General features: G+C 65.5%; 53 protein-coding genes and 3 tRNA genes (2 of these 56 cut by a window edge). 18 read left to right on the top strand and 38 right to left on the bottom strand.

Annotated elements, in window-relative coordinates; all coding sequences use genetic code 11:
• From rplA to A5779_RS24630, 13 genes are all read right to left on the bottom strand, one after another.
• Window positions 1-196 carry the 5' portion of a 50S ribosomal protein L1 gene (gene rplA / locus A5779_RS24570; protein WP_064886344.1) on the bottom strand. The gene continues 512 nt to the left of window position 1, outside the view, so 196 of the gene's 708 nt are visible here — the first part of the coding sequence; it begins with the start codon at window positions 194-196; its stop codon lies off the left edge, out of view.
• Window positions 197-265: 69 nt separating this feature from the next.
• Window positions 266-694: a 50S ribosomal protein L11 gene (gene rplK, locus A5779_RS24575; protein ID WP_003881829.1), complete on the bottom strand. Its 429-nt coding sequence runs from the start codon at window positions 692-694 to the stop codon at window positions 266-268.
• 70 nt (window positions 695-764) lie between these two features.
• Entirely contained in the window at window positions 765-1,595 is an 831-nt protein-coding gene (gene nusG, locus A5779_RS24580; protein WP_064886345.1) for a transcription termination/antitermination protein NusG, read from the bottom strand.
• A gap of 27 nt (window positions 1,596-1,622) precedes the next feature.
• Complete coding sequence (secE, locus tag A5779_RS24585; protein ID WP_064886346.1) at window positions 1,623-2,090, bottom strand: preprotein translocase subunit SecE; 468 nt, start codon at window positions 2,088-2,090, stop codon at window positions 1,623-1,625.
• 70 nt (window positions 2,091-2,160) lie between these two features.
• Window positions 2,161-2,233 (bottom strand) — tRNA-Trp (locus A5779_RS24590).
• A 172-nt stretch (window positions 2,234-2,405) separates the two neighbouring features.
• Entirely contained in the window at window positions 2,406-2,915 is a 510-nt protein-coding gene (gene hadC / locus A5779_RS24595) for a (3R)-hydroxyacyl-ACP dehydratase subunit HadC (protein WP_064886347.1), read from the bottom strand.
• A gap of 13 nt (window positions 2,916-2,928) precedes the next feature.
• Window positions 2,929-3,357 carry a (3R)-hydroxyacyl-ACP dehydratase subunit HadB gene (hadB, locus tag A5779_RS24600; RefSeq protein WP_055110091.1) on the bottom strand — a complete coding sequence of 143 codons (429 nt, stop codon included), beginning with the start codon at window positions 3,355-3,357 and terminating at the stop codon, window positions 2,929-2,931.
• A complete protein-coding gene (gene hadA / locus A5779_RS24605) occupies window positions 3,357-3,821 on the bottom strand; it encodes a (3R)-hydroxyacyl-ACP dehydratase subunit HadA (RefSeq protein WP_064886348.1) in 465 nt (154 codons plus the stop codon). Before hadA ends, hadB begins: the two co-directional genes overlap by 1 nt.
• A 9-nt stretch (window positions 3,822-3,830) precedes the next feature.
• On the bottom strand, window positions 3,831-3,998 hold the full coding sequence (gene rpmG, locus A5779_RS24610) for a 50S ribosomal protein L33 (RefSeq protein WP_003881823.1): 168 nt from the start codon (window positions 3,996-3,998) through the stop codon (window positions 3,831-3,833).
• Window positions 3,999-4,044: 46 nt separating this feature from the next.
• Window positions 4,045-4,118, bottom strand: a tRNA-Met gene (locus A5779_RS24615).
• 69 nt (window positions 4,119-4,187) lie between these two features.
• Window positions 4,188-4,260: transfer RNA gene (locus tag A5779_RS24620), tRNA-Thr, on the bottom strand.
• A gap of 110 nt (window positions 4,261-4,370) precedes the next feature.
• A complete protein-coding gene (locus A5779_RS24625) occupies window positions 4,371-5,606 on the bottom strand; it encodes a globin domain-containing protein (protein ID WP_064886349.1) in 1,236 nt (411 codons plus the stop codon).
• Entirely contained in the window at window positions 5,603-6,055 is a 453-nt protein-coding gene (locus A5779_RS24630) for an RrF2 family transcriptional regulator (RefSeq protein WP_064886350.1), read from the bottom strand. Before A5779_RS24630 ends, A5779_RS24625 begins: the two co-directional genes overlap by 4 nt.
• 134 nt (window positions 6,056-6,189) lie before the next feature.
• Here A5779_RS24630 and A5779_RS24635 point away from each other — a divergent pair, with 134 nt between their 5' ends.
• The 4 genes from A5779_RS24635 to A5779_RS24650 all read left to right on the top strand — a co-directional run bounded on the left by A5779_RS24635 (window position 6,190) and on the right by A5779_RS24650 (window position 9,797).
• Window positions 6,190-6,915, top strand: a complete 726-nt coding sequence (locus A5779_RS24635) for an MBL fold metallo-hydrolase (RefSeq protein ID WP_055110099.1) — start codon at window positions 6,190-6,192, stop codon at window positions 6,913-6,915.
• A gap of 216 nt (window positions 6,916-7,131) precedes the next feature.
• Window positions 7,132-8,145 (top strand): T6SS phospholipase effector Tle1-like catalytic domain-containing protein, encoded by a 1,014-nt coding sequence (locus A5779_RS24640; protein WP_330220081.1) that lies wholly within the window; start codon window positions 7,132-7,134, stop codon window positions 8,143-8,145.
• Between the two features lie 72 nt (window positions 8,146-8,217).
• Window positions 8,218-9,063: a DUF8453 domain-containing protein gene (locus A5779_RS24645; protein WP_064886352.1), complete on the top strand. Its 846-nt coding sequence runs from the start codon at window positions 8,218-8,220 to the stop codon at window positions 9,061-9,063.
• A 23-nt stretch (window positions 9,064-9,086) separates the two neighbouring features.
• Complete coding sequence (locus tag A5779_RS24650) at window positions 9,087-9,797, top strand: crotonase/enoyl-CoA hydratase family protein (RefSeq protein WP_064886353.1); 711 nt, start codon at window positions 9,087-9,089, stop codon at window positions 9,795-9,797.
• Window positions 9,798-9,871: 74 nt separating this feature from the next.
• Here the strand turns inward: A5779_RS24650 and A5779_RS24655 are convergent, their stop codons facing one another.
• Window positions 9,872-10,711 (bottom strand): PDDEXK family nuclease, encoded by an 840-nt coding sequence (locus tag A5779_RS24655; RefSeq protein WP_064886354.1) that lies wholly within the window; start codon window positions 10,709-10,711, stop codon window positions 9,872-9,874.
• 147 nt (window positions 10,712-10,858) lie between these two features.
• Between A5779_RS24655 and A5779_RS24660 the strand changes: the two genes are divergently transcribed.
• The 5 genes from A5779_RS24660 to recD are packed head-to-tail and all read left to right on the top strand — an operon-like array spanning window position 10,859 to window position 20,704.
• A complete protein-coding gene (locus A5779_RS24660) occupies window positions 10,859-11,335 on the top strand; it encodes a MarR family winged helix-turn-helix transcriptional regulator (protein WP_064886355.1) in 477 nt (158 codons plus the stop codon).
• Window positions 11,332-12,582: an MFS transporter gene (locus A5779_RS24665; protein ID WP_064886356.1), complete on the top strand. Its 1,251-nt coding sequence runs from the start codon at window positions 11,332-11,334 to the stop codon at window positions 12,580-12,582. Before A5779_RS24660 ends, A5779_RS24665 begins: the two co-directional genes overlap by 4 nt.
• Window positions 12,583-12,606: 24 nt before the next feature.
• Window positions 12,607-15,792 carry an exodeoxyribonuclease V subunit gamma gene (gene recC / locus A5779_RS24670; RefSeq protein ID WP_064886357.1) on the top strand — a complete coding sequence of 1,062 codons (3,186 nt, stop codon included), beginning with the start codon at window positions 12,607-12,609 and terminating at the stop codon, window positions 15,790-15,792.
• Window positions 15,789-19,043, top strand: a complete 3,255-nt coding sequence (gene recB / locus A5779_RS24675) for an exodeoxyribonuclease V subunit beta (RefSeq protein ID WP_064886358.1) — start codon at window positions 15,789-15,791, stop codon at window positions 19,041-19,043. Before recC ends, recB begins: the two co-directional genes overlap by 4 nt.
• Entirely contained in the window at window positions 19,043-20,704 is a 1,662-nt protein-coding gene (gene recD / locus A5779_RS24680) for an exodeoxyribonuclease V subunit alpha (RefSeq protein WP_064886359.1), read from the top strand. The genes recB and recD overlap by 1 nt, the downstream gene beginning before the upstream one ends.
• A 306-nt stretch (window positions 20,705-21,010) precedes the next feature.
• Here the strand turns inward: recD and A5779_RS24685 are convergent, their stop codons facing one another.
• The gene (locus A5779_RS24685) at window positions 21,011-21,430 is read right to left on the bottom strand and encodes a hypothetical protein (protein WP_131811686.1); all 420 of its coding nucleotides are present in this window, start codon (window positions 21,428-21,430) and stop codon (window positions 21,011-21,013) included.
• 73 nt (window positions 21,431-21,503) lie between these two features.
• Window positions 21,504-23,288 (bottom strand): alpha/beta hydrolase family protein, encoded by a 1,785-nt coding sequence (locus A5779_RS24690; RefSeq protein WP_131811687.1) that lies wholly within the window; start codon window positions 23,286-23,288, stop codon window positions 21,504-21,506.
• Window positions 23,289-23,419: 131 nt separating this feature from the next.
• Here A5779_RS24690 and A5779_RS24695 point away from each other — a divergent pair, with 131 nt between their 5' ends.
• Window positions 23,420-24,076 (top strand): TetR/AcrR family transcriptional regulator, encoded by a 657-nt coding sequence (locus A5779_RS24695; RefSeq protein ID WP_064886361.1) that lies wholly within the window; start codon window positions 23,420-23,422, stop codon window positions 24,074-24,076.
• 3 nt (window positions 24,077-24,079) lie between these two features.
• Here the strand turns inward: A5779_RS24695 and A5779_RS24700 are convergent, their stop codons facing one another.
• The 4 genes from A5779_RS24700 to A5779_RS24715 form a co-directional block, all read right to left on the bottom strand.
• Window positions 24,080-25,444 (bottom strand): 9-bladed beta-propeller domain-containing protein, encoded by a 1,365-nt coding sequence (locus A5779_RS24700; RefSeq protein WP_064886362.1) that lies wholly within the window; start codon window positions 25,442-25,444, stop codon window positions 24,080-24,082.
• Window positions 25,445-25,446: 2 nt separating this feature from the next.
• Window positions 25,447-25,941 carry a hypothetical protein gene (locus A5779_RS24705; protein ID WP_082941834.1) on the bottom strand — a complete coding sequence of 165 codons (495 nt, stop codon included), beginning with the start codon at window positions 25,939-25,941 and terminating at the stop codon, window positions 25,447-25,449.
• 45 nt (window positions 25,942-25,986) lie between these two features.
• Window positions 25,987-27,243: a L,D-transpeptidase gene (locus tag A5779_RS24710; RefSeq protein WP_064886363.1), complete on the bottom strand. Its 1,257-nt coding sequence runs from the start codon at window positions 27,241-27,243 to the stop codon at window positions 25,987-25,989.
• A gap of 139 nt (window positions 27,244-27,382) precedes the next feature.
• A complete protein-coding gene (locus A5779_RS24715; RefSeq protein WP_064886364.1) occupies window positions 27,383-27,916 on the bottom strand; it encodes an LOG family protein in 534 nt (177 codons plus the stop codon).
• An 82-nt stretch (window positions 27,917-27,998) separates the two neighbouring features.
• Here A5779_RS24715 and A5779_RS24720 point away from each other — a divergent pair, with 82 nt between their 5' ends.
• Window positions 27,999-29,621 carry a peptide chain release factor 3 gene (locus A5779_RS24720; protein ID WP_064886365.1) on the top strand — a complete coding sequence of 541 codons (1,623 nt, stop codon included), beginning with the start codon at window positions 27,999-28,001 and terminating at the stop codon, window positions 29,619-29,621.
• Between the two features lie 3 nt (window positions 29,622-29,624).
• The gene (locus A5779_RS24725; protein WP_064886366.1) at window positions 29,625-29,993 is read left to right on the top strand and encodes a hypothetical protein; all 369 of its coding nucleotides are present in this window, start codon (window positions 29,625-29,627) and stop codon (window positions 29,991-29,993) included.
• 16 nt (window positions 29,994-30,009) lie between these two features.
• Here A5779_RS24725 and cax read toward each other — a convergent pair whose 3' ends face one another.
• From cax to A5779_RS24745, 4 genes are all read right to left on the bottom strand, one after another.
• Window positions 30,010-31,086, bottom strand: coding sequence for a calcium/proton exchanger (cax, locus tag A5779_RS24730; protein ID WP_082941840.1), 1,077 nt, complete (start codon window positions 31,084-31,086; stop codon window positions 30,010-30,012).
• A 188-nt stretch (window positions 31,087-31,274) separates the two neighbouring features.
• Window positions 31,275-33,593, bottom strand: a complete 2,319-nt coding sequence (locus tag A5779_RS24735) for an esterase-like activity of phytase family protein (RefSeq protein WP_064886368.1) — start codon at window positions 33,591-33,593, stop codon at window positions 31,275-31,277.
• Between the two features lie 96 nt (window positions 33,594-33,689).
• A complete protein-coding gene (locus A5779_RS24740; RefSeq protein WP_064886369.1) occupies window positions 33,690-34,097 on the bottom strand; it encodes a hypothetical protein in 408 nt (135 codons plus the stop codon).
• A gap of 139 nt (window positions 34,098-34,236) precedes the next feature.
• Complete coding sequence (locus tag A5779_RS24745) at window positions 34,237-35,196, bottom strand: mechanosensitive ion channel family protein (protein ID WP_064886370.1); 960 nt, start codon at window positions 35,194-35,196, stop codon at window positions 34,237-34,239.
• A gap of 221 nt (window positions 35,197-35,417) precedes the next feature.
• Here A5779_RS24745 and A5779_RS24750 point away from each other — a divergent pair, with 221 nt between their 5' ends.
• Complete coding sequence (locus tag A5779_RS24750; protein ID WP_064886403.1) at window positions 35,418-37,409, top strand: OPT family oligopeptide transporter; 1,992 nt, start codon at window positions 35,418-35,420, stop codon at window positions 37,407-37,409.
• Window positions 37,410-37,440: 31 nt separating this feature from the next.
• Here the strand turns inward: A5779_RS24750 and A5779_RS24755 are convergent, their stop codons facing one another.
• Entirely contained in the window at window positions 37,441-38,823 is a 1,383-nt protein-coding gene (locus A5779_RS24755) for a sodium/glutamate symporter (protein WP_064886404.1), read from the bottom strand.
• Window positions 38,824-39,065: 242 nt separating this feature from the next.
• Here A5779_RS24755 and A5779_RS24760 point away from each other — a divergent pair, with 242 nt between their 5' ends.
• Window positions 39,066-40,502, top strand: a complete 1,437-nt coding sequence (locus tag A5779_RS24760) for a neutral zinc metallopeptidase (protein WP_064886371.1) — start codon at window positions 39,066-39,068, stop codon at window positions 40,500-40,502.
• A gap of 18 nt (window positions 40,503-40,520) precedes the next feature.
• On the opposite strand, the gene A5779_RS24765 is transcribed toward A5779_RS24760, so the two are convergent.
• On the bottom strand, window positions 40,521-41,483 hold the full coding sequence (locus A5779_RS24765) for a ribonuclease HI (protein WP_064886372.1): 963 nt from the start codon (window positions 41,481-41,483) through the stop codon (window positions 40,521-40,523).
• An 806-nt stretch (window positions 41,484-42,289) separates the two neighbouring features.
• Between A5779_RS24765 and A5779_RS24775 the strand changes: the two genes are divergently transcribed.
• The gene (locus A5779_RS24775; RefSeq protein WP_064886374.1) at window positions 42,290-42,988 is read left to right on the top strand and encodes an exodeoxyribonuclease III; all 699 of its coding nucleotides are present in this window, start codon (window positions 42,290-42,292) and stop codon (window positions 42,986-42,988) included.
• A gap of 86 nt (window positions 42,989-43,074) precedes the next feature.
• Window positions 43,075-43,347 carry a hypothetical protein gene (locus tag A5779_RS24780; protein WP_131811688.1) on the top strand — a complete coding sequence of 91 codons (273 nt, stop codon included), beginning with the start codon at window positions 43,075-43,077 and terminating at the stop codon, window positions 43,345-43,347.
• A gap of 186 nt (window positions 43,348-43,533) precedes the next feature.
• Here the strand turns inward: A5779_RS24780 and A5779_RS24785 are convergent, their stop codons facing one another.
• The 3 genes from A5779_RS24785 to A5779_RS24795 form a co-directional block, all read right to left on the bottom strand.
• Window positions 43,534-44,136 (bottom strand): HD domain-containing protein, encoded by a 603-nt coding sequence (locus tag A5779_RS24785; RefSeq protein WP_064886376.1) that lies wholly within the window; start codon window positions 44,134-44,136, stop codon window positions 43,534-43,536.
• 111 nt (window positions 44,137-44,247) lie between these two features.
• Window positions 44,248-45,063, bottom strand: a complete 816-nt coding sequence (locus tag A5779_RS24790; RefSeq protein ID WP_131811689.1) for a hypothetical protein — start codon at window positions 45,061-45,063, stop codon at window positions 44,248-44,250.
• A 414-nt stretch (window positions 45,064-45,477) separates the two neighbouring features.
• Window positions 45,478-46,284, bottom strand: a complete 807-nt coding sequence (locus A5779_RS24795) for a hypothetical protein (RefSeq protein WP_064886378.1) — start codon at window positions 46,282-46,284, stop codon at window positions 45,478-45,480.
• 415 nt (window positions 46,285-46,699) lie between these two features.
• Between A5779_RS24795 and A5779_RS24800 the strand changes: the two genes are divergently transcribed.
• The gene (locus tag A5779_RS24800) at window positions 46,700-47,095 is read left to right on the top strand and encodes a hypothetical protein (RefSeq protein WP_131811690.1); all 396 of its coding nucleotides are present in this window, start codon (window positions 46,700-46,702) and stop codon (window positions 47,093-47,095) included.
• A 165-nt stretch (window positions 47,096-47,260) separates the two neighbouring features.
• On the opposite strand, the gene A5779_RS24805 is transcribed toward A5779_RS24800, so the two are convergent.
• The 6 genes from A5779_RS24805 to A5779_RS34125 all read right to left on the bottom strand — a co-directional run bounded on the left by A5779_RS24805 (window position 47,261) and on the right by A5779_RS34125 (window position 50,313).
• The gene (locus A5779_RS24805; RefSeq protein WP_082941835.1) at window positions 47,261-47,815 is read right to left on the bottom strand and encodes a hypothetical protein; all 555 of its coding nucleotides are present in this window, start codon (window positions 47,813-47,815) and stop codon (window positions 47,261-47,263) included.
• Window positions 47,816-47,892: 77 nt separating this feature from the next.
• Entirely contained in the window at window positions 47,893-48,537 is a 645-nt protein-coding gene (locus tag A5779_RS24810) for a vWA domain-containing protein (RefSeq protein ID WP_064886380.1), read from the bottom strand.
• 21 nt (window positions 48,538-48,558) lie between these two features.
• Window positions 48,559-48,939 (bottom strand): hypothetical protein, encoded by a 381-nt coding sequence (locus tag A5779_RS24815; protein WP_064886381.1) that lies wholly within the window; start codon window positions 48,937-48,939, stop codon window positions 48,559-48,561.
• Window positions 48,940-48,984: 45 nt separating this feature from the next.
• A complete protein-coding gene (locus tag A5779_RS24820; RefSeq protein WP_064886406.1) occupies window positions 48,985-49,365 on the bottom strand; it encodes a hypothetical protein in 381 nt (126 codons plus the stop codon).
• Window positions 49,366-49,382: 17 nt separating this feature from the next.
• Window positions 49,383-49,772, bottom strand: coding sequence for a hypothetical protein (locus A5779_RS24825; protein WP_064886382.1), 390 nt, complete (start codon window positions 49,770-49,772; stop codon window positions 49,383-49,385).
• 202 nt (window positions 49,773-49,974) lie between these two features.
• Window positions 49,975-50,313, bottom strand: a complete 339-nt coding sequence (locus A5779_RS34125) for a LuxR C-terminal-related transcriptional regulator (protein WP_082941836.1) — start codon at window positions 50,311-50,313, stop codon at window positions 49,975-49,977.
• 308 nt (window positions 50,314-50,621) lie between these two features.
• On the opposite strand from A5779_RS34125, the gene A5779_RS24835 reads away from it, so the two are divergent.
• Entirely contained in the window at window positions 50,622-51,959 is a 1,338-nt protein-coding gene (locus A5779_RS24835; RefSeq protein ID WP_064886384.1) for a type 1 glutamine amidotransferase family protein, read from the top strand.
• A gap of 78 nt (window positions 51,960-52,037) precedes the next feature.
• Here A5779_RS24835 and A5779_RS33180 read toward each other — a convergent pair whose 3' ends face one another.
• From A5779_RS33180 to A5779_RS24850, 3 genes are all read right to left on the bottom strand, one after another.
• The gene (locus tag A5779_RS33180) at window positions 52,038-54,032 is read right to left on the bottom strand and encodes an ATP-binding protein (protein WP_082941837.1); all 1,995 of its coding nucleotides are present in this window, start codon (window positions 54,030-54,032) and stop codon (window positions 52,038-52,040) included.
• A gap of 351 nt (window positions 54,033-54,383) precedes the next feature.
• The gene (locus A5779_RS24845; RefSeq protein WP_064886386.1) at window positions 54,384-56,618 is read right to left on the bottom strand and encodes a 3'-5' exonuclease; all 2,235 of its coding nucleotides are present in this window, start codon (window positions 56,616-56,618) and stop codon (window positions 54,384-54,386) included.
• Window positions 56,619-57,671 carry the 3' end of a DEAD/DEAH box helicase gene (locus tag A5779_RS24850; protein WP_064886407.1) on the bottom strand. Its footprint extends 5,328 nt past the window's final position, so 1,053 of the gene's 6,381 nt are visible here — the last part of the coding sequence; its start codon lies off the right edge, out of view — the gene reads right to left on this strand; its stop codon occupies window positions 56,619-56,621.

Genomic DNA, 57,671 nt, shown 5'->3' on the forward strand with positions numbered 1-57,671 from the left:
GCAGGTTGACGGTGCCGCGGACCATCTGGTCGGCCTTGCGGGGGTCGACGCCGAGGCGGATGGCGACCTCGACGGTGGCGTCCTGCTTCTTGGAGGAGGTCTCCTTGGCCAGCTTCGCGGCCTCAAGCGGGCTGTAGAGCTTGTCCCGGTCGACCTTCTCCGCGGCTTCGCGGTATGCCTTGCTGTTCTTGCTCATTGAATCTCCAATTCAGAGTCTGTGGTTGGCGGGCCGAAGCGGGCCCTCCCACAATTGCTTGGTGCCGAACTATTCGACCGTGATGCCCATGGAGCGGGCGGTGCCGGCGATGATCTTCGACGCGGCGTCGATGTCGTTGGCGTTGAGATCGGCCTTCTTGGTCTCAGCGATCTCGCGCACCTGATCCCAGGTCACCTTGGCGACCTTGGTCTTGTGCGGCTCGCCCGAGCCCTTCTGCACACCGGCTGCCTTGAGCAGCAGCTTGGCGGCGGGCGGGGTCTTCAGTGCGAACGTGAAGCTGCGGTCCTCGTAGACGGTGATCTCCACGGGGATGACGTTTCCGCGCTGCGACTCGGTCGCGGCGTTGTACGCCTTGCAGAACTCCATGATGTTGACGCCGTGCTGGCCAAGCGCAGGACCGACTGGCGGGGCGGGGTTGGCCTGCCCGGCCTGGATCTGCAGCTTGATGAGCCCGGCGACCTTCTTCTTCGGGGCCATGCTTCTGGTGTTCCTTTACTTGCTCATCCAAGGGCGCGTAAACGCCCGTTGTTTCTAGCCGCTGTGGCGACTAAATCTTGGAGACCTGGTTGAAGGTCAGTTCGACCGGAGTCTCGCGGCCGAAGATGGAGACCAGCACCTTGAGCTTCTGCTGCTCGGCGTTGACCTCGCTGATGGAGGCGGGCAGCGTCGCGAACGGGCCGTCCATGACGGTGACGGACTCGCCGACCTCGAAATCGACCAGGATCTCGGGCCGTTCCAAGGTGGCCTCGGTGCTGGCACCGGGGGTGGCGGTGGCGCTGGACTTGGCGGGCTTCTTGGCCGCGCCCTGCGGCAGCAGGAACTTCACCACGTCGTTCAGCGACAGCGGGGACGGACGCGACGTGGCGCCGACGAAGCCGGTGACGCCGGGGGTGTTGCGCACCGCGCCCCACGACTCGTCGTTGAGCTCCATGCGGACCAGGATGTAGCCGGGCAGCACCTTGCGGTTGACCTGCTTGCGCTGGCCGTTCTTGATCTCGGTGACCTCTTCGGTGGGCACCTCGACCTGGAAGATGTAGTCGCCGACGTCCAGGTTCTGCACGCGGGTCTCGAGGTTGGCTTTCACCTTGTTCTCGTAACCGGCGTACGAGTGGATGACGTACCAGTCGCCGGGCTTGAGGCGCAGTTCCTTCTTGAGCGCGACTGCCGGGTCCTCGTCTTCGTCGACTTCGTCGACCGCGGGCGCCTCTTCGGCGGCTTCGTCGGCCGGAGCCTCTTCGGCCTCGTCGGCCGAGTCGGTCTCGTCGACCGAGTCGGCCGCTACAACCTCTTGGCCCTCAGCCGATTCATCGGTTTGCGACTCGACGCCGTCGACGTCAACGGTCTCGGCAACGGTCTCGTCGCCGTCGAACGTGGTCACGTTGTCAGTCCTCTCTCAAATTCCGGATCAGGTGCCGAACACGAGCGACACCAGCCGCGCCAGGCCCAGGTCGGCGCCGGAGATCAGCGCCACCATGAACACCAGGAAGACCAGCACCACCGAGGTGTAGCTGACCATCTGCTTGCGGTTCGGCCAGATCACCTTGCGGAGCTCGGCAACGACCTGCTTCAGGTAGTTGACGACGAACATGATCGGGTTGCGCGACGGCCCGGTCTTCTTGGCCTTCGCGTTCTTCTTGGCCTTCTTCGACTTACCGGAGTCGGCCTTGGCATCATCGCTCGACGCGTCGCCCTCGGCGGCGTCGTCACCGTCGGCCTCACCAGTTGCACCACGACGGCTCCGCTTGCCGGTCGGGCGCAGCGGCCGGGTCACCACCGCGGTCTGACCGTGCGAGGTGTCCGTTGCCCCGGTGTCGGTGCCGGTGTCGGTTCCAGTGTCGTCTGCGGAGCCGGCACCTTCGCGCTCGTCGCTCACCGCATGCCTTTCATCCTGGTTTGTGTGTCCACCTTCCAGTGTCCACACGTTGTCGAGTATTCAGTTTGAGCAGGGGCGACAGGACTTGAACCTGCAACCTGCGGTTTTGGAGACCGCTGCTCTGCCAGTTGAGCTACGCCCCTCTGTTGGTGACTTTCTGGCGCTTTCGTCACCGTACTGCGCCGAGGCTTACACAATTCGCGCGCGGCCCGTTCGATGGTCAAGCCGACGGACAGCGCGCTGAAATGGGAAAAACCCCGAGTGCCGAGTGTACCCGGCAGGGGCCCGAGAAACTAATCGCGCCCCTGCTGACGACTACTCGCCGGCGGCCTTCCGCATGACCTTGCCGGTTTCCGGATCCCACTTGACCTGGATGGAGTCGTCGGCGTCGTGACCCATCATCGTGGTGATGGCTTCGAGGACCACCTCACCGTTGTCGTCGGTGCACACGTTGTGCGTGACGACGATGTCCGCGCCGAAGCGCTCCTCGACCGAGGCGACCTCCATGACGGCGTGCAGCTGATCGCCGGCCTTGAGCGGCTTGCGGTACAGGAATTTCTGGTCCACCTGGACGATCTGCTTGGTTTCCATGCCGATGTCGACGTTCTGGAAGAAGTGTTCCTGCACCAGCAGCGCCAGGGTGGAGGCGAAGGTCAGCGGTGCGACCAGGGTGTCGTGGCCGAGTTCGGCGGCGGCAGCCTCATCGTGGCTGGCCGGGTCCATGGCCTTGACGGCCTTGGCGTACTGGCGGATCTGCTCGCGGCCGATCAGGAAGGGGTACGGATACTTCCAGACCATTCCTCGGATGTCAGCCTTGAGTGCCATGGCCCAGAACTCCTTACGCCAGTTTCGCGGTCGCTGTGGCCCGCCCGAAGATCTTCTTTCCGCCTGCGGTGGCCGAGATGGCGAGAGTGACCAGCTTCTGCTCGGGGTCGACGGACTTGACCCGTCCGTTGAAGACGATCTCGGCGCCCACACCGTCGTTGGGGACGGGCACCACCGCGGTGAAGCGGACGTTGTACTCGGTCACGGCGGCCGGGTCGCCGACCCATCCGGTGACGTAGCCGCCGCCGAGGCCCATGGTCAGCATGCCGTGGGCGATCGCGGTGTCGAGGCCGACCTGCTTGGCGATCTCGTCGTCCCAGTGGATCGGGTTGAGGTCACCGGACACACCGGCGTAGTTGACCAGGTCTCCACGGGTCAGCGGGATCACCCGCTCCGGAAGCGTGTCACCGACCTGAACTGAACTGAACTCGCGCAGCGCCATCAGTTAAAACCCTCTTCTCCGTCGCCCGCACGCCCGGCCAGGGTCGTGTAGGCCTCCTGGACCACGTCACCTTTGTCGTCGGTGATGATGTTCTTGGTCACGATGATGTCGGTGCCGTGCGCCTTGCGCACGGAATGCACGTACACGTCGCAGTACAGCTTGTCACCGGCCTTGACCGGCTTCAGGAACTTCAGCTCCTGATCGACCTGGACGATCTGGGCATCCTGGATGCCGATGTCGGCCCACTCGAAGAATGCCCACTGCGCCTGGTAACCGAAGATGCAGATGAAGGTCAGCGGCGCCGGCAGCGAGTCGTGGCCGATCTCTGCCGCGGCAGCCTCGTCGTGGAAGAACGCATCGTCGTTCTTGACCGCGATCGCATGCTCGCGGATCTTCTCGCGTCCGACTTCGTAATGCTCAGGATGCCGATAATGCATCCCGACGATGCTGGTCGAAAGAGCCACAGCGAATGGCTATCGCGACTCTTTGTGCGGCTGGTGGGTGCCGCAATTGGGGCAGAACTTCTTGATCTCGAGCCGGTCGGGATCGTTGCGGCGGTTCTTCTTGGTGATGTAGTTGCGGTGCTTGCACACCTCGCACGCCAAAGTGATCTTCGGCCGTACGTCGGTACTCGACGCCACGTCAGTTCTCCCTGCTCAAAATCACGCTCTGCTTTTGATGTTCCTGTAGCGGTGGGGAGGCTCGATCTCCCGACCTCACGATTATGAGTCGTGCGCTCTAACCAGCTGAGCTACACCGCCCCGGATGGTCCCAGGTGGGGCTCCACGTCCGGATACTCCCGCGTCGCTTCGCTCGCCTGGCGTCCACCGAGCCCCCTAACGGAATCGAACCGTTGACCTTTTCCTTACCATGGAAACGCTCTGCCGACTGAGCTAAGGGGGCTTGTCCCGCAGCGTTGCGGCTGCGGGGCCTTAAAGAGGGTACAACCTCCCCGGCAGCCAAACCAAACCGCAGGTCAGCGCGGCCGCCGGGGAGCTGTTTTGCCTGGTCGGTTAATCCAGAAGCCAATCGTTGGGCGCGAACAGCTCGCAGTGCACCCGCTCGTGGGCGATTCCCCGGTCGCTCAGCTGGGTGCGGACCGCCTCGACGAATCCGGCCCCGCCACACAGGTAGTACGCGGCGTCGGCGGGCAGATCGATCCCGTCGAGCTTGAGCAGTCCGGCGTGCACGCCGGCCGCCCCTCCGGTGACACCGTCCTCGTACCAGAGGTCGAGGCCGGCGCTGGGCAGCGCGTCGATCAGCTCGCGCTGGCGTTCGCGCATCGGTTGGCCGCTGTCGCTGCGGTCGGCGTGCAGGACCCGCACCTGGGTGTCGGGCGCCTCGGCGGCCAGGAACTCCAGGATGCCGACCATCGGGGTGATCCCGATGCCCGCCGAGACCAGCACCAGAGGTCCGTCAGGTTTGCCGCCGGTGTACAGGTCGCCGAACGGCAGCGTGACGTCCAGCAGGTCGCCGATGCACAGGTTGGCCCGGATCCAGGACGACACCTCGCCGGCGGGCTGGTCTGCGACGGCGTCAACAGGCTTGACCGCAAATGTCAGATCGGTGGATCCTGGCGCGCCGACGAGGCTGTACTGGCGTAGCTGGCGGGCGCCGTCGGGAAGCGTGACGCCGACCGAGACGTATTGCCCGGCAATGAAGTTGACGGGTTCTGCGGCGCGGACCGTGACCAGCACGGCACCCGAAGGGTCGTCGACGCGGGAGACGACGCGCAAGCGCCGGAAGACGTCACCGGGTGCCACACCGGCACCGGCGTAGAGGTCACGCTCCAGGGCGATCAGGGTGTCGGCCATGATCCAGTAGACGCGGTCCCAGGCCTCGGCCACCTCGGGCGTCACGGTGTCGGCGCCCAGTACCTCGACGATCGCGGCGAAGAGGTTGTCGTGCACGATCGGGTACTGGTCGGCGGTGATGCCCAGCGAGGCGTGCTTGTGGCCGATCCGGGCCAGCAGCGCCGACGGGTGGGGCAGGTCGGGGTTCACCAGGTGGGTGGCGAACGTGGCGATGGACGCTGCCAGCGCGCGCTGCTGGGCGCCCTGGGCCTGGTTGCCGCGGTTGAACAGGTTGCGCAGCAGCTCGGGGTGGTTGGCGAACAGCCGGCGGTAGAACTCCGAGGTGATCTCGTCGATGTGCGCGCCGATGAGAGGCAGTGTCGCGGAGACGATCTCGGCGTGCTTGGGCTCCAGTTCGTCGCGTACCGCAGACGGCTCGGGGCTGGTGACGGTCATCGGGGATTCCTTTCAGGGGTGGTGAGTTGCAGAACAATCGGTAGGCGGCTGTCAGCCGTCAGGTCTGTGACGGTGTATCGGTCGAGTTCGCGATAGAACGCCTCCTTTGCGTCGGCCAGCACCCGGCGTAGCCGGCAGGCTGCGATGAGCGGGCATGGGGAGTCCCCGCCGCATTCGATGACCTCGCGGTCCCCTTCGAGTTCGCGCACCAGCCAGCCGATCGAGGCATTGCGCCCGGCCTCGGTGAGCACCAGTCCCCCGACCCGGCCGCGCCGCGCGTGCACCATGCCGAGCTCGGACAGCTTGGAGACGGCCTTGGCGACGTGATGCTCGGAGGCGTTGGCGCCCGAGGCGATGGTGCGGGTGGTGATGCGCCGGTCCTCGGTCTCTCCCGAGGACAGCAGCATCAGCGTGCGCAGTCCTAGGTCGGTGAACCGGGTGAGGTGCATACCGATGACGCTAGTAATTCCGCATTTTTGATGCGAGTTTTATCGGTGTGGGTTCAAACACGTCATGACGTGCGGTTTTTGGACCTGCAGGGATGCGCGAAGAAGGCGACGCGGGGCACCAATACGCTGAACGCATGTCCGAGCCCAACGCCCAAGACCGCTTGTACTTCCGGCAGTTGCTGTCGGGCCGCGACTACGCGGCCGGCGACCCGATCGCCCAGCAGATGCGCAACTTCTCGTATCTGATCGGGGACCGCGAGACGGGCGACGCGGTCGTGGTCGACCCGGCCTACGCGGCCAACGATCTCGTCGACGCGCTCGAGGCCGACGACATGCGCCTCTCCGGCGTGCTCGTCACCCATCACCACCCGGACCACGTCGGCGGCACGATGGCGGGCTTCACCCTCAAGGGCCTCGCCGAACTGCTGGAACGCCAAAGTGTGCCGGTCCACGTCAACTCCCACGAGGCCGACTGGGTCTCCCAGGTCACCGGGATCGCACCGAGTGAGCTGACCTCGCACGTCCACGGCGACAAGGTTTCGGTCGGCGCGGTGGAGATCGAGCTACTCCATACTCCCGGCCATACGCCGGGCAGCCAGTGCTTCCTGGTGGACGGCCGGCTGGTCGCCGGGGACACGTTGTTCCTCGACGGATGCGGTCGCACCGACTTTCCCGGCGGCAATGTCGACGACATGTTCCGCAGCCTGCAGGCGCTGGCCCAGCTGTCCGGAGACCCGACCGTCTTCCCGGGGCACTGGTACTCGGAAGAACCGAGCGCCCCGCTCGATGAGGTCAAACGCAGCAACTACGTGTATCGCGCGTCAAACCTCGACCAATGGCGCATGTTGATGGGCGGCTGATGAATCGTTTCAGTGCGGCCAAGTACGGAATCCACTGAATTAACGATCACGAAACGGGGCAAACCCGCCCTGCGACGGTCCTCCTGCCACGGATTTCGTTGCCCAAGCAGTTGCAACGGGAACTACGTACCGTTCTGCGCGATTCGAGTAGTGCAATACTCAGGACATCAGTCCGCAGACCCGGCAAAGTACTAGTCAGCATCAGTTGAGCAGTAGTTGACAGTCCCGCCGGGGGTCGCCGTGAAGAACATCGTGCTGTGCTTCGACCACACAGATGAACATTCCGGGTTCCGTGACGCGTCGAATACCGAGATGCTGTTTCGGTTGCTGGACGGCACCGATCAGTTGACCTGGTATCACAGCGGCACAGCCACACGACAAGCCAGACGGATCGCGCCGGGCCGCCGGGGCGACCCGGCCAGCGAAGCCCGGGCCGCCATCGCCGAGGCCTATCACTTCCTCGGCGACGCGTGGGATCCCGGAGACCAGATCTTCGTGTTCGGCGGCGGCGAGGGCGGGCATCGCGCCGGTGAACTCGCCACCCTGCTCGGCACGGTCGGCTTGTTGCCGGCTCATTCCGATGACGTACTCGACTACGCGCTCGCCACCTATGTGCTGCCGCGCACGGCGCGCACGCCCCAGGACTGGCGACAGATCAGGGTGTTGGCGGCGCAGTTGTTCGGTGACCGCGATCCGGCCGTGCCCGTGCGGTTCGTCGGGCTGTGGAATGCCACGGCCACGCCCGGAACCAAGCGCCACATGGGCCCGCTGCCGACAGTTGAGTCCGGTCGGCACGCGGTGGCGGTCGACGGCGGTCGCCGGACAATGCGGTACTGCGAGAGCCTTGACGAGGTCTGGTTCCGGGGAACTCGCGACGACCTCATCGGCGGCACCGGAGCATGCTGGCCGCTGGCCGACATCGCCCTGGACTGGATGTTGGACGGAGCCATCGGAGCGGGGCTGCGAGTTCACGACCACAGCGCCTGCCCCACCGATCTCGACGCGCTGGCCGGGACCGCGCCGGCGATCGGCCGGTGCCGGGCGCCGCTGGACGCCAAGGTGCACGCCAGTGTCGAGGTGTATCTGCGCTCGCACCCGCACTATTGGCGGCGATTGCCCGCGCGCATCGAATGGACCGATATCGAGTGGCTGGCGCGTGGCGAGAGGTTGGTCCACACGCCGGTGACCGTGCCGGTGCAGCGCGACATCCTCACTGCCGTCGCCTCGTGAGGACGCTGGTTTGACCGAAGTTTGCTGAGCCGGACCGCTGCCCAGGGTGAATGTCCGTGATATACCCACTTGGTGGGGATCATCGATTCAGTCACGGACCGGGGGCGTGAGTTGGCTAGTTTCGAACCGGGTGCATGGACTGCACTCGCAGCATGGGTGGCGATCGTCGTCATCGTCGTCGCGTTGATCTATGCGTGGCGGCAGTATCTGAAGGCCAGGGATCGGCGCGCCGAGCTGACCCAGCCGAACGTGTCGATGTTCATGGAGCCGAGCAGCGCCGATTGGCACCTGGTGGAGCTGGTCGTCCGCAACTACGGCCAGCGCCCGGCGTACGGGTTGCGCTTCGAGTTCGCGAACCCTCCCACGGTCGGCAAGTACGAGAGCTCGTATGACGACAACTTCGTCGACATCGTGCCGTTGAACCTGCCCGCCGAGATCCCGTATCTGGCGCCGTCGCAGGAGTGGCGCATCGTGTGGGATTCGGCGCTGGACCGCAAGCAGCTCGGTGAGGCGATCGCCTCCCGCTTCGACGGGGCGGTCACCTATTACGACGAGCCGGGCTCAGCCGGCAAGCCCAGTGGCCGCAAGCTGCGCAACACCGCGGTGCTGGATTGGGCGACATTGCCGCCGGTGGACCGCATGGAACTGCTGACCACCCACGATCAGGCCCGGCGGGAGAAGCAGAAGCTGGAGTTGTTGCGCGGCGTGCTGACGTATTTCCAGTACGCAGCCAAGGAGACGGACGAGCAGAAGCTGCGTTCGGAGATCAACCGCATCAACGCCATGGGCGCCGAGATGCGCTCCCGCTGGCGCGATCGCTACGAGGCCGGCGACGACGACGATGATTACGACGATGACGATCCCGAGACCGATCTGATCAAGCCGGCGACGACCTCCGGCAGGCGTCACCGGGCCTGAACCCACTCGCTAGCATCAGTGCGATGAGCAGCCTGGTGAGCTACGAGCTCAACGATGCCGTGGCCACGATCACGATGGACGACGGCAAGGTCAACGCACTGTCGCCTGCGATGCAGGCCGAGATCAACGCGGCGCTGGATCAGGCCGCCGCCGGCGCGGCTGCCGGCGAGGTGAAAGCCGTGGTGCTGGCGGGCAATTCGAAGGTGTTCAGCGGCGGATTCGACCTGAGCGTGTTCTCGTCGGGCGACGTGGCCGCGACCCTGGGCATGCTCGCCGGTGGTTTCGAGTTGTCGGTGCGGTGCCTGAGTTTCCCGGTGCCGGTGATCATGGCCGCCACCGGTCACGCCATCGCGATGGGCTCGTTCCTGCTGCTGTCCGGTGATCATCGGGTCGGCGCGGTGACATCACGGTGCCAGGCCAACGAGGTCAAGATCGGGATGACGCTGCCGATCGCGGCCATCGAGATCATGCGCATGCGGCTGACCCGCGCGGCGTTTCAGCGCGGGATCGCCATGGCGGCGGTGTTCACCGGTGACGCGGCCATCGCGGGCGGCTGGCTCGACGAGGTCGTCGAGGCCGACGCGGTGCTGTCCCGCGCACAGCAGGTGGCAGCCGAGGCCGCAGCGACCCTGCACACCGGCGCGCACGTGGCCAGCAAGCTCAAGGCCCGCGCCGAGGCCCTGACCGCGATTCGCGCTGGAATCGACGGCCTGGCACAGGAATTCGCGGGCTAGCACGCTGGCGCCAGGGCCATCCGCTCACGTATGAAGCGCTGTGGCGATTCAGCGGCCGTTTTGCCGCCACAGCGCTACGCACGCGAGGCCCAAGCTTTGGCGATCCGGCCCAGAACGCTGGCCTCGCCCTCACGGGACGTGACCCGGATGACGGTCCACCCCATCTCGACCATCGCGTCGACCCGCATGATGTCTTTACGAATCTGCTCGGGATCGGAGTGATGAACGCCTTCGTATTCCAGGGCAATCCTCACCTCCGGCCAGGCCAGATCAACCTCACCGATCAGCGCGCCGTACTCGTTGTAGATCGGGTATTGCGTTTGCGGCCGTGGCCAGCCCGCGCGAATCACCAGTAGCCGCAACCATGTTTCCTGCGGCGACTCCGCCCCAGGGTCTACCAGCGCGACGATCGCGCGAGCTTGCTTGACGCCTTTCCGGCCAGCGTGGCGTTCGATTGCCAGTTCGATGTCGGCCACGTTCAAGCGGGTGGCCCTCGCCAGTGCGTCGATCGCAGCGACAGCCGTGCCTTCGGGGAACTTGCAGGCCAGATCAACCGCGGTGCGGACCGGCGTGGTGAGGCGGATATCGCCGATCGAACAGATCTCGTCGTCATCGATCGTGTCTGCCCAGGTGACAATTCCTCGGGTCGGCCTGCGATTGTTGTTGTCTATGACGTAGGCCGGCAGGCTCGCGTCGATCCAACGAGCTCCATGAAACGCCGACGCGGAGTATCCGGCCAGGACTCCGTGGCCCCGTGACCGCAACCAGCAGGCCCGTGCGCGTAGTAGCGCGGTCGGTCTGGCGTCCCTAGCGACGTAGATGTCGCGATGGATGGCTCTGAATCGGGTTCGCAGTTCATGCCGCGTCAATGCTCCTGAGGCCAGCGCTTGGCTTCCGACGAATGGATCCCCCATGGGCGGAGTCTGCCGAGCCCTCCCGACAGCTCACGTATGAAGCGCTGCGGCGATTTTCCGGCCCACTTCCCACCACAACGCTACACACGCGGAGCCGCTCGCCAACCGACGCCAGTTCGCTCATCGACATTCGCTCCAAATATATCTATGTGCTATGCACATATAGTGCCCCGCTACAACCAACTCGATGAGCTTCTGGTGCGCATCCACATCGTCCGGCAGCGCCCCGGTTGGCGGCGCCGGCTGATCGACGCGTCGGGCAGCGTGCCGTCCTTGTCGACACTGCGGGTGCTCCGTGCCGTCGAGCAGCGGGAGAAGGCCGGGCAGAGCGCCTCGGTCGGCGAGGTCGCCGAATACATGGCCGTCGAGCACTCCACCGCCAGCCGCACCGTCGCCAATGTCGTCACCGCGGGCCTGCTCACCAAGACCCAAGACGCCGACGATCAGCGCCGCTGCGTCCTCACGCTCACCGAAGACGGCCGCAAGGCCCTGGCCGACGTCACCGAACGGCGCCGCGAGATGGTCGCCGAAACCGTGGCCGAATGGTCCGAGTCCGACGTCGACAAACTCGTCGACCTGTTAGAGCAGCTGGTCACCGATTTCGAGCGGGGAGTGAGCTCGTGACAGCCCAGACCACTGCCCGCCCGCAGCCGCGCGGCGCCCTGCGGCTGATGTTCGACCCGGTTTTCGGTGCCCTGTTCTGGGGCAAGATGTTCTCGGTCGTCGCGGTGTGGACGCACGGCATCGTCGCGGCCATCGTGATCTTCGACGCCACCGGCTCCGCGGTGATGGTGGGCATGGTCGGCGTCGCACAGTTCCTGCCGCAACTCATCCTGAGCCCGACCAGCGGCAAGTGGGCCGACATCGGCGACCCGGCCCGTCAGATCCTGTGGGGCCGGGTGTTGTGCATCATCGGCTCGGGCTCGACCGCACTCTGGCTGGCGCTGGACCCCGACCTGCAGGGCACCGCCGCGGCGATACCGGTGCTTGTGGGCTCCACCATGGTCGGCTTCGGGTTCGTCATCGGCGGCCCGGCCATGCAGTCAGTGGTGCCGAGCCTGATCCGCGACGGCGAGCTTGCGACGGCCATGGCGCTCAACAGCATTCCGATGACCATCGGCCGGATCTTGGGGCCGGCCATCGGTGCCTTCCTGGCCGCGCGGCTCGGTGCGGCGCCCGGCTTCGCGATCAGCGCGGGGCTGCACCTGGTGTTCGCCATCTTCCTGCTGCTGGTTACCTTCCCGGCCCGGCCGGAACGCAGCCCGCACGGCGACTATCGGGTGCGCGCGGCACTGGCGTACGTCTGGCGGGACCGCCCGCTGCTGCTGGCACTGCTGGCCGTGACGACGGTCGGGTTCGCCTCGGATCCGTCGATCACCCTCACCCCGTCGATGGCCGAGGATCTGGGCGGCAGCGCCCATCTGGTGGGTGCGCTCTCGGCGGCGTTCGGCGTCGGCGCAGCGCTCGGCATGGTCGTGCTGGCGTCGATGCGCGGACGGCTGGCTGCGGCCCGGGTTTCGGCAATCGGGCTGTGGCTGCTGGTGGCCGGCTGTGGGCTGCTCGCCGCGGGCACGGTCACGGCCTTGGCGCTGGCCGGTTTCGCAGTCGCAGGGCTGGGCTTCGGTTGGGCGATGACGGGTCTGAGCACCGTCGTGCAGGAGCGGGCCCCCGAGCAACTGCGGGGCCGCATCATGGCCCTGTGGCTGGTCGGTTTCCTCGGGTCGCGCCCGTTCGCGGCGGCGTTGTTGGGTGGCGCGGCCGACGTGTTCAGCGTGCGGGTGGCATTCGTCATCGCGGGTGCCATCACACTGGTCGTCGCGCTCGCGGCCCGACCCGCCGCCCTGTCCGCACCAAACGCAGCAGCACTCTGACCGGGTCTCCTATCGTGTCTCTCGATGGGACTGCACCTGCACCGGGCCGAGCGCACCGATCTGCTCGCCGACGGGCTGGCAGATCTGCTGTCGCACCCCCCCACTGACCCGTTCGCCCAGGAGCTGGTGCTGGTCCCGGCGAAGGGCGTGGAGCGCTGGCTGAGTCAGCGGCTGTCGAACCGGCTGGGGATCTGCGCGGCGGTCGAGTTCCGCAACCCGCGTTCGCTGATCGCCGAGCTGACGGGAACGGCCGAGGACGATCCGTGGTCGGCCGACGCGATGGCCTGGCCGCTGCTGGCGGTCATCGACGACAATCTGGATCAGCCGTGGTGTGAGCCGGTGGCCACGCACCTCGGTCACTTCGAGACCGGCGACGAGTACGAGCTGCGTCAGGGCCGACGCTATGCGGTGGCCCGACGGTTGGCCGGGCTGTTCGCCTCGTATGCGCGGCAACGTCCGCAACTGCTGGTCGATTGGGCGGAATTGCCCGACGACCTGTCCTGGCAGGCCCCGCTGTGGCAGGCGCTCACCGAGCGCATCGATGCCGATCCTCCACACATCCGGCACGCGGAAACCCTTGCCCGGCTCACCGATTCGCCCAGTGACCTACCGGAGCGGCTTTCCCTGTTCGGGCACACCCGGTTGCCGGTCACCGAGATCGAGTTGCTCACCGCGCTGGCCACCCATCACGATCTGCACCTGTGGCTGCCGCATCCCAGCGACGACCTCTGGCAGTCGCTGACCGCGCACACGGGCCCGCTCCCCCGCCGCGAGGACACCAGCCACCGCGATGTGGGCCACCCGCTGCTCGCCACCCTCGGCCGCGATCTGCGGGAACTGCAGCGTGGGCTGCCGATCCCGGACACCGACGAATATCTCAGGGGCACAGGGTATCCCGATACCGTGCTGGGCTGGCTGCAGTCCGACATCGCGGCCAACGCGGTCCGGCCGGCGGGGCGGTTACCGCGACGGGACGACCGCTCGATTCAGGTGCACAGCTGTCACGGCCCGGCCCGGCAGATCGAGGTGCTGCGCGAGGTGCTGCTGGGCCTGCTCGCCGACGACCCGACGCTGGAGCCCCGCGACATCCTGGTGATGTGCCCGGATATCGAGACCTATGCACCGTTGATCACGGCCGGGTTCGGGCTGGGTGATGTGGTGCGCGGCGCGCATCCGGCACACAAGCTGCGGGTGCGGTTGGCCGATCGCGCTCTGGTGCAGACGAATCCGCTGCTGTCGGTGGCGGCCTCCGTGCTGACCCTGGCCGGTGGGCGGGCCACCGCGAGCGAGGTGCTGAACCTGGCCGAGTCACCGCCGGTGCGCGCCCGGTTCGGATTCACCGACGACGATCTGGAGGCCATCACCGCCTGGGTCCGTGAGGCCAACATCCGGTGGGGTTTCGATCAGGAGCACCGCAGCCCCTACGGCGTCGAGTTCCTCCACAACACCTGGCGTTTCGGGATCGACCGGGTGCTGGCCGGGGTGGCGATGTCCGACGATTCGCGCGCCTGGCTGGGCACCACGCTGCCGCTCGACGACGTCAGCAGCAATCGGGTCGAGCTGGCGGGCCGGTTCGCCGACTTCGTGGAAAAGCTCAGCCACACCGTCTGTCAGCTCAGCGGGGTCCGCCCCCTCGACGAGTGGTTGTCGGCGCTGGGAACCGGGATCGAGGAGCTGGCGTACTCCGACGAGGAGTGGCCCGCGGCCCAGGTGCAGCGTGAGTTCGCCGAGATCGGCGAGGCCGCCGGTGCGGGCGAGACACCGATGCGGCTCAGTGATGTTCGTGCGCTGCTGGATCGCCATCTGGCCGGGCGGCCGACGCGGGCCAACTTCCGCACCGGCACCCTGACCGTGTGCACCATGGTGCCGATGCGCTCGGTGCCACACCGCGTGGTGTGCCTGGTCGGATTGGACGACGGGGTGTTTCCACGCCTGGGTGCGGTCGACGGGGACGACGTGCTGGCCCGCGATCCGCGCACGGGTGAGCGCGACATCCGCTCGGAGGACCGCCAGCTACTGCTCGACGCGATCGGGGCGGCCACGCAGACGCTCGTGGTCACCTATACCGGCGCCAACGAATACTCCGGCCAGGCCCGCCCGCCCGCGGTGCCGCTGGCCGAACTTCTCGACACGCTCAAGGTCACCGCCGAGGAGCCGGTGAGCGTCAAAACCACACACCCGTTGCAGCCCTTCGATATTCGCAACGTCACCCCCGGGGCGTTGCTTCCCGACGGACCGTTCACGTTCGATCCCACCGCACTCACCGCCGCGCAGGCCAGCGCGGGGCAGCGAGCCGACCGGCCGGCGTTCTTCGCCCACCAACTGCCCCCGCGGCCCACCGAGGATGTCGCGCTGGAAGATCTCGTCACGTTCTTCAAGGATCCGGTGAAGGGCTTCTTCCGGGCCCTGGAGTACACCCTGCCCTGGGATGTGGACGGGGTGTCGGATGTGATGCCGGTGGACATCGACGCGCTGGAGGAATGGACCGTCGGCGATCGCATGCTCGGCGACATCATGGGTGGCATGACCCCGGCCGATGCCCAGCAGGCCGAGTGGCGGCGCGGCACCCTGCCGCCCGGTCAGCTGGGCTGGCGCCGCGCGATCGCACTGCGGGATCGGTGTGCTCTGCTGGCCACCGATGCCCTGCGGTACCGCGACGCCGACCCGCAGGCCTATGACGTCGACATCGACCTGGGCACCGGGCGCCGGATCACCGGTACGGTCTCGCCGGTGTTCGGCGAGAGGCTGGTATCGGTGACGTACTCCAAGCTCGACGGCAAGCATCTGCTGCAGTCCTGGATTCCGTTGCTGGCGTTGGCCGCCGGGCACCCCGACCGGGACTGGTCGGCCGTATGCATCGGGCGGCCGCGGCGCGGCGACACCCCGCGCATCGAAGGGTTGGGCCGTCCGGACAATCCGGTCGAGCTGCTGGCCGATCTGGTCGCCATCTATGACGCGGGCCGCCGGGAGCCCTTACCCCTGCCCATCAAGACCTCCTATGCGTGGGCGGCCGCACGCCACGCCGGGGACGACCCGGAGCGTGAAGCCGGGTTCCGCTGGCGCAGCGGCAAATTCCCCGGTGAGGACGAGGCACCCGCTCATGTGCGCGCCTGGGGCCGGAGTGCGCCGTTGAGCCGCCTGGTGGGGCTGGGCGAGTACTCCGAGCGGTTGTGGCTGCCGCTCCTGCAGGCCGAGAGGTCCACCCAGTGAACGTCTTCGACCTGCTCGGCCCGCTGCCGCAGACCAACAGCACCACGGTGCTGGAGGCCAGTGCGGGAACCGGAAAGACCTTCGCGCTGGCCGGGCTGGTGACCCGCCTGGTGGCCGAGGGTGCGGCCACGCTGGATCAGATGCTGCTCATCACCTTCGGCCGGGCGGCCAGTCAGGAGTTGCGGGAGCGGGTGCGGGCCCAGATCGTCGGCGCCCTGGCAGCGTTGGAGGACCCGTCACGCGCCGACAACGATCTGCTGCAGTATCTGGTCGCCGAGGACCAACAGGCCCGCGGGCAGCGGCTGCGCGACGCGCTGGCCGGTTTCGATGCCGCCACCATCGCGACCACGCACCAGTTCTGCCAGATCGTCCTGAAATCCCTCGGTGTGGCCGGGGACAGCGATTCGGGCGTGACCCTGGTCGAGAGTCTTGACGAGCTGGTGTGCGAGATCACCGACGATCTGTATCTCGCCCACTTCGGCGCTCAGCGGGATACCCCGGAACTCGGGTATGCCGAGGCGTTGCGGCTGGCCCGGGTGGTGGTGGCCAATCCGGCGACCGAACTGCGTCCGCTGGATCCCGAACCGGAGTCCCCGGCGGGCATTCGGGTGGCGTTCGCGCGGGCGGTGCTGGCGGAGTTGGAGATTCGTAAGCGCCGGCGCGGCGTGCTGGGTTACGACGATCTGCTGACCCGGTTGGCCGGGGCGCTGACCGCGGAGAACTCGGCAGCCAGGGTGCGGATGGCCCAGCGCTGGCCGATCGTGATGGTCGACGAGTTCCAGGACACCGACCCGGTGCAGTGGCAGGTGATCGAGCGGGCGTTCTCCGGGCGGTCCACCCTGATCCTGATCGGTGACCCCAAGCAGGCGATCTACGCGTTCCGCGGCGGCGACATCGACACCTACCTGCGGGCCGCGGCGACTGCGGGCGACAAGCAGACGCTGGGTACCAACTGGCGCAGCGACAGCGTGCTGGTCGACCGGCTGCAGGCAGTGCTGCGCGGTGCCGAGCTCGGTGGACCGGACATCGTGGTGCATGACGTACAGGCACACCATCAGGGGCACCGGCTGGCCGGGGCGCCGTACAACGATCCGTTCCGGCTTCGGGTGGTGACGCGGAACCGTACGGGTACCAAGGTGATTCCGATCGCCGATCTGCGCCGCCACATCGGTAGGGATCTGGCCGCCGACATCGGCACGCTGCTGAACAGCGATGCCACCTTCTGCGACAGACCGCTGCAGGCGGGTGACATCGCGGTGATCGTCGAGACCCACAAGGACGCCCGCGCCTGCCACACCGCGCTGCTCGACGCCGGTATCCCCGCGGTCTACACCGGCGATTCAGACGTGTTCAACTCCGAGGCAGCCGAGGACTGGCTGTATCTGCTGGAGGCATTCGATCAGCCGCACCGACCCGGGCTGGTGCGGGCCGCGGCCGCCACGATGTTCTTCGGGGAGACCGCGGAAACCCTTGCCGCGGGCGGTGATGCGTTGACCGACCGGGTCGCCGACACGCTGCGCACCTGGGCCGGCCATGCCCGCGAGCGGGGCGTCGCGGCGATCTTCGAGGCCGCGCAGCTGGCGGGCATGGGCAGGCGGGTGCTGTCCTGGCAGGGCGGGGAACGGCTGATGACCGACCTGGCCCACATGACCCAGTTGCTCGGCGACACCGCCCACCGCGAGGGCTTCGGGCTGGCCGCGCTGCGGGACTGGCTGCGGACCCAACGCAGCGAGGGCGGCGGCGCCTCCGAGCGCAACCGCCGCCTGGACAGTGACGCGGCCGCGGTGCAGATCATGACGGTGTGGGTGAGCAAGGGGCTGCAGTTCCCGATCGTGTACCTGCCGTTCGCATTCAATCGGTATGTGCCGGAACCGGATCTGATCCTGTTCCATGACGAGGGGGTGCGTTGTCTGCAGATCGGCGGTCCCGACCCGGCGGTGACCCGCGCGGGCCGGGCCGAGGCCGCTGCTGACGACAGCCGGCTGACCTATGTGGCGATGACGCGGGCCCAGTCGCAGGTGGTGGCCTGGTGGGCACCGTCGAATGACGAGCCGAACGGTGGCCTCTCGCGGCTGCTGCGCGGGCGCGCCCCCGGACAGGCTGCGGTGCCCGACCGGTGCGCACCGGCCAGGGTCTCCGATGACGATGCACTGGCCCGGCTGCGGGCCTGGGAGGCCGCGGGTGGTCCGGTGTTGGAGGAGTCGGTGATCGGCGCGATCATGCCGGTACCGGTCCATGCGATACCAGATGATCTGGCGGCGCGGCATTTTCACCGCTCCATCGACACGGCGTGGCGGCGGACGTCGTATTCGGGGTTGCTGCGGGCGGCCGAGGACGGCGAACACTCCGGGGTGTCCAGTGAGCCCGAGGTTGTCGAGCTCGACGACGAGTCGACCGATATCACCGTCGTGGCCCCCGCCCAGGGTGCCGACGTGCCCTCCCCCATGGCCGAACTGCCGACGGGAGCCGCGTTCGGCTCGCTCGTGCACGCGGTGTTGGAGACCGCCGACCCGCTGGCGGCGGATCTGACGGCCGAGCTGCACACCGAGGTGCGACGGCACGCGGCCCGCTGGCCGGTCGAGGTGGAGGCCGACGAGCTGGCCGCCGCCCTGCTGCCGATGCACGACACCCCGCTGGGACCGTTGGCGCCGGGGATGACGCTGCGCCAGATCGGGTTGGCGGACCGGTTGTGCGAGTTGGACTTCGAGTTCCCGATGGCCGGTGGCGATCTGCGCGGCGGCGAGTACGCGCGGTTGGCCGAAATCGGGGCCCTGCTCGACGCGCATCTGCCTGCAGACGATCCCCTGGCCGTCTATGCCGAGCGGTTGTCGACCGGGCTGCTGGGCCGTCAGCCGTTGCGCGGCTACCTGTCCGGTTCGGTGGATGTGGTGCTGCGGATCGGTCAGCGCTTCGTGATCGTCGACTACAAGACCAACTGGCTGGGCACCGGTGACGCGCCACTCACTGCCGCCGATTACGGGCGGGACCGGATGGTCGAGGCCATGCTGCACTCGGACTATCCGTTGCAGGCGTTGCTGTACAGCGTTGTGCTGCACCGGTTCCTGAGATGGCGACTGCCCGGCTACGACCCGGCCACACATCTGGGTGGGGTGCTGTATCTGTTCGTGCGCGGGATGTGCGGGGCGCAGACGCCCGTGGTCGACGGGCACCCGGCCGGGGTGTTCAGCTGGGAACCGCCCGCCAAGTTGGTCATCGCGATGTCGGAGCTACTGGACGAGGGAGCCCGGTGATGTTGGACGCGTTCGCCGAGATCCTGGAACCCGCCGACGTGCAGGTGGCCCGACGGTTGAGCACGCTGGCGGAGGAAACCGATCCGCGGGTCGAACTCGCTCTGGCCCTGGCGGTCCGGGCGCTGCGCGGCGGCTCGGTGTGCGTGGACCTGCGGTCCGTGGCCGAGCAGACCCAGCTGCCCGATCTGCCGTGGCCACCGGTTGACGAGTGGCTTGCGGCCGTGGCGGACAGCCCGCTGCTGGGTACTCCCCCGGTGCTGCGATTGTTCGGGGATCTGCTGTATCTCGACCGGTACTGGTTGGAGGAGCAGCAGGTGTGCGACGACGTGCTGGGCCTGGTCGCCACCAAGCCGGGTGGCCTGGCGCCCGACGTGGCGCGGTTGTTCCCACCGGGTTTCGAGGAGCAGCGGGCCGCGGCGAAAGTGGCGTTGTCGCAGGGACTGACGGTGCTCACCGGCGGGCCGGGTACCGGCAAGACGACCACGGTGGCGCGGTTGTTGGCGCTTTTGGCCGAACAGGCCGCGCTGGCCGGCCGGCCGTCGCTGCGGATCGCGCTGGCCGCGCCCACCGGTAAGGCCGCGGCCCGGTTGCAGGAGGCGGTCCAGCTCGAGGTGAACCGGCTCGATGCAGTGGACCGCGAGCGGATTTCGGGCCTGCAGGCCACCACGCTGCACCGGCTGTTGGGGTCACGCCCGGACACGTCGTCACGGTTCCGCCATCACCGGGCAAATCGGTTGCCGCACGACGTGATCGTCGTCGACGAGACGTCGATGGTGTCGCTGACCATGATGGCCCGGTTGTTGGAGGCGGTCCGGCCGCAAACCCGGCTGCTGCTGGTCGGTGACCCCGATCAGCTCGCCTCGGTGGAAGCCGGGGCGGTGTTGGCCGATCTGGTCGACGGGCTGGGATCGCGTGGGGTCGCGGCGCTGCAAACCTCGCACCGGTTCGGTGAGTCGATCGGTGCGCTGGCCACAGCAATCCGGGCCGGTGACGCCTCCGGCGCCGTCGAGGTGCTGGCGGCCGGCGGCGAGCACGTCGAGTGGGTGTCCGCGGACACGAGTGAACGGCTGCGGGAAGTGCTTGTGCCACATGCACTTGCCCTGCGCCAGGCGGCGATTCTCGGGGACGACGGTGCGGCACTGGAGATTCTCGACGAGCATCGGCTGTTGTGCGCGCACCGGCACGGCCCGTTCGGTGTCACGCAGTGGAACCGCCAGGTGCAGCGGTGGCTCGCCGAGGCGACGGGAGAACCCACCTGGGCGTCGTGGTACGTGGGGCGCCCAATCCTGTTGACGGCCAATGATTATGGGCTCAAGCTCTACAACGGCGACACCGGTGTCACCGTGGCAACCCCGGACGGGCTGCGCGCCGTGGTCGGTGGGACCGTCGGCGGGTCAGCCTCATTCGCCACCGGCCGGCTCACCGAGGTGGAGACCATGCACGCCATGACGATCCACAAGTCCCAGGGCAGCCAGGCCGACGAGGTGACCGTGCTGCTACCGCCTGAGGATTCCCGGCTGTTGACCAGGGAGTTGTTCTATACCGCCGTAACCCGGGCCAAGACGCGAGTGCGCGTGGTGGGTTCCGAAGCGGAGATCCGCGCGGCTATCGCCCGGCAGGCAGTCCGTGCGACCGGCCTGCGAAAGCGGCTGAAGCTCTAAACGGCACGCCCGGCGAAAAATGCGCCGGAAATGAGACCGATCACGAGTGCCAGGGTGGGAAGACCCATGGCCACTGCCACTACGACGCCGGCGACGCAACCGATGCCGAGCACCAGCAGAAGTACACCAACAAATGCTCCAAACATGGAACGCCCTTTCCTATGACAGCGATCACAATGTACATCGCCCGTGGGCTGAATCACATACAGATGACGCACCAATTTGGTTAACGATTTCGCGGCAAAATGTATAGCTGAGCTTGGTATATGCCTTGTTCAGCGCACCTCAGCGAATTCGGCGGCGACGCTACCCCGCACCCGACACGCTCAGCGCCCAGAACGCCAGCAGGTTGAGGGCCACCAGGCTCAGCAACGAGATTGCGAACGCGCGTCCCCACCAGCGTCTGGGTGCCGCGAACGGCAAAACCAGTGCCCAGAAGAGGCTCACGGGCACCGCAAGCAGAACGCCGAAAACGATGCCGTAGCCGTGCGGATCAGTGGCCGGGTTCGTGTCGAAGGCCGAACTCAGCACTCCGTAGACGACCAACGCCCAGAACGCGACGGCGCAACCGCCGATGACCGCTGCGAAGCACCGGACGGTCAGCACGACTTGGGATTGCTGACCCCCGGGCGGGGGCGGGGGAAGATAGGCCTGGGGCGCGTACATCTGGGGTCCGTACCGGTCGACCCACTCGTGCGGGTATTCCTCTGGCGGTGTCTCCTCCACAGCACCCCCTGGCCTCGGCGTCCTCACCAGGATAAAGGCGCAACAGTGGCGCTGCAGGCACCGATTTCTGCCGTCAGACCGACACCGTCACCGACTGTCCGGCCAACGGTTCGTAGACCGCGAATGGGAACAGCGCATTCAGGATCGCCCCGGCCACCCCGTCCCACGGCGTCGCCTGCACCGGTTCGGTCGAGGTGAAGGGCAGCACCACCGCGGTGGCGGGGCCCGACGGGGTGGGGATCTCGATGCTCTCCTGCGGCGCACCGTGCACGCCGTCGTCGGTGCCGTGGTACATGTCGTTGATCCAGCCGGCCGAAATCACCTTGACCGCATCGACATTCTGCGGCTGCGAGAATCCGGCGATCAGGTACTCGGCGAATTGCAGGATCGGGTTGGCGCCCTGCAGTCCGTCGATGTGGCGCCCGCCCACCAGCATCACGCCGTTGAACTGTCCGGGCCGGGCGGTCTGCAGTTCGTCCCCCACGGTGCCGTCGAGATTCCACACATAGCGTTCGGATGAAATGAGCAGCACCGGACGGTAATTGGCGCCGCTCAGCTGGTCCAGCGCCTCGGGCATGTCGCCGTGGGTGTCCACCGCGTCGAGCAGAACCACCCCGGCCAGATCGTCGACGGCGCCGTTGTCGACCATGCGTCCAGCGGCACCAGTGACCAGCATTCCGCCCAGGGAATGGCCGACCAGGACGAACTCGGACGGCAGCGTGACGGGGTGGCCTGCCGCCGCGCTGGCGCTCGCGGTCAGCTCGGGCCGGTCATCGGCGAACAGGTCGGCCACGGACTGCTGCATCGGTTCGCCGCCGATCCATTCTCCGTTCGGGTCGAACAGGTTTGACGAGAGCGTGGGCACGACGACGATGCTGTTGGTTTCCTCCGCCAGGTAGGCCGCGGTGTAGCTGTACATCGGGCCGGTGGCCATGAATCCGTGCTGTAGGTAGATGACGCCGGTGGCGGAGTCCGGGTCTTCGGGGAAGTACCAGTCGGCGCGGACGGTCTGGTTGGTGCCCGGCATGTCCAACGTCGAGGAACGGACGGTGACATTGCTGCCCGGCGGCAGCACCGGCGGCCCCGAGAACACCTGCAGCGCAGCGCCGACCACGTTGAACACCAGTGAACCGACGATGTTGACCAGCGGCGGCGCCGGCCGCGACGCGGCGACCGGGGTGGCCATGGCGGCGATGGGCTTGACGATCTGGCGGTCTTGGGCCGCAGCCGGGTTCGTGAACCGGTCGGCGATATCCGCGAGCAGGGCACGGCTCTGGGACGTGACGCGGTCGATGACCGTGCCGACGTCATCGACCTGCGGCGCCTTCGTATCGGCCGGGCGGCTGATGGCTTCGACCGCGTCGGCGATGTCGGGCGCCTTGTCCGCCATGGCGGCGGCGACCGCAACGGCCTCGGGGCGCTTCGCCACTTCACGCTTCGCCGCTTCACGCTTCGCCGCTTCACGCTGCGCCGCTTCACGCTGCGCCGTCGCTTTGGGGCGCGGAAGTGATTGTGTAGAACGCAGTTTCGGCTTTCGGTCGGCAAGATCGGTCAGCGCGGTGCGCGCGCGATCAGTGAGATCGTCGACTAGGCCACGCACCTCGGAACGTGTCGTCGCAGCCTTCGGCACGGAGAGCTTCGGGCGCTTCTCCGTACGCGGACCGAGCCGGGATTCCGAGCCGCGCTGCTTCTTCGCCGAACCAGAGTCATTGGTGGACTGCGTGGTTGACTTCTCGCGGCCGGGATCGGCATGGGCCGTCGCGGTCGTTCCCGCGATCAGCCCTATCCAGAGGGCGACCAGCAGCACACCCCATCCGATCGCCGCGACTGTATGAATTGCCCGCCCCCGTGTGGTCACGCAGGCACGCTAACCGCCACCATCGACCGTCCGCAGGAAAATGAACAAATAAATATCATTGTTCCTTTACGGGGCGCTGTTGGGCCGTCCGGCATACTGAAACCCCAAACGCCGCCGACCAGGACAGTCGATTGTCAGCACCAGAACGCCGCCCCCGGGGCCGACCTGTAGGTGGCGGCAATACCGCCGAGCAGGCGCGCGAGGTGTTGATGGACGCCGCCGAACACCTTTTCGTCACCCGCGGATACCGGGCATCGACGATGGAGGTCATCGCCCACGAGGCCGGATATTCACGCACGGCGATCTACCGCCAGTTCACCAACCGCGACGAACTGATCGCCGCCATGGTGCAGCGCACCACCCAGCGGCACATGGCGTCGATCATTCCCCGGATACCCGAGGGTGCCGGGCCCATCTATCTGTTGGTCGAGAGTCTGGTGATCGTTGCGACCGAGTTGGTGTCGGACCCCCTGCTCAACACAATCGCCGACCAGACCCCCGAGGGCACGATCGCCTCGTTGATCGCCACCGATTCCGAACTGACCGATCTGGTGACGACCACCATCAAGGCCATGATCGCCGAGGACGCCGATCAGTTCCGCGCCGGTCTGGACCCACACGACCTGGCACAGTTCATCATCGCGACCGCACTCGGCTTCCTGGTGAAGACCGTCCCCGACATCACCGATCCCGACACGGCGCGGCGCTACATCGAGACCTTCGTCCTGCCGGCCATCGTGAAGAAACCACCGCCGCCACAGCAGGTGTTCCCCGCCGGATCGGGATAACCGTCACTTCGCCCGCAGTTCGATAAGTTCGGCCGGGGTTCTTGCGATGAGCGCGGTCCCGACCTGTTCCACGACGCCACGCCCGCCGGGTACCGGCATCCGCCACATATGTTGGCAGGTGGACAAATCGGTGGCGACAATGTCATCGCCCGACCCGAAATAGAGCGTACTGAGGACGATCCGGCCATCGGACCCGACAAAGTGGGTGAAGTCGACCTGGCAGCGGCTGCCGGGTCTACCGGAATCCAAACTCCACTGCTGCCAGGTCTCGTCCTCCCCGCCTTCCTCGCCCTGCCGCACATACAGGTCGCCGCCGATCACCCGGAACCTGGCATTGCGGTAATCGACTGCGGCGCCGGGAAACTCGATGTCCTGTCGGCCGTCACGGGAGTACACCCGGACCACCGACCGGTCGAGCACGATCGGGACGGTGGTGGCGTCCAACAGGTTGTATCCCGTGAGTTCCTGCTGTGCCAGCAGATCGCCGGACGCGTTGTAGAACAGCACCCCGGCTACCTTCTGCGCTTCGTACTGATAGGCGAATCCGCCGGGGTAGACGGCCGCCCGTCGCAGCGTCGTGCCCGGCGGCGGTGTCGGGGTTCGCTCGGTGCCGTCGATCACCGAGAACACCCGGTAGGTCGGATCTTCCGGCGTCGGGATCTGCGTCGCGAGGGTCAGCGGCGCGTCGTCGGCCGCGGAGAGCTCCGGTACGGCGAGCTGTCCGCTGCCCGGGACGAACCACGTGCGCTCACCCGTGGCACCGATTCCGTAGACACCCGTGCCCGACACGGTGGCCACCAACCGGGTCTGCCCCAGCGGGTTTCCGATCGCTTCGGCGACCGGTTCGGTGCCGTAACCCTGGATGTGCAGGTCGGTTTCGCCGGTGTGGGTGACCTGTCCCCGCGCCAGGTCGAGTACCCATACCCGGCGCGGTTGGCCGTGGGTGGTGTCCGCGTCGGTCAGGCACACCGCGGTGTGCTCGCCGTTCAGATGACAGTTTCCGTCGAACCGTACGTGCAGGCCCTCCAACAGGATGGGGTCGAACAGCCTTGTGCCGGTGCGCAGATCGATGCCGTAGACCCAGCCGCGGTGCCCGTCCCCGCAGGACAGATCGCAGTCGGCAAGGAAGTAGGCCCGATCGCCGGCGCTGCCGAACGGCTTGCCGACCGGAATCTCGTCGGGCAGCCCGATGTCGGCCGCACTCACCCGCCAGCCCTTCGCCGGCTGGTTCTGCAGCGAGAAACCGATCAGCTGCGGCGTGGGCGCGGGTTCCTCAGGTCCTGCCCGTCGCACCCACCACACCGCCGCGGTCACCGCCACCACGACCACGACGGCGGCAGCCAGCGCAACAACCCAGCCCCGGCGCATCGCTAGAACACCCAACTGCCCGACGGCTGCACGACGAAGCCGTGGTTGACGATCGGGTCGATGCAGGCGACCCCGTCATCGGTCACCGCGCAGGAGGTGTTGACGGCGGTGAGCTTGTGGCCGGGGGCCAGCCTCGGATATCCGGACGGCGGCGGACAGGCCCCCCGGCCGCGGCCGAAGGACGAACCGATCCCGTCGCACGACCCTTCCATCTCGCTCTGCGGCGCCTCGGCGGGCAGGCCGACGATGGTGCCGCTGCACCCCGGGACGACGTGGTCGTTGTGGTCTGGGCGGTAGTCCCACGTGCACGTCAGGGTCGGCGTGGTGAAACCGATCCTGGAGGCCTTGAGTCCGTGCTGGACATAGGGCGCCGGATCGACCGCGGTGAACGCGTCGAGATCAGGGAAACCGGGCGGTAGGGCGGCGGCGGTCGGTGCCGTCGCACCCGCCAGGACGATGGCTGCCCAGAAGGCCGGCACCACGAATGCACGACGCACGGTCCAATGCTAAGGGCCGTCCGCGGGCCTGTTTCGCGGCAAATGTCAGTGCAGCGCGCTGCCCTTGACCCACTCGGCCCACGGCACCGTCCAGTCGCCGTTGTTAGTCGCCTTGAGCGGGTCGCCTCCGGTGTTGCGGATCTCGACGATGTCGCCGGGCACCGAGAAGTTGTAGAACCACTCGGCGTTCTCGCCGTTGAGGTTGAGGCAGCCGTGGCTGGTGTTTTCTTTCCCCTGCGCCCATACCGTCGCGTTGAGCTGGTGCAGATAGATGCCGTCGATGCTGATGCGGGTGGCCCACGGGATCGTCGTCTTGTAGCCGAGCCGCGAATTGACGGGCAGGCCGTAGGTCGAGGAGTCCATGATCACCGGGTTGGCCTTGTCCATGACGGTGTAGATGCCACGCGGGGTCCAGAAGCTCATCGTCGTGCCACCGATGGTCTCGGTGCCGCCCATGCCCATCGAGGTCGGCATGGTGCGCACCAGCTTGCCGTTGTCATAGACGCGGACCTGCTTGTCGGTGTCGTCGGCGACGGTGACGTGCGAGGCGCCGATGGTGAAGGAGACCTTCTCGTCCTGCGCGCCGTAGAGGTCGTCGCCGAGCTTGGCGCCGTAGATGCCGGCGTCGACGGTGACCTTGGTGCCCGGGGCGTAGTACTTCTCCGGACGCCAGTGTGCGGTTTGGTCGTCGATCCAGTTCCACGAGCCGACGGCCTTGGGCTCGGTGATGACCTTCATCCGGTTCTCGGCGGTGGCCTTGTCGGTGACCGGTTCGTCGAAGCGCGCGACGATCACCATGCCGACGCCGTAGGTGGCACCGTCTTGCAAGGGGGCGTAGTTGGTGCCGTTGAGGTAGACGCGGGCCTGGTAGCCGGGGGTCACGGTGGAGAACGTGGTGGTTTTGCGGGTCGGCATGCCGCCGGGGCCGCGCGCGTCGACCTTGAGGGTGTAGGTGCGGCCGTAGCCGAGCGTGGTGGTGGGCTTCCACGTCCTGGCGTCGGGGGTGAGGACGCCGGGGATCTCCTTGCCGGCGTCGTTGAGCATCGTCACGCGCGCCACGGTGCCGGTGTCGGCGGTGACCATGACCCTGGCCAGCGGGTCGACCTCGGCGTCGGGCTTGGGGACGATGGTCAACCGGGCCGGCTCGGTGGGTGAGGGCTGCGGCGCGCCTTGGGGTGCGGCCGCCAACGTCTGGCAGTGCTCGGCGCAGTCCGGCAGGGCCGAAACAACGACACCACCCGACACGGCCAACACAGCAAGTGCGACCGCCAGGTAGGCACGACGAACAGACGTCAACTTCACTCCAATGTGGTTCGGCGAGGGCCTGATTGATCAGGGCGTGATCAGTGTCTCAATGGTAGCCGGGTCCGCTTCAGCGCGAGCACAAGGCCCAGGGGATGTGGGCGAGTCGTGACAGTGTCGTGGCGTCAGCGTCGTTGCGTCAGCCGACGCCACGCTCGAGGTACTCCATCGCCGCGGCGGGTTCCTCGGCGACGAACACCAGCTCGTCCAGCGGCACGGGCAGGAACCCGTCCTGCTCCATCCGGCGCAACTGGATCATCAGGCCGTCGTAGAAGCCGGCGGTGTTCAGCAACACGACGGGCTTGTCGTGGCGCCGGTGCTTGCGCAGTTCCAGGATCTCGGTGGCCTCGTCGAGGGTGCCGAGCCCACCGGCCATCACCACCAGCGCGTCGGAGCGCTCCAGCAGCAGTGCCTTGCGTTCGGACAGATCTGCGGTGATCACCATCTCGTCGGCGCCCGGCCTGGCCTGCTGTCGCAGGAACTCGACCGAGATCCCGACCAACCTGCCGCCACCGGCCTGCACTCCGTCGGCCACGACCTTCATCAAGCCCTTGTCGGACCCGCCCCACACGAGCGTGTGGCCGCCCTTGCCCAGCAGTTCGGCGAAGGTGCGCGCCGGTTCGGTGTAGCGCTCATCGAGGTCGGCGGCGGACAGGAAGACGCAGATGTTCATCACGGACGATCATGCCTGCTCCGGGAAACGACCCGCTCGATTACGGGTTTGTCCCCAAACCGCCATACCATCGCTAGTCGAGATGACCGAAAACGCCCTCGACGCCCCCGCCGCCAAAACCGCCCAAGCTGCCAAGATCGCGGCCGAGGCGGCCCGTCGCCGAACCTTCGCGGTCATCAGCCACCCCGACGCCGGTAAGTCCACGCTCACCGAGGCGCTGGCGCTGCACGCCCGGGTGATCACCGAGGCCGGCGCGATCCACGGCAAGGCGGGCCGGCGCTCCACGGTGTCGGACTGGATGGACATGGAGAAGGCCCGCGGCATCTCGATCACCTCGACGGCGCTGCAGTTCCCCTACCGCGACTGCGTCATCAACCTGCTCGACACCCCCGGGCACGCCGACTTCTCCGAGGACACCTACCGGGTGCTGACGGCCGTGGACTGTGCGGTCATGCTCATCGATGCCGCGAAGGGCCTCGAGCCGCAGACGCTGAAGCTGTTCCAGGTGTGTAAGCACCGGGGCATCCCGATCATCACGGTGATCAACAAGTGGGACCGCCCGGGCCGTCACGCGCTGGAGTTGATGGACGAGATCCACGAGCGGATCGGGCTGCGCACCACTCCCCTGACCTGGCCGGTGGGCATCGCCGGTGATTTCAAGGGTGTGATGGACCGTCGGGCCGAGAAGTTCATCCGGTTCACCCGCACCGCGGGTGGCGCCACGGCCGCCCCCGAGGAGCACATCGCCGCCGCCGATGCCCACGCCGCCGCCGGCGATGACTGGGACACCGCGGTCGAGGAGTCCGAACTGTTGTCGATGGACGGCTCCGACTACGACCGGGAGACGTTCCTGTCCGGCGAGTCCTCGCCGGTGCTGTTCACCTCGGCCGCGTTGAACTTCGGCGTGAACCAGTTGCTCGACGTGCTGGTCGAGTTGGCCCCGGCGCCCAGTGGGTCGGTCGATGTCGACGGTGTGCGGCGGGCGGTCGATTCGCCGTTCAGCGCGTTCGTGTTCAAGGTGCAGGCCGGTATGGACAGCTCGCACCGCGACCGCATCGCGTATGCGCGGGTGGTCTCGGGGACGTTCGAGCGCGGCGACGTGCTCACCCACGCCGCCACCGGCAAGCCGTTCGTCACCAAGTACGCGCAGTCGGTGTTCGGTCAGCAGCGCTCGACGCTCGACGACGCCTGGCCCGGCGATGTGATCGGGTTGGCCAACGCCGCCGCGCTGCGCCCCGGCGACACCCTCTACCGCGACGTCCCGGTGGTGTACCCGCCGATCCCCAGCTTCTCCCCGGAGCATTTCGCAGTCGCCCGCGGTACCGACCCGAGCAAGCACAAGCAGTTCCGCAAGGGCATCGAGCAGCTGGAGCAGGAAGGCGTCGTGCAGATCCTGCGCTCGGACAAGCGCGGCGACCAGGCGCCGGTGTTCGCCGCGGTCGGTCCGATGCAGTTCGAGGTGGCCGCGCACCGGATGGCCACCGAGCTCAGCGCGCCGATCGCACTGGAGAACCTGCCCTATCAGGTCGCGCGGGTTGTCTCCCCGGAGGACGCCGACTTCGTGAACCGTCAGGTGTCAGCCGAGGTGTTGACCCGCAGCGACGGGGTCATGCTCGTGCTGTTCTCGACGCCGTGGCGGCTGGAGGGTTTCCAGCGCGACAACCCCGACATCAAGCTGGGGTCGTTGGTGGCGGCGGAAGGCTGATCGATGACCACCCCGGACCTGCCTGCCGCTGAACGCAATCAGGGCAAGCACTGGGTGTGGTTCGTCGTATTGCTCGGCGTCATGGGTGTTTTCGGCTTCGTCGTGGCGTCCGTGATGATGTTGCCGCTGGCCATGGCGACCGACCCCTGTCATGAAGGCGTCACTGACAAGGTGTGCCAACTGTCCGCGAAAGGCCAGAACGTCCTGGTGTGGATTCCGTGGATGTGTCTGGTGACCGGCACGGTCCTGGCCGTCGCGGGTGCCGCGGTGGCCGCATGGCGCAAGTGGACGCCCCTGATCGGCATCCCGGTCGGGATCTTCGGGTATGTCGGGATGATCGCGATCGGCTACTGGTTGGCGTTCGCCGTCTAGGGCTCCGTCGAGCCCGTCAGCCCCACCAGAACGACGCGGCGATGATGCAGTACAACGCGATCAGTGCCGCGCCTTCCAGCCAGGTGGACTCCCCGTCGAAGGCGATGATCGCCGCCAGCACGACGGCCACCAACAGCGCGACGATCAGCATCGGCCCGAACACCAGGGTCAGTGAGGCGAGCCCGAAGATCTGACTGACCAATACGAGCACCGGCGCCAGCACGAGCGCGATCTGGATCGGGCTGTTGAGGATGATCGAGAAGGCGTACTCCGATTGGTTTTTGGCGGCCAGTTGTACACCGACGACGTTCTCCACCGCGTTGCCCGCGATGGCCACGATCACCAGACCGGCGAATGCCTGCGAGATGTGCAGCGAGTCCATCGCCGGTTCCAGCGCGGCGACGAACCAATCGGAGACGAATGCCGCCAATCCGCCCGCGATGGCGAGCATGCCGATCGCCAAACCGACCGGCCAGCGTGGCTGTTCTTTGTGCGGCTGGGGCACCGGCTCGCTGGTCTTGTTCTTGTCACGGCTCAGCGAATACGGCAACGACAGTCCGAACAGCACCAGCAGGACGACCGACACGATCATCGAGAAGGACACTTCGTGCTCGGACGCCGGCGCGTGCACCTCGTGGGCGATCGACGGAATCGCCATGGCCGTCACCGACAACACCATCAGCACGAGGATGGTCCTGACCTGGGCGGAGCCGAGCTTCTGCGGGCCGTGTTTCAAGCCGCCGACCAGGAACGCCAGGCCCAACACCAGCAGCAGGTTGGCCAGGATGGAACCGACGAGCGCGGCGCGCACCACGTCCACCAGTCCGGCCTTGAGCGCGAAGATGCAGATGAACAACTCCGGCAGATTGCCGAGCGCGGATTGCAGGACGCCGGTGGCTCCGGGTCCGAACCGGTCACCGAGTTGCTCGACGGCCAGCCCGACCAACGAGGCCAACACTGTGACGGCCAGGGCACTGACGACGAAGCCGACCAGGTGCGGCCAGCCGCCGTAATGGGACAGCCCGGCCACCACACAGACGGCCAGGCCACCGAAGATCAACAGCCTGTCGGACCGGATGAACACCCCCGTCATGCGGGTCATCATGACATGTCATCAGCTACCCGTTGACGGTAAAACCACGATCGAGGCCGGATTTGTCCGGCGAGGATGTCGCACTCCAGCCGCTGTGGCGAATGTGCAGCTTTTCCACAAATTTTCGACGTTTCCCCACCAAAAGCTGCACACTCGACACAGTGCCCCGAAAGGGCTACACCCCCGCTCTAACCCCTGAGGGCTTCGGCAGCCGGGCCGAGATCGAGGAACACCGTCTCACCGTTCGCGTCGTCGAGCCCGTCGTTGTCGGTGACGACGTACAGGTTCTGGTTTCCGGCGATCGCGAAGCCTTCGGCCTTCTCCTGCACATAGCCCTTGGTGGCCTGCAAGTCCGGTACCAGATTGCGGGCCAACGTCTTCGGAAGCACCGTTGGCTTGCCGGCGGCCGACGTCACGCCAGGAACGTCGGGAATCGTCACGCGGTACAGCGCTTTGAGCCGTGCGTCGGGACCGTTGAGTTTGTCGCGCTCAAGGATCAGCAATTCACCGTTGTGGACGGCGATTTCGGAAACGCCGATCCAGTCGTCCTTGGTGTGGGTGGGCTCCAACTGGTAGCCGAACCATTCCCACTTGTCCCCGGCCGGCGTGTAGCGCCCGATGCGGACCACACCCTTCGGGTCGGACTTGAGCTCCCGTTGCAGCACCACCCAGACGGCGTCGCCGTCGACAGCGACGCCCTCGAAGCCCTGGCTACCCAGCTGGGCCGCAATGTCGTTGGGCAGCGGCACCCGCTTCTCGATCCGGCCGTCGGCGGCGACGTAGACCACTTGGTTGCCGGGACCGTCTTCGCCTTCGACCGCCAGCACGAAACCGCCGTCGGGGCGGGCAGATACACCCTCGGTGTCTAGCGTGACCGGGGTGCCGTTTTCGGTGATCGGCAGTTCGGTGTCGATCAGTGCGGGCTGCTGTGCCACGTCGATGCCGAGGATGCGGGCCGGGCCATAGGCGCTGTCGGTGGCGGTGTAGAGCCGGTTGCCGTCGTGCGGGTCGGCCGACAGTGCGCCGAGGGCGCCCCAGCCGATCGGCTTGCCGTCGATGTCGCCAGAGACGATGGACGGAAAGTTCGGTTTCCCTTCGGCTTTGAATGCGTCGCCGTAGCCGTAGAGGTTGACCGACGCTCGCACGTGGGCCTCGGCGTCGTCGGCTTCCGAGGAGATGGCCAGGAGGTTGCGCGACGGGATCGGCAGGACGCCTTCGGGGCCGGGCGTGGTCGGCAGGATCTGCCGGAACCTCGGAGCGGCCGGTTCACTCACGTCGTACACGGCGACGAAGTTGCTGCGCTCCGATGCGATCAGCGCGGTGGGGCGGCCACCGATCGTGGTGATGGCTAGGCCTTCCGGTTCAGGGCCTTTGGCTTCGGCGCGGCCTTCGATGTGCAGGCCGGTACGCACCGCGAGTTGTTCGAACGAGTTGCCGGCGTCCCACACCACCTTGCCGGTGCTCGCGTCGAAGATCGTCCAGCCGCGGGTGCCGCCCTTCCAGTCGCCTTCGTTGGCGGTGGCGAAGTAGTCGTCACCGATCCAGCCGATGGCGTCCGGTTCGCGCGGGGTGTCCTTGATCGAGCCGGTTTGGTCGATCGTGTCGTCTTCTTTGGTGTCGATGCCGTCGATGGATTGGCGTCCGGCGCTGAAGATCTTGGTGACCGTGCCGGTGTGTCCGTCGATGACGGCGATGCCGTTGTTTTCCTGCAGGGTCACCGCGACCTGGCCGCGGGAGTTGATGCTGACGTATTCGGGTTCGAGGTCTTCGGGGGTGTCCAGGCCGGCTTTCCGCGCCGCGTCGACATCGAAATCCACCTTGCGGGGTGTCCAGCTGTTCGGCGCACCCTGCAGGTCGATGAGTTGCACGAACCCGGTCGGCGGCTGGGGCACGTCGCCTTCCTCCTTGCCCGGCGGGGTGAACTCCTCGTTGCGTTGGTTCTCCATGGCGATCGCGGCGAACGTGCCGTCGGGGCTGATGGCGATCGAGTCGGGCTGACCGCCCAGGTCGATGCTGTGCACGCGGGTGCGGTCGGCGGTCCGCACGATGTCGACGCGTCCGGACGGGTGCGCGAAGTCGCCGCAGGTGGTGTCGACGACGACGAGGACGTGGTCTTTCACGGCCGCCACCGACGTCGGCTGGTCGTCCTTGTGGCCCAACTCCGCGAGGGAGAGCGTGCCTTTACCGGCAGGTTTGGCGGGATCTGTGATGTCGACGAAGCCGATGCGCTTGGCGGCGGCGTCGGTGTAGATGAGCGTGTTGCCGTCCGGGGTGACGGTGGAGATCTCGGCGACGGTTTCCTTGTCGACCGGATCCGCAGTTGGCTTGTTGAGATACACCGGATAGGTGGCCGTGCGGTGGTAGCGGTCCGCGTCGGGCAGGTTCCAGTCGATCGGCGACGTCGCCTTCGGGGTGCTCGATTCTGGCTTGCGGTCCTGCGTGGTGCAGCCCGCCAGGATCAGCGTTGCCGCCGTGGTCACCGCTGCGGCCCGTCTCGCCGTTGTCATTCGCCACCCTCTTCAGTTGTGCCGGTGCGTCGCACGAGCCTGCCTCCCACAGGTGACTGACAGGGATTGCACAGATGAACGGTGGGCGACGCGTGATTACAGCGGCGCCGAGATCGGGCCGAGCACCTGGCACTGTGGAGCGATCTCCGCGATGCCCATCCAACCGCCGCATGCCCGACCGGTGGACACGTAGGTCGCTCCAGGTCGGTAGGGCGTCAGCACCTGCGCCGGTTGGGCTCCCCTGCCCTGGTTGCATTGGATGGGCGAAGCGTTGTCCTGACGCTGCACGCACGCCACGCTGAAGCGGGGATCTGCCGGCGCTCCGCACGCGTCCGGCGATACGGTCACGCTCACCATGTCAGCTCCATCGACATGAACGACGGCGGGCGGGGACAACGTGAAGGCACATGGCGGCGCAGGTTCGGCGTACGCGACCGGCGCGGTGACGCCCGTGAACCCCGCGATCACGACCCCTGACAACAGCACCAAACTGGCCCGAGCCATTTTTTGATCGTAGCCCCGCTGTCGGGTTGATCAGTTGGGTTTGATCCGGCCGAGTCGAATTCCACGCTCTGCGACGAATGTGCAGTTTGTTTGCCATTTTTCGCTCTTGCGACGAACGACTGCACATTCAAACACAGTCCTACTCGGGCTCGCGACCACCTACGACGGCGTGTATGCGTCCCTGCGGATAGGGAAGGTCGATGTCGTTCTCGTCGTAGGCCCGCAGGATCTCTCGGCGTAGCCGGCGCTGCACCGACCATTGCGCGTTCGGCCGGGTCTTCACGGTCATCCGCAATGTGACCTGGTCAGCCGAGAACTCTTGTACGCCCAGCATTTCCGGCTCTCCCATCACTTTTCGCGCGATGAGAGGATCGGAGACGGCCTGCTTGGCGGCGTCGAGCGCCACCTGCTCGGCCTGGTCGACGTCCGCGGTCAGGGCAACAGGTACCTCGACGCGGGCCACGGCATAGTCCTGGCTCATGTTGCCGACGCGGGCGATCTCCCCGTTGCGGACGTACCAGAGGGTGCCGTCGATGTCGCGAATGGTGGTGATGCGCAGCCCGACGCTTTGCACTTCTCCGACGACGTCGCCGACGTCGACGGTGTCACCGACCCCGTATTGATCCTCCAGCAGCATGAACACGCCGCTGACAAAATCGCGGACGAGGTTTTGCGCGCCAAACCCGATGGCCAGCCCGACCACACCGGCCGAGGCGATAAAGGGCGCAATGTTCACTCCGAGCACGCTCAGAATGGCCAGCACCACCCAGACCAGCAGCACGATCGACACCGTTGACTTCAGCACGGACCCGATGGTCTGCGCGCGCTGTTGACGACGTGCCGCCAGTCGCGCACTGCTCTCTGTTGCAGACCCTCGGTCCCGCAAGTAGCGGAGCAGCGGTGGCTTTCTCGCTTGCCCCTCCACCTCTCCGCTATTGGCTTTGACGGCCCGCCCAGTGGTAGCCCGATCGATCATTCGATGCAGCAAAAAACGCATGATTAACGCAAGGGCGACGTATGCCACGATCCGAATCGGTACTTCGATAAACCAATGTCGATTAGTGTCTGTCCATTCAAATGCCAAGTTGTAGACAGTCATGACTCTGACCGTACGACAGAACTTTCACGCGCGTCGAATACAGTTGAGTAGGCCGGACTCAGGTACCCAGGATTCATTTTTCGAAAAGTCTTCTCGAACACACCCGGGTATTGGCAGATCCTGAGGTCGCTATTGCCAGCTCGTGTCTGTGAGCCGATCACCCAGCGTTGCCGCCACCCAGTGCCTACCGTGTACTCACCAGCAAACGAGAGGATGCCGAGTTGGCCACGGAAAGCCCAGTCACTCCCGCCACCCCGACGCTGCGCGAGCTCACCGTCCGCGGCATCCTGCTGGGCGGCGCGATCACGCTGGTGTTCACCGCCGCCAACGTCTACCTCGGCCTCAAGGTCGGCCTGACGTTCGCCACCGCCATCCCGGCCGCGGTGATCTCGATGGCCATCCTGCGAAACTTCGCCAACCACTCCATCGTCGAGAACAACATCGTGCAGACCGTCGCTTCGGCAGCCGGCACGCTGTCGGCGATCATCTTCGTGCTGCCCGGGCTGATCATGATCGGCTGGTGGACCGGGTTCCCGTACTGGATGACAGTGGCGGTGTGTGCGGTCGGCGGCATCCTCGGCGTCATGTACTCGATTCCGCTGCGCCGCGCCCTGGTGACCGGCTCCGATCTGCCCTATCCGGAAGGGGTGGCCGCCGCCGAGGTCCTCAAGGTCGGCGACAGCACGCGGGGCCACGAGGAGAACCGTGTCGGTATCCGGGTGATCGCGTTCGGCGCGCTGGTCTCGGCGGGATTTGGACTGCTGGCCAATCTGAAGGTGCTGGCCAACTATGTCGCGGCGTTCTTCCGCATCGGGGCAGGCGGTTCGATGTTCGGCGCCAGCCTGTCGCTGGCACTGATCGGGGTGGGGCATCTGATCGGGATGACCGTCGGCATCGCGATGCTGGTCGGGTTGATCATCTCCTTCGGGGTGCTGCTGCCGATCCGCACCATCGGCACGTTCGGCACCGGCGAGCCGGTCGCCGACGTGATCGACGGCGTGTTCGTGCACGAGGTGCGGTTCATCGGCGCCGGCGCCATCGCGGTGGCCGCGGTGTGGACGCTGCTGAAGATCCTGCGCCCCATCGTCAAAGGCATCACCGAGGCGATGGCCTCGGCGCGGGAGCGACGGGATGGCCAGCTGGTCGACATCACCCAACGCGACATCCCGTTCCCCCTCGTCGTGGGGGTTATCGTGGCGATGCTGATCCCGATCGCGGCGCTGCTGTGGGACTTTTCGCGCGGCACCGCACTGCAGGGCAGTTCGGTCGGGATCATCGTGGCGAGCCTGGTGTTCATCTTCGTCATCGGCCTGATCATCGCCGCGGTGTGCGGCTACATGGCCGGCCTGATCGGCTCCTCGAACAGCCCAATCTCCGGGGTCGGCATCCTGACCGTGCTGATCGCCGCGCTGGTGATCAAGGTGGCCTTCGGTCGCGCCGACAGCGACCAGTCCACCGCGCTGGTGGCGTTCACGCTGTTCGTCGCGGCCGTTACCTTCGGCGTCGCCACCATCTCCAACGACAACCTGCAAGACCTCAAGACTGGCCAACTCGTCGGCGCTACACCGTGGAAACAGCAAGTGGCCTTGGTGATTGGGGTTTTGTTCGGCTCGGCGATCATCCCGCCGGTGCTCGACCTGATGCAGCAGGCCTTCGGCTTTCTCGGTGCGCCCGGGGCCACCGACCACGCCCTGGCCGCCCCGCAGGCCGCGCTGATCTCCTCGCTCGCCAAGGGCGTGTTCGGTGGGTCGCTGGACTGGTCGCTGATCGGACTGGGTGCGGCGATCGGGGTGGTGATCGTGATCGTCGACGAAATCCTCACCCGCACATCACGGTTCAGCCTGCCGCCGCTGGCCGTCGGGATGGGCATGTACCTACCGATGAGCCTGACGCTGATCATCCCGCTCGGCTCACTGCTGGGCTGGTTCTACAACAAGTGGGCGGACCGGACCGGTGGCGATGTCGACCGCAAGAAGCGCCTCGGCGTGCTGCTGGCCACCGGCATGATCGTCGGCGAGAGCCTCTATGGCGTCGTGTTCGCCGGTTTCGTCGCCGGCACCGGGAGCGACGACCCCTTCGCGATCTTCCCCGGCAATGACGGGACGTTCGCTGAGGTCGTCGGGATCGCGGGATTCGCGGCGGTGCTGCTGTGGCTCTACATGCGAACGCGAAAGGTCTCTGCGCGCGAGCCAGCCCCGGTCCAGTCGACATAGGCCATCTGACAACCCGTCACGCACCGCTTCGCTACGCCGCTCTGCTCGTGCTCCGGCGACGCATCCCCCACACTCCCACCAGAGCCAACAAGACGAAGCTGGCGATCGTGAAGGCGGGCAACCCAATTCCGGTGATCAGCGGTACGGACATCGCGGTGAGCAATCCGCCGCCGAGGATCGGCTCATAGGGCAACTGCTTGTACCCGTAGTCGTCAGCAGTGCTCGTGCGCCGTTCCGGGTCGACCATATCGGCCAGGACGAACCCGGTCGCGACATTGCCCTGTGACTGTCCGAAATCGGCGATCGCGTGCTCGAACCAGTGGATCGGATGAAATCGGCGTCCCAACCACAGGAGGGCCACCGTGCTCCACAGCACGCCGATCACGGTGAAGACGAGTATTGCCGGCACATTCGAGCCGAGTACCGACAAGGACATCGTGCCGATCGCGCACACCAGCAGCGCGTCCAGTGCGACCGAAGAAATGCCGGCGACCGACCGTTTGTCGATCTTGTGCGCCTGCCCCGTCCTGGTGGCCACCCACTGAACGACGAAGCCGCCGATCACCGCCAAGGGGAACAGCGGAAAGGTGTCGAAGATGTCCGAGCTGAACAGGTGCGCCGCTGCCCGCAACGACCACAGCAGCCCGACTGCCACCAGGATCGCCGCGGCGATCAACGCGAAAGCGAACGTGGCCGGATGGATGCCGGCATCGGAAACGGGCCGCTGATCGGCCGGTGAGACGTGGACGCGGTCGATGTCGTAATCCTCGGTGGCCTCGGGAACCGAGTTTCGCATCACTGTCACTTTGGGGCTGCGCACCGCCCACCGCACCAGGGCCGTTCCCACGACGACACCGGTGATCATGCTGATCGTGGCGAGCGCGAGACCCACGTCGATGAGTTCGGGAGCTCCCGCGTCGGTCAGCAGTTCGCCCATGCCGGCGATCGTGCCGTGGCCGCCGGCGAACGACATCTCCAGCAGGGAACCGGATTCGGGCGGAAGATCGAAGACGGGCTCGAGCAACAGCAGCACCGCGACGCCTCCCAAGGCGAACTGCCCCAGCGACAGGAACGTGCCGAACAGGGCGTGGGGCGCAGCGGCCTGCCACAGTTGCCTGGGCCTGGGCAGCGTTTTGCCGATCATGATCGCGCCGAACACGACGTTGATCATCAGGCCGGGCATCACCCGCCAGACGTCCACGACGGCGCTGGGGAACAGACCGTTCGTCCCGGTGATCCGGCCGAGGACCTGGGGGCCGAGCGCCAATACGAGGAATCCGGCGACGACGCTGGCCGGGATGTACAACGCCCGCAGAACACGGATGCGACGCAGCAGCCATCCGGCGATGAACATGACGCCCAGGATCGCCATCGCCAGGCCGATTGTTTGAGCGTCGGTCAGCCGCTCGATCATCGGGCGTTCCCCCATCTGCCGCGCGCGTCATCAGGACGAAGCCGCAACGGGGCGCCCGATCACCAGCGCACCGCGGGCTCGTCCGGAGTCTTCCACACCGATGATGGTCAGTCGTGCTGAGCCGAAAGCAGTTCAGGTCGGATTCACGGGGCGCGCACCGTGGATCGCCGCCGACCGCGGACGGTGCGCGTTATTGTTTGCAGGTTGGGGCGTGGCCGCTGACGCCCGAAGGTGGTGACCGGATGACCCCGTGGATCCAACGGCAGCTTCGCTGGGCTGCAATGACGTTCGTCGTCGTGTTGATGGTGTCGGGTTGCGGCTCGCGCCTTGGCGGCAAGACCGATTCCTTTGATCCCGCCGTCGTGGCGGGCATGCGCGTCACCGAAGGGCCGTCGGGGCTACGGGCAGGGGCCCCGAAGCCGGCCCGCACGGCCAAAGGCACGGATGGGGGTTCTGTCGACGTCCTTGCCGCGCAAGCGGTCAGCGACGTCGAAGACTATTGGAAGGGAGCCTGGGGCGATGCCTTCCCGGGCACGTTCTCCCCTGTGCAGCAGCTTATTTCGTGGGATTCCGAAGCCAGGGGCGGATCCTTCTGCGGATCGGGCACCGCCGGCCTGGTCAATGCCGCCTTCTGCTCAGCGGACAGTTCCATCGGGTGGGACCGCGGGGTTCTGCTGCCCGGCCTGCGCACGGCGTACGGCGATATGGCCGTCACCATGGTGCTGGCACACGAGTATGGCCACGCCGTGCAGCACCAAGCCCGACTCAACTCCCCGAACACGTCGGTACTCGTCGCCGAGCAGCAGGCCGACTGCTTCGCCGGTGCCTACATGCGCTGGGTCGCCGAAGGAAAATCGCGTCGCTTCACCTTGTCCACCGGTTCCGGACTCAACAACCAACTGGCGGGCATGTTGTCCTTCCGCGATCCCCTGCTCACCGGGAAGAGGACGCCGGCGGGCGGCGGTGGCGAACACGGCTCGGCGTTCGAGCGCATTTCGGCATTCCAGTTCGGGTTCGCCGACGGCCCGTCGGAATGCAAACGCATTGACGCCGCGGAGGTCAAGGGGCGCCGCGGCGATCTGCCGGTCGCCCTGCAGCGGGGGCAATCCGGCGAATGGCCGGTGTCGGGCGAGTCGGTGAAGTCCGTCGTCGCGGCGCTGACCATCCTGTTCAAACCGGCCGATCCGCCTGCGCTGTCATTCAATGTGGCGTCCGCAGCCAAATGCCCGGACGCGCGGCCAACGCCTCCGGTGTCCTTTTGTCCGGCGTCCAACATCATCGCCGTCGATCTGCCTGGGCTGAAGAAATTGGGCGCTCCACGCGGCGGGAACGGGCTCTCCGGTGACAACACCGCCTACTCGGTGCTGATCTCGCGCTACATGCTGGCGCTGCAGCATGCCCAGGGCCTGCCGCTGGATTCCCCCGAGGCGGGGCTGCGTACTGCCTGCCTGACGGGCGTGGCGACGGCAAAGCTGGCTCGCCAGGTCAGTACTCCAGACGGCAACACGGTGGCGCTCACCGCGGGTGATCTCGATGAGGCGGTGGCCGGTCTGCTCACCAATGGGTTGGCTGCCTCAGACGTGAACGGGAAGTCGGTGCCGGCAGGCTTTGCCCGCATCGACGCTTTCCGGGCTGGAGTGTTGGGCGACGTCCAACTCTGCCTTGCGCTGCACGTGTGATTGGGTGGGCACGCAACACTAAGCCGGCACGCGAGCGACCCGACGGAACTCCGCGGCGAACGCCTCCGCGATGCCCGCGCCGCGGCGGCGGTACTCGTCGTCATCGAGATCGGCGTCGCCGCGTCGGTACCGTGAGCCCAACCGCGCCAACGCGTCGGCGCCCTCGTTCAGTGGATCACCAGAATGACCTGGAACCCAACGCAATTCGATTCGGTTGCGTTCGACGTAGATGCGGCGTCGGGCGGCGTGCAGGCAGTGGTCGCGGTCAGGCAGCTCCGCGGGGTAGTCGGCGGGCATGGACGGCTCGCCTCGCTTCCAGCGGTTCACCGTGGCGATGGCGAGCCGGCTGTCGGACAACACCGTCAGGTGGTGGCGGGGCAACGCGGACACCGCGGCGCCGATCGCGCGCAGCTCGGCAACGAGCACCGGTTCGGTACCGACTCGTCTGGGCGACGACCGGTACCCGGCCAGACCGTGGTCCCCGGACGAAGCGAGCCAACCGAACCCGGCGTGCCGGTGCCGCACCGAGCCGTCGGTCGCCACGGTGACGGGCCCGCCGTCGACAGGTCGCGACGACGGGTGCGGCACCGGCTGCGCCGGGCAGGCGTTCTGCAGGCACGCGACGGCAGCCGCCAGCAGTGACCGATCAGCGTGGTCAGGGCGTTCGATCCACCAGTCCCTCGCCGCCTCGGAGAGCTGCCCGGCGTAGCGCCACAGCGGACTCCCACAGGACAGGTTCACGACGAATCGGAACCGCTTCGGCTCCGGGTGTCCGGCGCGGACCGCGTCGATGGCATCCAGCACCGCCACCTCCGGATTGGGCGCCGCCACCGCTCCTGCGCACGACCAGGACTCCCCCACCGCGGCATACCGGTAGCCGAACGCTGTCTCGCCAACCGCGATCGCGATGGTCTCGGCAGGGCGCGGCCGCGCGAACACCAGGTCGACGCGCCTGGGTCGTGCCTGAGGTACCTGAACCATCGCTCACCTCCCGCGAGTTTCGATGCGCAGACAGTAGAGGCGGGCACCGACAATGCCCCGGTGCGCGGGACGCGGATCCGGGAAGTCGCCAGCAAGAACCGCTCGCAGCGAATGCGCTCGCAGCGCCCTTACCCCGGTTAGCCTGATTCGGTCGAAGGGAAATCCATGGGTCTGCGAGTACGGGCTAATGGACGGTGTGGGGTCGAAAGTGACCGGGCCGCGGCGCATAGAAGCGTTCATGGGATCACCGTGCCGGGGTTGTGCTGGGCAGTCGACGCGAAGGTCGAAACGAGCAGCAGCCGTCAGTTGCACGAGGGTTCCATAGTCAGGTACTGGCAGACTCGATCCGAGGCCGAAGCTGATGCCGCGTCGATCGCTCAGGGCGGCGAGTTCTACAAGGACACAGGCCGGCGCTACTTCGACGCAGTTGTTACGGAAGCGGAAGCCTACTGGGAATGACTCCAAGGATTGCGGCCAGCCCGTACAGGTCATCGCGCTACGAAACCGCCATCCAGGAAAACAATCAACGATGCACCGCCGGTTTCCGATCCCCTGCCCCGCGAGAGAAAAGACGACGAGTCGATTCGGAGCCGCTGCACGTCAAACCGCGTCGCGCTCTCGCCATCACGTGACCCGAAGGTGTACCCACGCGACCAGATGTCGACCGTGCTGTTCCTGCGGCTGCCACCCGCACGCATATTTCCAACCTTTACAAGTGCCTGCGGAAGACTTCGGCGGCTTGTCGGTGCCCCCGTCCATACTGATCGGCTCGCTGGAGATTCCATGCCGAGCGAGAGGACTCCGGCATGACGATCCGCATCGCGACACTGAACATCCGCCACGGTGGCAGCAAGTTCGGTGATGCGCTCACCGCCCGGCTGCTCGGCTACGACGCCGATCTGCTCGTGGTCACCGAGTTCCGGGCCAACGACGCGGGTACCGCGCTGGTCGCCCAGCTCGAACGCGGCGGGTATGAGACCTCGCACACCCTGGCCGATCCGAAGCAGAACGGCGTGCTCGTCGCCTCCCGCACTCCCATCGATCGGGCGGCGCCGTTCACCCGGGAGCTGCCCGCTCGGCACCTATGGTGCGCTGAGTTCGACGGCGTGATCGTGTGCGGGGTCTACCTGCCGCAGGCCCACGCGAAGCTACCCTACTGGGAGGCCCTGATCGACCGCGCCCGCAACAGCGGTGTCGACCTCCTCATCGGTGACTTCAACACGGGCAACAACGATCTCGACAAAGACCCCAAGGGCACGAAGTTCATCGGACCCGAGATGCCCGGTCGCCTCATCGCCACCGGATACGCCGACGTGTGGCGGTCTCTGCACCCCACCACCCGCGAGTACTCCTGGTTCAGCCGCCCTGGCGACAACGGGTTTCGCCTCGACTACATCTTCGCCGCGCCGGAGTTCGCTCAACGCGTCCAGGCGTGCCAATTCGACCACGCGCCGCGGCTCGCCGGCGAGACCGACCATTCGGCGCTCGTCGCCTCGTTCGACTAGAAGCCAACCAACGGAAGGGGACCATGAGCGATCAGAGGGATGCGCCGCGTCGCCGGTGGCCGCTGAGCCTCATCCGTGGATCGAAAATGACTGACCCGCACCGTGTTCGCGTGACCGTGACGTTCTACATGAGCTCCGACGTGGGGACCGTTGAGCTCGCGGTGCACGGGTATGAGATCGGGGTGACCCCGCACAAAGCCCTGGACCGCACCAAGGAATACGTTCTCGTGCAGCTGCACCGGGTGATCACGCAGCGGGGTGGAACGTTCGAGCGGTGGTGGGCCGAAGACGACGACGGCAAGGTCCTCGAATCACGCGACGACTACCAACGGCCCCGCCGGCCGCGGATGTGGAGCTAGCGTCGGCCGCAACCCGACCACGCCCCCAAAGCCCGCGGGCCGTGGTCAGTGGTAACAAAGCTTCGTGCCCGACGACGCCATCGATCCTCTGCTGACCGGTCAACGCGCGGTAGCGATCTTAGAGACCGGTGTCCGGGTCGCGACGTACAAGCTGGCCCCTTCTTGCAGGTCAGGTCGCTGTCGCAACTAAGTGCGCACAGTAGGACCGGCTAGCGCCGCAATCTGCTCCACGGTGTACCGGAGCTCATCCACCAGCCAACTGTCACTCCGCTCCTCGAACACCTCCAGCAGGCTGCGGTAGTACCACAGATGCTGTTGCGGATCCTTGACGTTGAAGCGTTGCCAGAGGTGGTCACCGTGCAAACGCAGGTCGCGGAGAATCGCCCGGGCGTTGTCAACCTTGTCGGCCAGCGATACGAGGACGGCGTCGTCGGAGGCGCCCCGCAAGTGCGCGATATAACGTTCCTTACGATCACGCCACGGCGGTTTCGGTATCTCATCCGTATCGCTGCATTCGGATACGATCTTGGCCACGGCCGAACCGAACCGGGATTCGATCTCGTCCAAAGTCGGCTTTCCGCCCTGGTCTTCGACGGCGTCGTGGAGAAGACCCGCGATCGCCTGCGTCTGGCTGCCGCCGGCTTCGATCACCAGTGCCGACACCGACATCAGATGTCCGAAGTACGGGATGTCCCCGCCTTTCCGGGTCTGCGTCGCATGTAGTTTTGCCGCGTAATTCATAGCCTCTGCGAACGCGTCGCCGAGCTTCGGTGTGGTTGTCGACTCCATCTGCGCTCTTTCCCGATCGTCGACTTCAGTGTCCCAGAGGGGTATGACATCCGGTGGAGAAGTGGAACCGTCGCTGAGTATCCGGTCCAACCAGAGCGGTCTATTCAATCTTCAGGCCCGGCGTGGCCCCCGAATCAGGTCGTTTTCGGCACGTGCCCGCGCGCTCTTCCAGGTGTCTCGCTCAAGCCTGGCTTTGGTCCGCACGAGCCAATCTCCGGATTGGGCGCTGTCGTCGAACGGCTCCATAGTTCGCAGCACTTCTGCTCGGGGTTGCTCGACCCCGCTGCGCATCTCCAAGGCGAGGGCGATGACGCGACAATCCCGCCGCAGGCGCGCCATGATTCGGCACGCCTCGGACATACGCCCCGCGACGAGTGCGGCCTGAACTTTCAGCAACTCGTTGCGCAATTTTCCCAAATCGACAAGCGCCGCCTGCCCATTTCGGGATCTGCCCAGGACGGCCGCCCAGTCGCGCAAGGCAGCGATCACCCGCCGAACACATTGGTCGAGTAGGTCCGTGCGCCACGAGTCCGCTCCATCGGCAAGCTGAGGGGGAGGCTCGTGGCGACGTGGATCGGTGGGCGACGGACCACCTGTCTCGGCCCGATTGAGCAGTTCGCGCCGGTCCCGTAGCCACCTCAACGGGCGGCCATTTGCCGACCAATCGCCCCACTGCACGGGATCTGGCGGTTTCGGCGCCGACGCCAAAGCAAGTGCAACCTCGATGTCCACGACGTGATCGACGATGCCGCCCATCCCCGCGGCGGTGACATTGTCGTCGAGCTCGGACTGCACCCGAGTGTCATGCACCTCGAACGCAAGAAACCCGACGCCGACGAGAAGCAGCGAGCTCAACACAGCGCTCAGCACCGAGTGATCTGCCCAGAACTTCGACAGCACGCCCAAGGGCCAGTCCGTGAGCAACATGGCCAACAGCCCGCATCCACAAGCAACCGCAAGGGCAACGAGCCAGCACCTGTTCACACGACCAAAATGGATACCTGCTACCAGCAAGAAGACGGCGCACGACGCGGTGAGCACCGCGACCAGCTCGACGGTGTTCACGCTGGAGCGTCCAACCGCACATCAGCTGCACACATCAGTTGCCCCCTTGCCTGATGTTTGGACGGTAACAGGGTCCAACGATCATGTGTGAGAAGCAGTCCGGAACGCGGAGCAGTACACCTTGCCGTCACGCGGGAAGGAGCCGGCAACGTCCATACACCAAAGATCGATTGGCCCGGTGCCGGCGAAACGTCGGTCGACCAGGTCAGCCGGGGTGTCGAAATCGAGCGGGTGGGGCTTTCGCCGCCCGTGCGAGTTAGCCCCGCCATGGGAATGTCACGTCCGCTGACCTCCCGCGTCACGGGCCTGCTGAATCTGGTGCTTGATTTCCCGATAGGCCCGCACGCGTGCCATCACCGCATCCACCGCCGAATCCTGCTGCGTGGTTTCCGGGGTGGCCTCGATGCCGTAGAGCATGGCGCTCAACTTCGCGTGCAACTCGGCGCGCTGTTCTGCGACCCGGGCGTCCTCACGTTCGGTGCGTAGCGACTTGTCGATGAGTTGCGCTTCCTTGGCGCACTTTCCGACGAGCTCCACCCGTTCGATCGCAGCGACTTCCAGGGTGGCAGCGGTGGTCTTGGCCTCGGCGAGGATCTTGCGGTCCTCGGCGCTGGGCTTGTCCAGTGCCGACAGCTTTCCGATGACGCCGCGTAGCGCGTGCGCTTTCTCGAAGTTGTCGGTGATGCCCTTGATGTCGGCGCTGAAGTCGACGTCGCCCAGCCATCCCGCGCGGGCGGCTTCGGATGCGGCGACCTCCTTCACCGCGCTCAGCGCGGATTCGACGAGTGCAGCATTCTGCTTGCCGAGCGTGTCGATGCGCCGCTGCTTCTCCTTTCGAACCCTTTCTTCGCGTTGATGTTTGGCGTTAGCGGCCGTCGCGGCTTGCTGTGCACGGTCCCGCTGTTGCTTCTCATATCCGTACTTCTCAAGCGCAACTACGCCTTTGTACGCAAGCCAGCACACCAGTCCGGCCACGATGGCGACGCCGAGGGCGATCCAGACCGGCTTCGGAACCAGCGCGATCAGTACGAAGACGAAGAAGATGAGCCCGCCCACGCCCGAGGAGTTCTTGTTGCTGCTCATCGGTGTCCTTGAAAGTTCATCACGCGTCTCCATCCGTCAGGCTCAGATGCCCGCGGGTGGCGAGCTGATCAGGATCGCATGGGGTACCGACAAGTCCGACTCACACGGATCGCGGGCTCTGGCAGCGGGGTCTGGACGCCGATCCAAGAGACAAGCCGGAGTGTTTTCGCGAGTGACTGCGGGTCATTGATCGGACTACAAAGTTCTCACAAGATTGGACTCATCGGCAGGTCGATGCCGGGCGACCGCTCGAAACGTCTCACCCCCGAGCATCGGGCCTATCGCATCGACAGCAAATCTCAACCGGCCCTGTCGGCGTCTCTCAGTAATATTGAAATATGCAGGAACACAGAGCTATCTACCCAACACTGACCGTGATCTCATCCAGATTTCCTCAATCAGCTACCCAGATTATGTGTTTCGAGAGCGCGCGGAAATCCCGATCGAGGGCGTGGGTGTCGTGCAGGTGGTCACCGAGGTATCAACAGCCGATCTGAGGTACGGGTTCACCGACGTGGTCCTCGCTCGCTACCAGGATGGGGAACTGACTTCACCCGTCCCGCTCGCCGGTTCGGTGTGCGAGAGCACGGTGGCGGGGTGCATGCACGAGAACTGGTGCGACGTGGAGAGGTTGATCCGGTGCATTCGCGGAGACACCAAGACCCTTTACGTCCTGGACATCGACTGGGAGATCGACGAGTGTCATCCCGATCCAGGGCTGACACACACCTCGCATCCTGGAGATCGCCGAACTCGCGAAGGCCAGGCCGGGCCAGTGGATAGCGTTCTGCTCGGGCAGGGCCGCCCCTGACTGTCGCTTGCGACTTGTCGAGAGCTTGGCCAAGCTCGCCGCCGCCGTCGACATCCTTCTAGCCACCCGCGGCGACACGGATAATGCGGCTGCACAACGAGCACGCCGGAAGTACCTGGGCGGCAGCAAGAAAGCGCGTGCCGCTGCTACATGAGCAGCGACCGGTCAGTGGCATTCATCGCATACTCCCGTCGCGGGCAGCGTGATGAAGTGAACCGGGCAGAGCTTGGGCGGTTCCGCCAATTTGGCCTGTGCGCGTTTCCACTCTTGCGCCGATTTGGCCTTGGGTGTCAGCGTTGGCTCACCACCGCCTGGCGGCAACTCTGCGCCGAAGTGCCGGTAGCACTCAAGCCGCATCTGGGCCGCATGATCGTTCAGTTGCTCTGGGCTCATCGACTCGACGTCACCGATCAGTAGTGGGACGTTGCTGTAACCGGTTCCGACGGTGCCGTCTGCGGTGACGCACAGAGCGCTGAGATGCGGGATGCCGTGGTCGCGACAGTGGTAGATGACCCGCTGCAACAGACCGCCAATCCAGTTCGTCAACAACCCCTTGTGTCCGATCCCCGAGCGGGTTTGGACTGCGTTGGACAGTTCGGTATACGTGACGAAGCCGTTGTACTTCTTCGCGGTATCCATCAGAACTTCGATTGCGATCGGCTCCCACGCGTCGAGTGCGTCATTCATGGACACGAACCCGCCATCCCTGTCGTAGGGCATGCTTCCTCCTCAGTGACACCCGTCCCACGTCTTGCTAGTCGCACAGCGGGCACACTGCAACACCCGGCCGCTGAGGATCAGCCGTCGGACAAGCCGGCGCGTTGTTCGTCCGTGAACGCGGGCATGGCGGCGACCGGGTCGACGAGCTTGTCGCCGCGGTATCTGCGCACGTTCCCGGAGGCCGCAACCCATGCGTCGCGGGATTTTCCTCGCGCATAGGTGACGGACTGCTCGGCTTTGACGCCCAGGCCCTCTCCGACCTCCACCGCGTCTTGATCGGCGCCCATGTAGAGGAACGCCCAGCCGTGGTCGTTGGTTTGTTGCTCGACAAGGGATTTGATGGCCGGTCGCTGCCATTCAACGCTGGCGTTCTCCAGACCGTCGGTCATGATCGCCACGACCACCGTGCCCGGTTTGTCGTCCTCGCGCAGCGCATCGATCTCGGCGGCGGTGTCGGTGATGAGCTTGCCCATCGAGTCCAGCAGCGCTGTGCAGCCGCGTGGAGACAGGTCCAACTGTGGCACCTGCCCCAGCGGAATGCCGCGGTAGACGACTTCGTACTCGTCGTCGAACTGCGCCAAGGTCACGACGCACTCGCCGTCGGCGTCACGCTGTTCGGTGAGGAAGGCGTGGAACCCGCCGATGACGTCAGACTTGATCGACTGCATCGACCCTGACCGGTCGAGCAGGAACACGAGGTGGCTGAGATTCGAGTTGGCCATGATGGAGCCTTTCTGGAAATACTAGGAAAGCTTGTTGTTTCGGCGCGGTTTGAACCGCATCGGTTCGGATGGCGCTGCCGGCGGCAGCGGGGTGTTGGCCCATTTGTCGTTGCGGGCGCGTTTGACATCGTCGGCAGTGACGCGGCGTTCAGTTGTTGCGTACGGAGCCAACCTGGCGGTGTTGGCCAGGCGAGGCCCAACGGCGTTTTCGGTGAGGCCAGCACTCTTTCCCGCTGCCGCAATGGACATTTCGTCGTCCACGACGGCACGAGCTAGCTGCTCGTCGAGCAACTTGCCGACCTCTGTCAGAACGAGCCGCAGGTACTGCAGGGCCTGGGCAGCAGTGTCGGCGCCTTCCGCGTGGGCCAGGTGGTTGCGAATCTGCTCGTAGGAGTTCGACATGACCAACGATAGCGCAGATACTGCGGCCTCCGCAATAACTGCGGATTATTCGCGGCGCAGCAGCCGCGCAACACGAGATCCGAGGATCTTGTCCGCCGGATACCGATCAAGCTGATCGAGTGTGAGGCAGCGCTCCGGTCGGAGAATCAGGGTCAGGTCCTCCGGCGAGACCTGCGGCACCTCCAGGGCGACTTCCCGGGCCTCATCGATGTCGATGTTCTCGTGGACCCAAAGCCCGGGTCCTTCCTGGCGGTGATGGTCCTCAGTCACAACCCAATTGGCGAGAAATATCCGCCGATCCGGGATCAGTGTCCACACTTTGGATCGGTCGATGACTGCACGCGCTTCCGGCCGGCTGATGGCCAGCCACTGAGGACTGCCATCATCGATGCGGTTGAGGCGCCAGTATTCCCAGCCGTAGTTCACGGCCCGACTCGTGTACTTCACAGCGTGGTGACCCTTTCCAGGACAGCCGGGCGATCTTGCACCACCACGACATCACGGAATAGCGCGAGCAATGCGCAGACGAACGCCGACCGCATTACCTTCAGATCGTTGAGCAGTTCGATGTGGCTGAGAGTTCCGTTCTTACACAACTGCTCCCAGGCCGCGACGATCATCCATGCCGCTACCAGCTGAGGTCCTGCCCCACGTTCCCGGGACCGCTCCGTCTCCACCCGCACCCCCGTGCGGTCGAACGCCGCCACCCAGTTGGTGCGCTTGTTGCTCAACGTCTCGATGGCATCGCCTCCGGTGACGACTTCCGTAATGCGGTCCAACAGGTCGTCGTCGAGTTCGGCCGCATAGTTGCGGCCGTGCCGTGGATGTGTCATTGCCCTACCTCTCGCAGTGAATGGCACTGCCTGTGAGCAGGCAGCCGCACAGGATGACAGCGGCCACCGACACATTTGCGAATTCGCGGAGCAGAAGTGCGGTTGGCATGTCGTACCGCGGGGTGTGCTGGTAGGCCGTCACGGCAGGAGCCTCCAAACCGATGCTGCCTCCACCGGAGAGCCGGTCCCGGCCTTCCGCAGTTCACAGCTCGTCCAGTCCGATGTAGCCGTCCTGGATGGCGCGAGCGGCGAGTGCAGCCTTGGTACGTGCCGGGCGCCCGGCATGGGCGTACTTTTCCCGGATCCGTTCCAGATAGGTCCGCACCGTGCTCGGTGCGAGGAACAGCTCCTGGCCGACCGCAGTCTTGCTGTCAGTCTTCAGCCAGGTGACGAGGATCTCCAGTTCGCGGGTGGAAAGCTGTACCCGTGTAGTCGATCCGGAAGCTGCGGGCGCCACATCGATGGGTGGGCGAATCGAGCTTGCGGCACGAATGTGACGGTGACACGTGGTCGGGTGAGCGTGGTCCAGGCAGGCGGTCATCGTGTGCTCCAGTCGTTGTTCGTAGTCGCTCGCACACGCGAGCCGAACAGAATGACAGTGCCCTCCGACAAGTTCTCGTCGTGACGGCGACAGATGCCAGGCCGGAGAAAACTGGCCGCTCGACCGACAGCGCAAGCTACCCCCTGCCAAGTACTGTGCAAGCCCACAGGAGACATCGCGACGTGCGATCATCCGCAGGATCGCCGGTCAATCAAAAACGAATTGACGGTCCTCGTCGACCTGTGCCGATCGAGGGCCGATACGCCGACACTGACCTAGACTGCCGCGCAGGAGCAAAGGAGACGCGTATGGCCGGCGAGCTTGATCCGGCAGCACCGACGCCGACGGACCACGTGCCGGATGATCTGCCCGCGGTCATCGCCCAGGAGGGCGAAGTGGCCGTTGCAGTGCAGCCAGAAGGCCTGTTGGTCGCCGGTGACCCGACGGAGATCGAGGCCTATGTCGACCGTATACGCGGTGTCGCCGGCCATACGATCGGCGTCATGGGGGTGGACAAGGCTGCGCTGGGCAACGCGACCGGTCTGGCCGCAGGGGCAGCATCGTTTCTCGGCCAGACGGCGAAGTTTGTGCAATTGCACCCCGACAGCGTCAAGGCGATCCAGAAGGGCCAACTGATCCCCGGTACGGACGGCTTCTACCGGATGATGACCCGCGGGGCCGACCAGAAATTCGTAAGCCAGCTGCAATGGAAACAGGCCAGTCTCACTCCGACACGGATGATGTCACTCCAGATGGTGGCCGTGCAGCTCGCACTCAAGTCCGCGATCGCAGAAGTAGAGGCTTCGGTCCAGCGAGTAGAGGGGAAGGTTGAAGAAGTACTGCGCCTCGCACATGCCAACCGGTCCGGCGATGTGCTCGGCGACCGGATCACCATCGACCGCACGGTCGCCTATCTCGACAAGCACGGGTCGTTCTCGGACGCGGATTGGGACTCCATCGCCGGCATCGGGCCCGCACTCAACCGCACCGTGGAGCAGCTTCGTCATCACGCCGACCGCACACTACGGTCCTTCGATCCAGCGAAACCGATCCAGGAACGCGCCGGCTTCGTCGTCAACGCCGTGGAGAGCGACCAGCTCGGCGAGACGCTGAATCTCCTTGTCGTGGCACAGGAATCATTGTTCAAGTGGCAACGCCTGCGACTGGCTCGAGTGGAGGCGACTCAACCCGAGCACGTTCAACAGGTTCTCGACGACGCACGCGACCTGCTAGCCAGACAGATCATCGAGGACGACGCACTGTTTCAGCGGGCGCGCCAGATCCTAGAGGCTGTCGCCAAGACCGAGGCCATCGACGGGTTCCGGATTTGGTCCGTGCAAGGTTTGCAGCGCAGCCTTCCCGCGCTACGCGCCGACGTCGATCGCTTCGGTGAAGCCCGACGTGCGCACATGCAGGACTGGCAGGATTTCACCGCGCCAAGCGCCTGGGACGCCGCGAGCGCGGCGGTCGAACGAGTGGGTGACACGGCTACGGCTGCCCTTGGCGTCGCCAGTGAGACCGCGGCGTTAGCGCTTGGTGCCACGAGCGAGGGCATCGACAAGATCGGCGGATTACTAGGGCGGGCGCGAAAGAAGAGCAAGGTATGGCGTCGACAGAAGACAGGCGACACAGACGAATCGGCCTAACTGCTTCGGCCCGTCGGTGCCGATGGGTTCGTTATATCTTTGAGAGATTGCACCGTCCAGATCTTCCCGCGACGCACATTATGTTTTGTATTGGACGTCCTGCTCCCCGAGGCCAGCCGCGCGGCCTTCCGCCCCTCGGTAGGCACCGCGCTCAAGGACAGTTCGTGTTCGACCAACCTCCCTCTGTTTTCTCGAAAAACTATCGGAGTCAACATCACCGTCGAGCACAGCTTTGTAATGATCGTAATACTTACGCGTTCTCTCATGTATGGTCGCCCAATCGGTCGCTTCAATCAAATCACGCGCTTTCCAAGAGTCGAACATTCTATCGGCCATGCTATAGCCGCCACCGGCAATAAACAGCCCCGATACTGATTCGCGCGCTTGACCCAGCTTGTTGACGTAGCGTTCTAGCTGCTGAAGATCGTCCAATGTCGCGGCATGCGAAGCCCGCTTTATCTCGATCACCACATATTGGGAGTCAGACTTCAGCGCAAGGAAGTCATAGCGGGTCCGATCATCCGCAGCGATGTCGGCGTCACCCCATTCGCGTAACTGCTTTGAAATTGTTGTCTCTTCAGAATAGGTTTGCCATTCTGGATTTATCAACCACGGAAAGCTCGCTATCAGATCGTGCAAACTCTCGGCGCCGGCCCTAGGTGCAGTCTCGGGCGTGTCGTCAGCCAACATATTGTGAAACGTGTCGAGAATTTCGATCCTACCGCGAACTACCTCAAGAATGGCGCGACTTTCCAATACTCGCCAGCCGGCCAAGTGCGATACAAGCTCCGTGAGCTGTAGCGGCTCCACCGTGGCGACGCGCTCAAGCTCATCAATATAATCGTGGAATTGCCTATATTCGAAAGCCCTGACGATTGTATCGGCCAACTCTAATAATTTGTCATGATCCGTTTCGGACCATCCAAGCTTCCGGATGAACTGGCGTGCGCGTCGCTCCGACTCTTTATCGAGCCGGCTTACCCTGGCAGCGAGCTCGGGTACTTTCATCACAAGATCTTCAGTCTTATTTTCTCGTGACTTCACCCGCTCCAAAAGGAGGCTTCGGGTTTTTTGTGCACCCCATTCCCTCAGGAGTGCCGTTGTATCGTCCTCCCAGTCTACTTCTTGACGGTCCGTCGATATCCGGTCACTTTCGTCATCTACACCTGAATCCAAGAAATCTGCTTCGATGACACCGGTAAGGTACTTTGTGCCGTGCTGGCCCGACGCGGAACTCTCGACGCCGAAGAAAAATGGTGGCGCTTGAGCAGTCTTGCCGTTCACGATTATGGTGAATCCTTGCAGCTCGCTTGGCAGCACTTTGTCTGAGAACCCTGCCCACCAGGAGAAATCAGTTCCATCAGAAAGGGTTTCCGCGTTTTCCGCTAAATCTCCCACAGGCCAACGCTGGGAAAACGCGATTGTTGGACATCGGAGCGGCTCTTCATTAATTTGGATTGCCATACTTCCCGTGACCGACCGGCTAAAGCGGCGCGCCAAGGCCTCGTGGAGTCCATCGATGTCAGGAGGTGTCTTATGCTTGAGATCGGTGAGAATAACTCGCGAGCCCGACGGGGGCCAGCCATTCGGCACTGCTGCTATTGAACCTTCTATTTTGTGGTCGGCGGTTTCACCATCGTCAGCCTTCAGCGATGCGCTGTTCAAAGTGAAGCTAGTAACGACCCCGTCTCGCCATGTTTCGACTGTCATGTTCCTGCCGATACCAAAGCCTGCGAGCTTCCCGACGCCTTTTCTTCCCATCACCGGTCGACCACTGACAGGCACCTGACCACTGGATCGACGGTTACGACCAATTACTAAGTACGCCTCTTGAACATCGTCAGCAGTCATGCCGCAGCCATCGTCAGCGACAACGATGCTGGAACGGGCCTTGTCGTAGACCTGGTTCTTGGGAATCGTGATAGCGACGTGGGAGGCACCGGCGTCCCAACAGTTCGCAACAAGCTCGGCAAGAGCCACGTCTCTGCGTTTATACATTTGAACACCAAGATGCTCGAGTGTCCGACCAAGTACCTTAATCTTGAAATCACGTGCAGACCCATCCCCTGTCATGAACGCGAGAGTAGTCTTGCCGAAGTTTAGGTCGGCAAGCTGGGCCCAAATCGCGGCTGTCCAGGATCCTCACCACGGTGTCGGCGCAACAAAGAGGCAGTACCCACACTGCGTCCGGGCTGCGCACCTAGTTCAGTATTCCAGTCTGGCCAGCTGCGTCTTGACGACCAATGAATCGTGATCGCCCGCCTATTAGACTTGACAGGCAGGCACTTAGACGGCGCCAGAACAGCAAATAAGCAAAGCCGAGAGCGCTGGACGGCAGGAGCGCAGGGGGCCAAACAGGTCATGTCCTACGCCCATGTTTAGGGACCTACTTAGAGTCGTTGTGTCATTTTTGGGCGGTTATAGCTACATAGAACTACGTAATGCTGTGTCAGACCCCAACAGCTCGGACCGTTTCCCACTCCATGTCACGACCAACGCATCCCGCGCACGACTACTAGCGACATAGAGCAGCGACCGTTCGCGCAACAGCGCCTCCGCGCGTTCTTCGTCGGGCACGTTGCGCAACGTCGCCGGCAACGGCACGTGCTTCTCATCGGCGCCCACCAGGACAACCCGGGAGAACTCCATCCCTTTCGCCCGGTGCATGGTCATCACGAGTGGTTGGCCCGGTGTCGGGGCGTTCTTGTCGACGGCGCGCGCGGTGACACCGCGCTCGCCGAGCCCGCGAACGAATCGATCACGTTCGTCCTGGCTTCGGGTGAGCACCGCGATGCTCTCGGGCTCCACACCCTCCTCCGCCAACCACGTCTTGACCTTCGTCGCCACCGCCTCCAACTCGGCAGCCAAGTCCGAGCATGGGATCAACTCCGGCGTCGGGCCGTTGCGCGCGGAGCGGTAGTCACTGGTCGACTCCTCGCCCTGTTCGAGATCGCGGTACTCCGCACCGGAGAGCACGCTCACTGCGAAGTGGAGGTTCTGCGCGGTGGTCCGGTAGTTCAGCGTCAGCCGGCGGGACCGGCCGACGATCTTGATCCCGAAGCGGCTCAACACAACCGGGCTTCCGTAGATCCGCTGGTGCGAATCCTCGGCGATGAAGAGGTCGTTCGGCCCCTCGACCACCAACGCCCGCAACAATGCCCAGTGCGTGGCATGCAGATCCTGTGCCTCGTCGACGAGGACGTGGTCAGCGAGGTAGGTGCCGTCGTGCTCCGCACGCACGCACAGCGCCTCGGCAGCGAGGGCGAGGACTTCCGGGAAACTGATGGTTTCGTCCATCTGGCTCTGCCGACGGAACGCCTCGACGAGCTTCCAGACGGCGATGCGCTGCGGACGGCTGAGCCGCACTCCCCGACCGGGTCGCGCGACCTTGGCGTACTGCTCCAGCGTGGTGATGCGGTTCGCGAGAACTACGGCCACGTACTCGCTCTCCAGGAATGCGGGGGTGGCGAGTTTCGCGTCGAGCCCCGAGTCGACGGACTGCGCAACTTCTCGCCATACCGCATCGGATGACGTTCGCTTGGAACCGAACTCGACCTCGTGACCGAACACTCGCTCGTAGGCCGCCGCGGCGGCATCTCCGGACCGGTGCAGCACATCCCTGCCGAGCGCATCGATACCACCAACGTATACGCCGGGATCTCCGGGCTTGTCGGCGATTCGCAAACCGGGGTCCAGCGCCTTGAGGTCGGTCTTGAGCCCCTGGGCGAGAGTGGCGTTGAAAGTGGTCAGGACGATCCTGGCGCCGGGATTGTCGCGGGCGAGACGACGGGCTCGATGGATCGCGACAACGGTCTTACCCGTACCGGCGCCACCTGAAAGACGGAATGCGCCAGAAAAATCCGACTCGACGTACTTCCGTTGTTCCGGATGCAAGAACGTGCGCCAGGCGGCAAAGTCGCCACCTTCGATGACTCGACGCAGCTCGTCGTTGTCTTCGATGAACGCGAACTGCATCTTCGAGGCCGGGCGCTCCAGCGCGGCGATGATCTGCTGGTTCTCGTCGAGGGATTTGTCCACCGGTTCTTTCGCGAACCCGTGGTTTTCCCGGATCGTCTCGATCGCAAGACCGGTAGCGAGTTCGAGCAGGGCGCTGCCCTCCCATTCGAGCCCCTCGGCCGCGGCTTCCAACAGCGCCGACTCGTCCGGTGCCTTCATCGCCTTGGCCGCGAGCACGGGGTTGATGCCCAACCCCTCGGTGAGGTCGGCGATCTTGTAGCCGACCCCGGCCAGGTAGGACAATGCAGGTTTCGAAACCGGTTCCACGATGGCCGAATCCGTCACGGCTTCTGCGGGCGCGGACTCTCCGATCAGGCCCTCAAGGGTGCCGTTGATGGGGTTGACCCGCAGGGTGGCCCGTTCGGCGAGCTTGATCGCGTCATCGTGTCCCCAGGTACCCATGTAGATGTACGTCGGCCCGCTGGACTTGTCGTCCACCCGGAACAACACCGCGCGATAGTGCAGGTCGACGCGACCCGTCCGCACTCGGGGATCGGCGGCTACATGCAGCGGCTCGATGTGCAGAGAGGGTTGGGTGTCGTCGGCGGCGAGCTTCTCGAAGAAGTCGTACACCTTGTTCTTGACCGACCCGTCCAGCTTGGACATGCCCTTGCTGTTCGACGCGATAACCAGATTCGCCACCTACACCACTCCGTTCAATTTCAATGCCTCGACAATCTTGCCGACATCCGGCGGGCACAGCGTCCACCCATCCACCGGTTCCGCTTCATCGAACACCACAGCCACCCGACCGCCGGCCCAGGCCATGTCCAACACATCGCCATTCGTCGTCTCATAACCCAGCTCGGGTGCCGCAGCACCTGCGGCAGCCAAGGCCCGGATGAGTTCGCGTTCTGCATCGGACACCGCTCCGTCGAACAGGAGCTGCCATTCCGCAGACAGCTCTGGCTCTCCTGCCTCGGCAGGCCCGGACACCGGGGCCGATGCCAGCAGGGTACGGGCGGTGACGCGGCCGGGGTCGCTGATCCCCAACCAGTTCGACAGCCGCAGCCATTCCTTCCATGCCTTCCCGCCCAGGTCTTCCAACCGCTCGTCTCGGTCATCGACGGCGAGCACGGCCTGCGGCGGGTCGGACGTGGTGCGTACACCGGAGGCGACGGTGACACCTCCGTCGGCATACGCCCAGCACATGTCGGGCCCGGCCACTTCAAACGGCGTCGATCCGTCCAGCGTCGCCAACGCCGCGGCGGTGACCTCGTCAACATCAGACTTCACCCTGTTGTCACTGCGGACGAACAAGTACGGCATCCACTTGCTGAAGTGTCGCCAGGCGTCGATGTCGGGAGTCACCATGAACTCGAGCAGTTGCGATACCGGGTCTTTGGCTTGCAGCCGAACCAAACCCGGTTGAACATGGAACCGGCTGGTGACGAAGCTAGTGGCCTTTTGATCGAACCAGGCCGGCTCGATCGACTCCCCAGATTTGAACCGCTGCAGATCCTCATGTCCGAAGGACCACACCAGATAGTCCGAGGCACGCAAGGCCCGACGTTTGTCGGCGTCGTCGGCCACGCGGTTGCACCCGGCGACCGCATGGAAGGATCGCCCGTCGGCGAAAATCGCGATCCGCGGGATGTCCGGGTCCGCGGTCTGCAGCACAAAGTCGGGCTTGACGAAGTCCAGCGAAACCTGCGGTCGCAGTGACCATTTCCGCGCCTTGCTGCCCTGCAGGGT

Origin of the sequence: Mycolicibacterium peregrinum, from assembly GCF_001665625.1 — a bacterium.
GTDB lineage: Bacteria > Actinomycetota > Actinomycetes > Mycobacteriales > Mycobacteriaceae > Mycobacterium > Mycobacterium peregrinum_B.

Excerpts from the sequence above, each read along its gene's own strand:
- rplK (WP_003881829.1), bottom strand. The coding sequence starts at position 694 with ATGGCCCCGAAGAAGAAGGTCGCCGGGCTCATCAAGCTGCAGATCCAG.
- hadC (WP_064886347.1), bottom strand. The coding sequence starts at position 2,915 with ATGGCACTCAAGGCTGACATCCGAGGAATGGTCTGGAAGTATCCGTAC.
- hadB (WP_055110091.1), bottom strand. The coding sequence starts at position 3,357 with ATGGCGCTGCGCGAGTTCAGTTCAGTTCAGGTCGGTGACACGCTTCCG.
- A5779_RS24625 (WP_064886349.1), bottom strand. The coding sequence starts at position 5,606 with ATGACCGTCACCAGCCCCGAGCCGTCTGCGGTACGCGACGAACTGGAG.
- A5779_RS24630 (WP_064886350.1), bottom strand. The coding sequence starts at position 6,055 with ATGCACCTCACCCGGTTCACCGACCTAGGACTGCGCACGCTGATGCTG.
- A5779_RS24635 (WP_055110099.1), top strand. The coding sequence starts at position 6,190 with ATGTCCGAGCCCAACGCCCAAGACCGCTTGTACTTCCGGCAGTTGCTG.
- A5779_RS24650 (WP_064886353.1), top strand. The coding sequence starts at position 9,087 with ATGAGCAGCCTGGTGAGCTACGAGCTCAACGATGCCGTGGCCACGATC.
- A5779_RS24655 (WP_064886354.1), bottom strand. The coding sequence starts at position 10,711 with ATGGGGGATCCATTCGTCGGAAGCCAAGCGCTGGCCTCAGGAGCATTG.
- A5779_RS24660 (WP_064886355.1), top strand. The coding sequence starts at position 10,859 with ATGTGCTATGCACATATAGTGCCCCGCTACAACCAACTCGATGAGCTT.
- recC (WP_064886357.1), top strand. The coding sequence starts at position 12,607 with ATGGGACTGCACCTGCACCGGGCCGAGCGCACCGATCTGCTCGCCGAC.
- recD (WP_064886359.1), top strand. The coding sequence starts at position 19,043 with ATGTTGGACGCGTTCGCCGAGATCCTGGAACCCGCCGACGTGCAGGTG.
- A5779_RS24700 (WP_064886362.1), bottom strand. The coding sequence starts at position 25,444 with ATGCGCCGGGGCTGGGTTGTTGCGCTGGCTGCCGCCGTCGTGGTCGTG.
- A5779_RS24715 (WP_064886364.1), bottom strand. The coding sequence starts at position 27,916 with ATGAACATCTGCGTCTTCCTGTCCGCCGCCGACCTCGATGAGCGCTAC.
- A5779_RS24720 (WP_064886365.1), top strand. The coding sequence starts at position 27,999 with ATGACCGAAAACGCCCTCGACGCCCCCGCCGCCAAAACCGCCCAAGCT.
- A5779_RS24725 (WP_064886366.1), top strand. The coding sequence starts at position 29,625 with ATGACCACCCCGGACCTGCCTGCCGCTGAACGCAATCAGGGCAAGCAC.
- cax (WP_082941840.1), bottom strand. The coding sequence starts at position 31,086 with ATGACGGGGGTGTTCATCCGGTCCGACAGGCTGTTGATCTTCGGTGGC.
- A5779_RS24735 (WP_064886368.1), bottom strand. The coding sequence starts at position 33,593 with ATGACAACGGCGAGACGGGCCGCAGCGGTGACCACGGCGGCAACGCTG.
- A5779_RS24740 (WP_064886369.1), bottom strand. The coding sequence starts at position 34,097 with ATGGCTCGGGCCAGTTTGGTGCTGTTGTCAGGGGTCGTGATCGCGGGG.
- A5779_RS24745 (WP_064886370.1), bottom strand. The coding sequence starts at position 35,196 with ATGACTGTCTACAACTTGGCATTTGAATGGACAGACACTAATCGACAT.
- A5779_RS24755 (WP_064886404.1), bottom strand. The coding sequence starts at position 38,823 with ATGATCGAGCGGCTGACCGACGCTCAAACAATCGGCCTGGCGATGGCG.
- A5779_RS24760 (WP_064886371.1), top strand. The coding sequence starts at position 39,066 with ATGACCCCGTGGATCCAACGGCAGCTTCGCTGGGCTGCAATGACGTTC.
- A5779_RS24765 (WP_064886372.1), bottom strand. The coding sequence starts at position 41,483 with ATGGTTCAGGTACCTCAGGCACGACCCAGGCGCGTCGACCTGGTGTTC.
- A5779_RS24775 (WP_064886374.1), top strand. The coding sequence starts at position 42,290 with ATGACGATCCGCATCGCGACACTGAACATCCGCCACGGTGGCAGCAAG.
- A5779_RS24780 (WP_131811688.1), top strand. The coding sequence starts at position 43,075 with ATGACTGACCCGCACCGTGTTCGCGTGACCGTGACGTTCTACATGAGC.
- A5779_RS24785 (WP_064886376.1), bottom strand. The coding sequence starts at position 44,136 with ATGGAGTCGACAACCACACCGAAGCTCGGCGACGCGTTCGCAGAGGCT.
- A5779_RS24790 (WP_131811689.1), bottom strand. The coding sequence starts at position 45,063 with ATGTTGCTCACGGACTGGCCCTTGGGCGTGCTGTCGAAGTTCTGGGCA.
- A5779_RS24795 (WP_064886378.1), bottom strand. The coding sequence starts at position 46,284 with ATGAGCAGCAACAAGAACTCCTCGGGCGTGGGCGGGCTCATCTTCTTC.
- A5779_RS24805 (WP_082941835.1), bottom strand. The coding sequence starts at position 47,815 with ATGCCCTACGACAGGGATGGCGGGTTCGTGTCCATGAATGACGCACTC.
- A5779_RS24810 (WP_064886380.1), bottom strand. The coding sequence starts at position 48,537 with ATGGCCAACTCGAATCTCAGCCACCTCGTGTTCCTGCTCGACCGGTCA.
- A5779_RS24815 (WP_064886381.1), bottom strand. The coding sequence starts at position 48,939 with ATGTCGAACTCCTACGAGCAGATTCGCAACCACCTGGCCCACGCGGAA.
- A5779_RS24825 (WP_064886382.1), bottom strand. The coding sequence starts at position 49,772 with ATGACACATCCACGGCACGGCCGCAACTATGCGGCCGAACTCGACGAC.
- A5779_RS34125 (WP_082941836.1), bottom strand. The coding sequence starts at position 50,313 with ATGACCGCCTGCCTGGACCACGCTCACCCGACCACGTGTCACCGTCAC.
- A5779_RS24835 (WP_064886384.1), top strand. The coding sequence starts at position 50,622 with ATGGCCGGCGAGCTTGATCCGGCAGCACCGACGCCGACGGACCACGTG.
- A5779_RS33180 (WP_082941837.1), bottom strand. The coding sequence starts at position 54,032 with ATGACAGGGGATGGGTCTGCACGTGATTTCAAGATTAAGGTACTTGGT.